This is a genomic window from Corynebacterium sp. HMSC29G08 (assembly GCF_001806875.1).
In the GTDB taxonomy this organism is placed as follows: Bacteria; Actinomycetota; Actinomycetes; order Mycobacteriales; family Mycobacteriaceae; genus Corynebacterium.
This window is the reverse complement of record NZ_KV786209.1, coordinates 520-55,480: the sequence shown is the minus strand read 5'-3', so window position 1 is coordinate 55,480 and position 54,961 is coordinate 520. Positions and strand designations below refer to the sequence as shown.

The window sequence follows — 54,961 nt, the reverse complement described above, 5'->3', positions numbered from 1 at the left end:
ACCAAGGTCTACTTCCCCGCTCTTGGCGGCGGCGAAGAGCGTGCGATCGTCCTCAAGAATGGCCTGCGCCTTCTTGGCTTCCTCCACCTGCGCTGCAACGTCTTTGTCCTTACGCGCTTCCTTCTCCAGGCGCGGCAGGGCCTTCTCAATGGTCTGCAAGTCCGCCAGGATCAGCTCGGTGTTGATCACGGAGATGTCACTTGCGGGGTCGGCGTTGCCGTCAACGTGGATAACGTTCTCGTCGCTAAACGCGCGCACCACCTGGCAGATCGCGTCGGCCTCACGGATGTTGGCCAAAAACGCGTTGCCCATGCCTTCGCCCTCAGACGCACCCTTGACAATGCCGGCGATGTCTACAAACGACACCGTTGCAGGCAAAATGCGCTCAGACTTGAAGATCTCGGCCAAGCGCTTCAGACGCGGGTCCGGCAGCTCAACCAAGCCCACGTTCGGCTCGATCGTGGCGAAGGGGTAGTTCGCCGCCAAGACGTCGTTACGAGTCAGTGCATTAAACAGTGTGGACTTGCCAACGTTGGGCAAACCGACAATTCCAAGAGTAAGGCTCACGCTGCGCTATCCTAGCCCACTCCCACCCGCAACACCCAGAAGCCCCATCGGGCACAATAGGTCTCGTGAGCACGAGCACCGACACCACGAACACCACCGGCGAGACCGCCGAAACCAACACTCACAACCGTGTTGACCGCGGCGTGGTGATGAACCAATGGCTAAAAAACACCGCCATGCTCACCATTCGGCTGATTGTCATCGCGGTGTTCCTGTTTGCCCTGGGCAAGATGATCGGCACGTTCTGGGCCGGCATACTGCCAGTGATTTTGGCGCTGATCATCTGCACCGTGCTGGCGCCGATTGCTACGTGGCTGCGGCGCCATAAGGTGCCCGCTGGCCTGGCAGCCATCCTGACCATGCTGGGTTTCATTGGCCTGGTTGGCGCCATTTTTAGCCTCATCGCCCCAGATATAGTCAACCACTCCCGGGTGCTGTATCTCCAAGCGTTTGAGGGCGTGCAGCGCCTCCAGCTGTGGCTGCAGGGCCCGCCGCTCAACGTTGACCCGGAGAAGATCAACGAAGCCGCCAACGACATCGCCCACTGGGTACAAAACCAGGCGGGTGCGATCGCGGGCGGCGTGTTCTCCGGTATCAGCTCGGCGGCCGGCCTGGCGGTCACGCTCATGGTGATCATCGTGTTGACCTTCTTCTTCCTTAAAGACGGCCACCGTTTCCTTCCCTGGCTCCGCTCCGCCACCGGCGGCCGCAGCGGCCTGCACGCCACGGAACTCCTCACCCGAGCTTGGATCACCCTTTCAGGTTTCATTCGTGCCCAAGCGATCGTTTCTCTTATCGACGCCACGTTTATCGGCCTCGGCATCGCCCTTCTGCAAGTGCCAATGGCGTTCACCTTGTCTGTGATCACGTTTGTCGCGGGCTTCATCCCGATCGTTGGCGCGGTGGTGGCAGGCACCCTTGCTGTGTTGGTGGCGCTGGTCTCACTTGGTTTTACTAAGGCACTGATCGTGCTGGCGATTGTGATCGTGGTGCAGCAGTTGGAGGGCAACATCCTCTCCCCCATGCTGCAGTCGCGCGCTATGAACCTGCACCCGGTGATCGTGTTGATTTCAGTCACCGTGGGCGGCGGCCTCTTCGGCCTGGTCGGCGCCTTCCTTGCTGTGCCGGTGGCGGCGATGATTGCTGTCGCATACCGCTACGTACTGGATATGCTTCGAATCCACTCCGGCGAGCGCACCGCAGATGAATTGGATTTTTACACCTCGGAGGGCGCGGTTATTGCAAAGATCGCTGAGGAAGAATCTGCTCACGAGCGCCAAGAGTGGCATCAGAAAAGGGATTGGTCAGCCGCGCCGATCATAGATGAAGTACCCCAACCCGCCGAGCATGCCTCAAAAACACCTGGAGTTAACACTGGAGTTAACAAGGGTTTGAACCCGAGCCTGAAAAAGCTTCGTGAGCAAAGTGCGAAGCTTCGTCGCCTTGGCGTGAAACGTAACCGCTAGACTGAACAACCGTGTCTTACGCGTCGAAAGAATTCGTTGGCCTGCCCACCGGCTCCGCTATCGGCATCAACTTTGCCGCGCTGCTGACGGCGGTGGCTGTGTCCGTATTCTCAGGCGGCGCGCTGTGGCCGTGCGGAATCTTCTTCGCGCTCTCACTCATTGCCACCACATTGCTGGTGAACCCGCGCGGGATTTTCTTGACCGTTGCCACTGCCCCACTGCTTTTTGCTGCCGCGGCTACCGCGATTGGCGTGCTCGGCGCTGGTGATCAGTTGTCGGCCGGCGGGGCGTCGTCACGCGCGGCGCAACTGCTTGTGGTTTATCCGCTGGTGCAGCTCTTTCCCTGGCTTGCCACATTAACCGTGATTGCCGCCGTACTTGGGTGGAGTCGCGTGCAACTGATCAGGCGTCAAAACCGGGCGCTTGCGCGCACCGAGACACGCCAGCGCATCCAGGCTGCGGCAAGCAACCGCAAGACCACCACCCAGGGCCGGCGTGCACGCGAGCGCGCCACCGGCAGGCAGCGCACGGTGTCAGTGGATGAGTTGCTCAAGCGGGAACGTTCCGCAAACCGCTCTACCGGTGGCGCTACCGGCAGCTCTACCAGCAGGCGGCTTTCAAGCCGCCTGGGAGATGACCTGTACTCGAACTAGCTTCGCACCCGCAGGTCACGCGGCAACGCGAACGTGATGGTCTCCACCGTGGTGGTGACCTCTTCGGCGTTTGTAAAGCCGCGCTCACCCAGGTGGGAAACCACTTCTTGGACCAGGATCTCCGGCACCGATGCGCCCGAGGTCAGACCGACTGTGTCCACGCCTTCCAGCCACGCATCATCGATCTGGTGGGCGTAATCCACCAGATAGGACGCCTTCGCACCTGCCTCCAGCGCAACCTCCACCAGGCGCTTGGAGTTGGAGGAGTTTTGCGAACCCACGACAATTACCAGTTCACAGCGCGGCGCGATGTTCTTCACCGCAGCCTGGCGGTTCTGGGTGGCGTAGCAAATGTCATCGCTCGGCGGGTCCTCCAGGTGTGGGAAGCGCGCTTTGAGCTTTTCTACGATCTCCAGCGTCTCGTCCACACTCAGCGTGGTTTGAGACAGCCACACCAGCGGCTGGTCCTCCGGAAAGTCTGGCAGCGCCTCAACGCCCTCGATCCCGTCCACGAGGTGGGTAACTTCCGGAGCCTCTCCGGCGGTGCCTTCCACTTCCTCGTGGCCTTCGTGTCCCACCAGCAGGATCTGGTAGCCGTCGCGAGCGAAACGCTTCGCCTCGTTGTGCACCTTGGTCACCAGCGGGCAGGATGCGTCGATGGCCAACAGGTTGCGCTGCAGCGCGGATTCACGCACCACGGGCGACACACCGTGTGCTGAGAACACCACGTGGGCACCCTCGGGCACTTCGTCGGTTTCTTCCACGAACACGGCGCCGCGCTCCTCGAGCGTCTTCACCACATACTTGTTGTGCACGATCTCTTTACGCACATAAACAGGATCGCCATACTTTTCAAGTGCCTTCTCAACGGTTTCCACCGCCCGGTCTACGCCAGCGCAGTATCCGCGCGGGGAAGCGAGAAGAATATTTTTTCCCTCATCCGACATGGAACCGACCCTACCCAAGCTACGTCTAATTACATAGAGGACTACCGCGTACGCTTGTGGTGCCTAAGGAGCGGATTGGCCCCTGCGGGGCGGAATTGGAGGTTTTCTCGTGGCAGAGCCACATGGGGCGCAAGCGCCAAAAAGTACTGCGGAGACGCCGTGGAGCGTCTCCAAACTCAACACCAGCGTCAAGGGCTGGATTGAGCGCCTGGGCTACCTTTGGGTCGAAGGCCAGCTCACCCAGGTAAAGACCAAGCCCAACTGGAGCTATTCCTACCTCACATTGCGCGATACGCAGGCTGAGGCATCGGTGGAGCTCATCGCTGACACCAGGTTGTTGAGCAGCATGAGCACCCCGCTTAACGACGGCGACCATGTCATCATCCACGGCAAACCAAACTTCTTCACGCAGCGGGGCTCCTTCTCCATGAAGGTCACGGAGATTAGGCACGTGGGCGTGGGTGAGTTGTTGGCGCGCATCGAGCAGCTGCGCCACCGCCTGGCGGCTGAGGGCCTCTTTGATCCGCAGCACAAGCGCCGCCTGCCCTACCTGCCGAACAAGGTGGGGTTGATCACCGGCCGCGGGTCCGCCGCGGAGCGCGACGTACTTTCTGTGGCGCAGGATCGTTGGCCGGCGGTGCGTTTCGAAGTGATCAACACCGCTGTTCAGGGCCCGCGCACCGTACCTGAGGTTATCGCCGCACTGGAGCGTCTCGACGCCGACCCGGAGGTGGACGTGATCATCATCGCCCGCGGTGGCGGCTCTGTCGAGGACTTGTTGCCGTTTTCTGAGGAGGCGTTGCAGCGCGCCGTCGCAGCTGCGCGTACCCCGGTGGTCTCCGCTATCGGCCACGAGCCTGACAACCCAGTGTTGGACAATGTTGCTGACCTGCGTGCCGCCACACCTACGGACGCAGCAAAGCGCGTCGTTCCCAGCATGGAAGAAGAGCTTGCCTTGGTTGCAGAAGCTCGTGCCCGTAGCGCTGCCGCACTGCGCGCCTGGGTGGAGCGTGAGCGCCAAGGGCTGGCCAACGTGCGCTCCCGTCCCGCGCTGGCAAACCCGATGGTCGCAATCAGCCAGCGCCAGGAAGAGGTCGCCCGCGATGTGCAGCGGATGCGCCGGGAGATCACCTATTTTGTGCAGCAACAAACGTCGGTGGTTTCCGCGTTGCGGGCCCAGGTCTCGGCGCTTGGGCCTTCGGCCACCCTGGCGCGTGGCTACTCGGTGGTCCAAATGCTGCCGCGCGACGGCTCCGGGCCCGAAGTTGTGACCTCCATCGAGCAGTCCCCTCCAGGCTCCCAGCTGCGCATCCGCGTCGGCGACGGATCCATTACCGCAGCGGCTATGGGTGTCACCCAAGCCGACTAGACAAAACCCAACTAAAACACTAAATCTCAGACAGCAAAGGATAAAGACAATGGCAGAGAACACTTTCGGCGCAGGCCAGGCTGGCGACAATGCGTTTCCGGACCCGCAGACCTTAAGCTACGAGCAAGCACGTGCCGAGCTTGTGGAAACGGTAAAAATCCTGGAGCTGGGTCAGATGAGCCTGGATGAGTCCCTGAAGTACTGGGAGCGCGGCGAAGCACTGGCGAAGCGTTGCGAGGTCCTTCTACACAACGCCTCCGAGCGTGTCGAGGCTGCCATCGGCAGCCGCGAGGAAGAATAGAAATAACTACTGCAGCGGCTGCGCCTGCAATGCGGCGCGCAAAAGCTCGGTGAACTCGGCGTCCGTGCCGGCGCCGGTGAGAATGAAGCGCGCGTCGCCGGCGTCGAGGGCCCAGATGGGGCGGGTATCGGCATCGTCGCTAAGCAAGATGCGCACCTCGTGCCCATCAACCTGCTCGGTGCGCTCCTCCGGGCGTAGCTTGCCGTCCACTGATGCAACGGCCGTGTCAAGGTCGGCACCGGTTTGTGTGAGCTGCAGGAAACCGCCGTCCTTGGTCACCCAGCCCACCACGGGCGCCGGTTGGCCGTCGATCATGGTGCGGCGCGCGGAATTAGTCACCCAGCCTTCCGGAGCGTGCGGGAAACGAACCGGGAAGTTCGTGGCGCGAGCCTCCATGCCAAGGAACGTTTCAGCATCAACTTCCTGCACCGGGCCATTTTTCGGCGTGCCCGGATTGTAGGTGCACAGTCCTGTCGCGCCTACCCCCACGAGCATGAGGACGACGATGACAACGACGTTGATGAGCATGTCCCGACCGTCTTGAAAGACGCGGGGTTTTCCTTTGTTGGCCACGCGCAACAGTATGGCACGTTCCCGCTTTGGCCTCGAATCCCCTTTTTAGGGTGTGAAAGCTCAGGTTCCATGAAGCATTTAGTGCCAGAATAGAAGAGTCCACTAATTTGTCTTTGCTTTATCGCCTTGAGGAGGCTGGCCTCGATGACTGAATCACCCAACGAATACTTCCCGGACCGCAACCTTGCAATGGAACTGGTTCGCGTGACGGAGGCGGCCGCTTTGGCTTCCGGCCGCTGGGTGGGACGCGGCAAGAAGAACGAAGGCGACGGCGCCGCGGTAGACGCGATGCGCAAGATGATCAACTCCGTGAACATGGACGGCGTCATTGTTATTGGCGAGGGCGAGAAGGACGAAGCCCCAATGCTGTACAACGGCGAGCAGGTTGGCAACGGCTTGGGCGCATCGGTTGACTTGGCCGTGGACCCGGTTGACGGCACTCGCCTGATGGCAGAGGGCCGCCCGAACGCCATCTCTGTGATCGCCGCTGCCGACCGTGGCTCCATGTTCAACCCGCAGGACGCGTTCTACATGAGCAAGATCGCCGTCGGCCCGGAAGCTGCCGGCAAGATCGACATCACTGCCCCGATCAGCCACAACATTGAGGTGGTTGCGAAGGCTAAGGGCATCCGCCCACATGAGGTGACGGTGGTTGTATTGGATCGCCCGCGCCACGATCAGCTTGTGCGTGATATCCGCGCAGCTGGCGCCAAGGTTCGCTACATCATGGACGGCGACGTGGCTGGCGCCATCGCTGCCGCACAAGACACCAACTCCATCGATATGGCAATGGGCATCGGTGGCACCCCTGAGGGCGTCATCACCGCATGCGCGCTGAAGTGCCTGGGCGGTGAGATCCAGGGCATGCTGGCACCGCAGTCCGACGAAGAGCGCGAGCGCGTCCTAGCTGCTGGCCACGACCTGGATCGCGTGCTAGGCATCAACGACCTGGTCACTTCCGACAACTGCTACTTCGCAGCCACCGGCGTGACCAACGGCGACATGCTCCGCGGCGTGTCCTACCGCAAAAACGGTGCGACTACGCGTTCGCTGGTCATGCGCTCGAAGTCCGGCACCGTGCGCTACGTTGAGTCCCTGCACCAGCTGGCCAAGCTGCAGGAGTACTCCGTGGTGGATTACTCCGAGCCGAAGCAGTAGGCCGTAGCAGTAGGCCCACTCACAGCAGCGCGACAAACGCTGCGAACGTCGCTGCACTGGCCAGCAGATTGTTGGCCGCGTGCACAATGAAGCTGGCAGTGATGTTGCCGTGGAACCGCGCCACCAGCGCTAGTCCGATGCCCAGGAAAAAAGTGTAGAGGATTGCTGGCGGCGCAATGTGCGCGGCGCTGAAGAGGGCAGAGGTGAGCAGCACGCTTGCTGCCGCCGGCATCAGGCTGTCAAAATAGCCCATGAGTACGCGACGGAACACCACCTCTTCAATCACCGGCCCTACCAGCAGGTAGGCAATTAAGAGCAGCAGGACGGGGGCGGCCTGTTTCGCATCCGAAGCCAGCACGTTTGTGGCCGATTCTTTATCGGGTGCAAGCCCTATAAGCGTGCCGATGATTGCGCTGGAAGTCGCCGCAGCAACCACCACCGCCGGCGTCTGCCACAGAAGGTGCCAACCCCGGTGCCCCAAACGCGTAAACCCGAGCCCAGGCCCGCTGCCCCGCATGTAGCGGAAAAGCAGGTACATGGGCGCAGCCATGGCCACCAGAAGCATGACCGGTATCAGCGCTGCTGCCGTCGATCGTGGCAAGCCCAAACGCACCAGAAGCAGCCCTTGACCGATAAAAAGTGCGTACATGGACGTCAGGGCCGCCGCCGCCACCAGTGCATCCCTCAATGCGGGGGCCTTTTGCGCACGGCTTTCAGTCATTACAGCACCTCATTTTTGTTATCTGGGGCATAATCGATCAGTGGACAGGCACGAGTGCACGATAACGCAAGTGCACGTGCACGACGTGCATGGGAATGAAGTAAAGGACAATCATGGCTGATCAGGAATACCGCATCGAACATGACACGATGGGCGAGGTCAAGGTGCCCGTCGACGCTCTCTGGCGTGCACAGACCCAGCGTGCTGTGGAGAACTTCCCTATCTCCGGCCGCGGCTTGGAGGCTCAGCAGATTCGCGCTCTTGGCCTGTTGAAGGCTGCGTGTGCTCAGGTGAACAAGGATCTGGGCAAGCTGGACGCTGAGAAGGCTGATGCAATTATCGCTGCTGCGAAGGAAATTGCGGACGGCAAGCACAACGACCAGTTCCCGATCGATGTGTTCCAGACCGGTTCCGGTACCTCCTCGAACATGAATACCAACGAGGTCATCGCGTCCATTGCGAAGGCCAATGGCGTTGAGGTACACCCGAATGACCACGTGAACATGGGCCAGTCTTCGAACGACACCTTCCCAACGGCAACCCACGTGGCTGCTACCGAGACGGCGGTCAATGACCTCATCCCGGGCCTGAAGGTGCTGCACGAGTCCCTGGATAAGAAGGCCAAGGAGTGGCACGAGGTTGTGAAGTCGGGCCGCACCCACTTGATGGATGCCACCCCGGTCACCTTGGGTCAGGAGTTCTCTGGCTATGCACGCCAGATCGAGCTGGGCATCGAGCGTGTTGAGGCGACCCTGCACCGCCTGGGTGAGCTGGCTATCGGCGGCACCGCTGTGGGCACCGGCATCAACACCCCGGCTGAATTCGGCGGCAAGGTTACTGAGGAGCTTGTGAAGCTCACCGGGGTCGAGCAGCTCTCTGAGGCGAAGAACCACTTCGAGGCGCAGGCTAACCGTGACGCGCTGGTGGAGTTCTCCGGCGCGATGCGTTCCGTGGCGGTCTCCTTCTACAAGATCGCCAACGACATCCGCCTGATGGGCTCCGGCCCGCTGGCTGGTTTCGCTGAGATCCACCTGCCGGATCTGCAGCCAGGCTCCTCCATCATGCCGGGCAAGGTCAACCCGGTGCTGTGCGAGACCGCAACGCAGGTCTCCGCACAGGTCATTGGTAACGACGCTGCTGTTGCCTTCGGCGGCACCCAGGGTCAGTTTGAGCTCAACGTGTTCATCCCGATGATGGCTCGCAACGTGCTGGAGTCCTCCCGCCTGCTGGCAAACACGGCACGCCAGTTTGCTACCAGGCTTGTGGACGGCATCGAGCCGAACGTCGAGCACATGCGCGAACTCGCCGAGTCTTCCCCGTCTATCGTGACCCCGCTGAACTCCGCGATTGGTTACGAAAACGCTGCGAAGATTGCTAAGCACGCGGTCAAGGAGGGCATCACCATCCGCCAGGCCACCATCGACCTTGGCTTTGTAGACGGCGAGAAGCTCACTGAGGAGGAGCTGGACAAGCGCCTCAACGTGCTGTCTATGGCTAACACTGACCGCAACTAGTGATAGCTAGCTAGTGGCAGATTCATTTTCTGAACTCCGCGACGCCGGCGGCTCCAATAAACCTTGGATTGCCGCCGGCGTCTCGGCGCTTGCTGTCGCCCTGATCATGATTGCGCTTGCTGGCGCTTGGTGGTCGGCGAACCCTCGCCCCGAACCAACCTCGGCTGTCCCGGAGACGGTGACGGTTACCGCGCAGCCGCAACTCGCGCAGGACTCGGAAGCTCCAGCCGGCACCTTCACGGGCACCCTGAATAGCCTTGAGGAAAACGCGAAAGTGCGGGCGTGGCCCGCTGTGGCCACGTTTGGTGGTGGCACCGCATCGGTGACCTATCCCCTGACGGGATGTACGTCGTTGATAGCGCAAGACGGACAGTCCGTCCCGCTGACCAAGGGCTGCAACAACGGCCAGGGCCGCTGGGATGTCAATCAGGTCACGCCAGGCGTAATCAAACTGACGTATTCGGAGAATAAGATCGCCCTGGTAGAGGGCGAACTTTCAGCAGGCTTGCCATAGTTTGCACTGGGTGTAATATTGCACCCTGTGCAAAAAGAGGGAATCAGGGAGCAGAAACGTCGCGAGACGGCGCAGAGCATACATGCCGAAGCCGCCAAGCTTGTCAGCACGCACGGCTACGACAACGTCACCGTTGAAGATATCTGCGCCGCCGCAGGCATTTCTCGGCGCACATTTTTCAACTATGTCGACTCCAAAGATGAAGCCATCCTCGGCTCATTCCCTTTCACGTTCAGCCAGGCTGGCCTGGACGCAATCCGGGACACCCCAAGCGAGAACCTCCTGGAACTTGTCATTCGGTCCATGGAGGTTAAACCAGGACGGTTCGACGGGCCAACGCAAGAGTGCCGTCGTGAATTGCTGGAGAACAATCCCGGCCTGATGCACGCGGAGACGACACGCAAGCGCGGATTCCTTACCGCGGTTGCTCGCGCAGTCTACGACCACCTTGAGCAGTTCCCGCAAGACCGCAAAAGCTCAGGGCCCCTGGAAGAAGAGACCCAGTTTATCGTCGCCTTGTTCCAGGGCGTCATTATCCGCTCACGGTGCCAACCACCCGCTAACGCAGGACCGCCGATAGATCCAAAAGACCAGCTACTCACCTACGCCAAGAACCTAACCAATTACGCCAAGGAGATCACATGGTAGAAAACCGCACGGAGTCTCTCACGCCGCAGCCCGCAGCACCGAACGTGAAGCTAGTGTTTTCTGCCCTCCTGCTCACCATGCTGATGAGCTCGCTGGGGCAGATGATCTTCGCTACTGCCATGCCGACCATCGTCGGCGAGCTGGGTGGCGTTGAACACATGAGCTGGGTGATCTCGGCATTCTTGGTCACCATGACAATCGCAATGCCACTGAACGGCAAGCTTGGAGACATCCTTGGCCGCAAGTGGCTCTACATCGGCGGCATCATGTTGTTTGTCATCGGTTCCGCGATCGGTGGATTCGCACAAACTATGGAGCTGCTCATCATCGGCCGCGCCATCCAGGGTTTTGGTGCGGGCGGCATGATGGTCAACTCCCAGTCCATCATCGCTGAGGTGGTTCCTGCCCGGGAGCGCGGCAAATACATGGGCGTCATGGGCGCGGTCTTCGGTGTCTCTTCCGTGCTTGGGCCGGTGTTAGGTGGTTGGTTTACGGACGGTCCGGGTTGGCGCTGGGCGCTGTGGATGAACATCCCGCTTGGACTGCTTGCCATGACCGCTTCAGCCACGGTACTGAAGCTGCGCCGCGGCTCCGCAAAGGGCATGCATTTTGACTACATGGGTACCACGCTGATGGTCATTGCTACCGCCAGCTTGATTCTCACCACCACGTGGGGCGGCACGCAGTATGAGTGGAGCTCCCCCATCGTTATAACCCTTGGCGCCGTAGCTGCCGTGAGCGCTGTGTTGTTTGTGGTTACAGAGCTTCGCGTGAAGGACCCTTTGATCCCGATGGGTTTGTTCCGCAACCGCAACATGGTGCTGACAACGCTGGCTGGCACCGTCTTGGGCTTTGCCATGACGAGTACGCTGGCCTACCTGCCAACGTATCTGCAGATGGTGCATGAGCTCACCCCAACTGAAGCAGGCCTGATGATGCTGCCGATGGTGCTTGGCATGCTGGGCACCGGCATGGCGGTGGGATTCATCATTGCTAAGACTGGCCGCTACAAGATGTACCCGATTGCGGGCATGGCAGTAACTTCCCTTGGTCTTTACTTGTTCTCCCAGCTCACTCCGCAGACATCGTTGCCCCGCCTCGGCGTGTACATGTTTGTCTTCGGCTTCGGCTTAGGGCTGGTCATGCAGGTACTGGTCTTGATCGTGCAGAACTCGTTCCCACTGCGCATGGTTGGCACAGCTACCTCTACCAACAATTTCTTCCGCCAGATCGGCTCGGCTATTGGTGCTTCGCTCGCCGGGTCCCTGTTTATCCACGGCATGCGCGACCACCTTCAAGCGCGTCTCCCAGGGGCCTTTGCACAGCTCGGCCCGGAGGGCGCCCAGTGGGCAGAGAAGTTTCAACACGGCGCGAACAGCCTCACCCCGGGCCTTGTTGCGCAGCTTCCACAACCTCTGCGTGAGGTTGTACTGAGCAGCTACAACGACGGCCTTACCCCCGTCTTTATGCTCATGGTCCCGCTGACCGTCGTTGCACTCATCCTGCTCTTCCCGGTTAAGGAAGAGCCGCTTAAGGAAGACTTGAGCTAGTTGGAATCATCCTTACTCATGGGCAGCAGTAGCTCGTAGATATCGCAGTCGCGCCACTGGCCTTTGTGCTCGCCGTAGCTCATCTTGCCCATGTTGTGGAAGGTGCCGGCCTTTTCAAAACCTCGCGAGAGATGCAGGCCGGCAGAGCCTTCATTTTCTGGGAAGATCCAGGCATGGGTGGACCACTTATGCAGGTCAATACAGGTGGCAATCAGCTTGTCCAGCAGTGCGCCGGACACACCCTTGCCGCGCGCATCGGGGTGGGTATAGATGGAGTCTTCCACCACCCCATGGAACACACTGCGTGACGACGCCGGCGCTGCAGCCACCCACCCCAGCACCCGAGCATCGTCTTGCTTATCGACGGCAACGAACACCGTCTCAATGATCTTCTTCCGAGAAAACTCGTCCCAAGTCAGGCCCCGAGTTTCATAAGAGGCGTTGCCGGAACGCAAGCCCATCTCATAAATTTCACGGACCTGCGGATAATCTTCTTCACGAATTGGACGAATATTAAACACTTGGTTTTGCACCAGCCCCATTCTGAAGAAGGTTTAACGCCGATGCAAACCAAAAGGCTTAAGCGGAGTCTTTACTGCTCAACCTTTGCCGTGAAGGCAGCATCCTCGCCGCCGTCACGGGTCCACTCGAGGGTGCCGTTCTCAAACTCCTGGTTCCAGCCAGACTGGTCGGTGTTCGGGGTCTCCGGAGCCAGCGGGAAGCCGATTTCGCGTGCACCGCGAACGTCATTGAGCCAGGACTGAGCAATCTTGCCCCAGATCGGGGAGCCACCGGTGGACTCCTTCCAGGTGATGTAGTGCTCACCGTCGAAAGTTACGATCCAGCCGCCATCTACCTCTTCTGCAGCGGTCGGCTCGCCCCAGGACTCCTCAGCGAACTCGTTGATAGCGTCCAGAACGCCCTGTGGAACCATAGCGGTCTTGCCGCCTGCAAGCGCCAGCTCCTCGGTGCCCTCAACCTTAGAAGCCTCGCTCTCTGCCGCCACGGTCTCGGTAGCGGTTTCGGTGGAGGAAGCGGTCTCGGTTTCAGCGGCAACCGTCTCGGTAGCTACGTCGGTGGCTACGCTAGTGGAGGTAGCCTCTGCAGCAGTGTCTGCATCGTTGGAGCAAGCGACCAGGCCGCCAGCCAGTGCGACAGCAGCAACGGAAGCAACAATCTTGCGATTCATCTTGATATCACCTTTCTTATTTCGCTTAGAACAACCACCCATTATGCATATGGAGGCCCGGCTACCACTTTTCACCACACCCTAATAGGGGCATTACCGCCGCTTCCGCTTGCGCATTCGACGATGCTGTACCGTTTTCTTCCCACCCTTTGCAGAACGGTCCTTCACCTGCGACTTTCCGGGTTTTTTCGGCGTCGCTGTTTGCCGCGAGGAACGCACCGTCCTTCCTTTAGCAACTCCTACGAAGTCCTGGACTTCATCGCTGTCGCGTTCCTTTTCCCACACAAGCGCAATCTGAGTCGGTGCGACCTCCGGCGCACGAAGCTCCACCGCCGCAACTTGCTTCTTGCTTAACGCACGCAACAGCGGCAGCGGCCCATACGCCACGCCAACGTTTGCCGCGACCACTTGCAGTGCGCCCTGCAGCTGCTCAATCGCATCCCCCACAGTCTCTCCCGCCGCCTCCCCTGCAGGCTTCAAGCATTCGAAAAAATCAAAGTTCACAATCTCATCGCGCAGATCTTCTATGTCCACCGCTTCCCCAGTGGCGGCAAACATCTCGGCGTACACAGAGTCCTTCGGCACCGCCACTCCAAGCGCTTCCTCATAGAGACGGACCACGTGATAGGAATCGTCCACCCGTGCATCCGGCAAGCGAAGCAGCGCGAGGTCTGCAGGTTCCGCAAGCGGGTTGGTTGACGGCAACGTGGATAAGCAGGTGCCCGAAAGCTCCTCATACCGCTTAAACCACTTACCTGGTTCAGTGCCAGTAACAAAGGAGATGGTGAGCATGCGCTCAATGCTAGCGTGGACTGCCATGAGCACGAATGCACCATCCGGCACCGCAATGAAGCCTTCCACCGCGGCAAAGAAACTTGGGCTATACCTACCTGCCACCCCGCCGGAATTCCAGAACGGCGCTGTTACCCACGCCCAACTGCGCGAGCTTCAGGAAAACCCGCCTCAATGGTTGGTAGATCTGCGCCGCAACGGCCCTCACCCCCGCCCGGAGGTGGCCCGCAAGCTTGGTATCTCCATCACCGCGTTGAAAAACAACGACATGGACAAGCCGCTGACCACCGAAGAAATCAAGGCGCTGCTTGCGGATCAGCCGGAGTGGCTGCGCGCAGCACGCACGCAGCACGCCAGCAACACTGCAAGCGAAGACTCAAGGCCCTAGAGCATCTTCCAGTCTTCAATACCAGGGTAGAGCGGGTACTTCTCGCCCAGCGCGGCGGAGCGCTTCGCCAGCGCCGCGAGATCGGCATCCTTGCCCTTGATCAGGGCCTCGGCGATGATGTCCGCAACCTCGCGGAAGTCCTCCTCGCCGAAACCGCGCGTTGCCAGCGCGGAGGTACCAATACGCAGACCAGAGGTCACGGCCGGCGGACGCGGATCAAACGGCACCGCATTGCGGTTAACCGTAATGCCTGCCTCGTGCAGCAGATCTTCCGCCTGCTGGCCGTCCATCTCAGAGTTGCGCAGGTCCACCAGCACCAAGTGCACATCGGTACCACCGGAAACTACGCCAACGCCAGCCTCAACCGCATCCGGCTGGGTCAGGCGCTCAGCCAGAATCTTCGCACCGTTCAAGGTGCGCTGCTGGCGATCCTTGAACTCAGGCGTGCCCGCAATCTTGAACGCAGTCGCCTTCGCGGCCACCACGTGCATCAGCGGACCACCCTGCTGGCCCGGGAACACAGCAGAGTTGAGCTTCTTGTGCAGCTCAAGATCATTGGTCAGGATAAAACCGGAACGCGGACCACCAAGGGTCTTGTGCACTGTGGAGGAAACCACGTGCGCGTGCGGTACTGGCGACGGGTGCAGGCCAGCAGCAACCAGGCCAGCAAAGTGAGCCATATCAACCCACAGGTACGCGCCTACCTCATCCGCGATGGAACGGAATTCCGCAAAGTCCTCATGACGCGGGTAGGCGGACCAGCCGGCGATGATTACCTTCGGCTTGACCTCACGAGCCTGCTCACGCAGCTTCGCCATATCAATCAGGTGGGTGTCTTCCTCCACCTCGTAGGCCGCAACGTTGTACAGACGGCCGGAGAAGTTGATCTTCATGCCGTGGGTCAGGTGTCCACCGTGAGCCAGCGACAGACCCAGGATTGTGTCACCCGGCTCCGCCAGCGCCATCAGTACAGCAGCGTTTGCCTGCGCACCGGAGTGTGGTTGCACGTTGGCGTACTTCGCGCCAAACACTTCCTTTGCACGGTCACGTGCCAGATCCTCCACCACGTCAGCATGCTCGCAGCCGCCGTAGTAGCGACGCCCCGGGTAGCCCTCGGCGTACTTATTAGTAAACACGGACCCCTGCGCCTGCAGCACGCTGCGAGGTACAAAGTTCTCGGAAGCAATCATTTCCAGCGTGGTGCGCTGGCGGGCAAGCTCGCCTTCAATGGCGGCATACACCTCAGGGTCATACGTTGCTAGATCTTGGTAACGCAGGTCTTGGGGGTCAACAGACGCAGACAAACCTGGTCCTTTCGTCAGAGTTTGGGCACGGTCGAGTGAAAGTATAGGCGGCTCGGCGTACACAATTTTGCTTAAATTCGCACAGATGCCAACAATAGTGCTCATGTCCCGCGTAGCCAATGGTGCCGATTCGAGTCCCTACCTCGATTTCTCTCGCGACGATTGGAAGCAACGCCGCGCCACCATGAAGCAAGTTCTCACAGCTGAGGAGGTGGAAACGCTCAGCGGCATCGGTGAAAACCTGGACCTACAAGAAGTCGAAGACATCTACCTTCCGATTTCCCGCCTGATCCACCTCCACGTGCGGGCGCGCCAAAAGCTGATCAACTCCACGGAGGCCTTCATCGGGGGTGATCCCGGGCATGTTCCCTTCGTCATCGGTATAGCAGGCTCTGTGGCAGTAGGTAAATCAACCACCGCCCGCGTACTACAGGTGCTGTTGCAGCGCTGGGATTCTCACCCCCGAGTAGACCTGATTACTACCGACGGCTTCCTCTACCCCACCGCCGAACTCAAAAAACGCAACTTGTTGCAGCGCAAAGGTTTCCCCGAGTCCTACGACCGGCGCCAACTCATGCGCTTCGTAACAGAGGTGAAATCCGGCCAGCCGTTAGTCAAAGCTCCGATCTACTCACACAAAGCCTACGACATCCTGCCTGGCGAGTACGTCGAGGTACGCAAGCCAGACATCGTGATCCTAGAGGGCCTCAACGTGCTGCAAACCGGCCCCACCCTGATGGTGTCTGACCTGTTTGATTTCTCCATCTACGTAGATGCAAAAACCCAAGACATTGAACGCTGGTACATCGAACGCTTCTTGAAGCTGCGCAACACCGCCTTCCGCGAACCTGGCGCACACTTCGCGTCCTACGCCAACTTGGACGACTCACAGGCTGCCTACAAAGCCCGCGAACTGTGGCAGACCATCAACCTTCCCAACCTGGTGGAAAACATTTTGCCAACCCGTGTGCGCGCATCGCTCGTGTTGCGCAAAGGCTATGACCACACCGTACAGCGGGTGAGGATGCGCAAGATTTAAAGAAAACTACTTGCCAAACCTGCGGGAGCGCTGCGAGTAATCACGCAACGCACGGAGGAAGTCAATCTTCCTAAACGCAGGCCAGTAAGTATCGGTGAACCAGATTTCTGAATACGCCGCCTGCCACAGCAAAAACCCTGAAAGGCGCTGTTCGCCAGAGGTGCGAATCACCAAATCAGGATCGGGCTGACCCGAGGTGTACAGGTTGTCTGCGATTGATTCCACCGTGACCAGGCTGGAGAGTGATTCGGGAGGCGTGTTGGTGTTCACCGCATCGTCGATAAGCGTACGCACCGCATCCACAATCTCCTGACGACCGCCGTAACCCACCGCAATATTGACGGTCAGGCCATGCTTCTGGGTGGTCGTATCGGCAGAGCGCTGCATGCGCTCCGCAACCTCAGGCGGCAACAGCTCCAGATGGCCAACTAAGCGCACACGGCATGAGTACTTCTCCGCCGCCAGATCATCAATCACCTCAGAAATAATGGTGAACAGCAGCTCAACCTCTTCGCTGGTGCGCTGCAAGTTTTCCGTCGACAACAAATAGATCGTGAGCACATCAATCTGCATCTCTGCAGACCACCGAACCAATTCACCAATCTTGGCAGCACCCACCCTGTGGCCGTGCGAAATATCGTCGTAGCCAGCCTCGCGAGCCCAACGACGGTTTCCGTCTGCCATCACCGCAATGTGCTTCGGGCGGGGCTTACCGCGCAGTTCTCGGCGCAAACGTGCCTCATACAACGGGTAAAGCAGAGTTTCCAGCACAGTCACAAAACTCACTTTACCCGCGCCCACAACTGCGTATTTAGATGAACCGCTTACGGCGGCGATCTAGCACGCCGGCTTCCTCCATCGCCGCATCCAATGCCTTCTCATCAAATGGGTCCAGACCGTGCATCTCGGCAAACGCGCGGCGGCGGTTAAAACGCGAGAACCTGCGATGAAACGCAAAACCCAACGCGAGCACCGCAACGAGCAGCACCACAATCAGCAGCAGTCCGGTCGGCTGGGCTTTACCAAAGTCAGGTCCGCGCGGCGTTTCTGGCGGCGCTTGGGCGACTATGTATGAAAGCTCAGCAAAAGAAGGCTCAGCAAAAGAAAAATCAGTCATAGTTAATCGGCTCCCTCAGTAATCCCCTCAAACAGGTCGTGCTCTGGCAGCGTGACCTCAACGCGAGTCCGGGCCAGCTCAAACTCTTCCGTCGGCCACACGCGCTGCTGGTCCGCAACAGGGCTTGCCAAAAACGCACCGGCAGGATCGATCTGCGTCGCGTGCGCAGTCAGCGCCTCAGTCCGCTGCCGGAAGTAATCAGCGCACTCAACGCGGGTGGTTACCCGTTCCATAATGTCGGCCTCGTTTTCTTTCCAGCGCTTAATCATCAGCCCATACGGGCTAACCTCTCCCCGCGCCACCAGTAGGTCATGCAGAAGCTCCATGCGCTTGAGAATGAAACCGTGGCTGTAGTACATCTTCAGCGGTGTCCACGGCTGGCCTGCTTCTGGGGCGAAGGTGGGATCTCCCGCACGTTCCCAAGCAACCATGGAGATCGCGTGCACCATCAGGTGGTCAGGGTGGGGGTAGCCGCCGTTTTCGTCGTAAGTAATCAGCACATGGGGCTTGAAGCTGCGTATCGACGCCACGAGCTTCTCCGCAACCTCCTCTACCGGCTGCACCGCAAAACACCCCTCAGGCAAAGGCGGCAGTGGGTCCCCTTGAGGCAGCCCGGAGTCCTCATATCCCATCCACTCGTGCTCAACGCCAAGCGCCGCCACAGCCCGAGCCATCTCCTGTTCACGAACCGCAACAATGTTTTCCAACACGCCGGGCCGGTCCATCGCGGGATTCAAAATATCGCCGCGGCGGCCGTCAGTACACGTCACCACCTTGACGCGGTGTCCCTGTGCAGCGTATTTCGCCATCGTCGCTGCACCCTTGGACGATTCGTCATCTGGGTGGGCATGGATGGCCATAAGGCGCAAACCTGTCACTGTTTTGATCCAACTTTCCTGCAAGGGGCTCATGCATTACCAACCGACCATATTAGTACGATCGAGTACATCCCCCTGTGGGGTCATCGAAGTGAAGTGAGGTTGAACGCCGTGCCGCAAGCGCCAAACACATCTGCCAATTCCCAGAAACAGCGCCCCCGCTATGGCGCTGACAGTGGAAACCAACGGCAGCAGGGCACCAGTGTCAGCGGCAAGGTCATTGTCATTGTGGCTGTAGTCCTGCTGGCATTCACTTTGTTCCGCACTGGCCAGGCAATCTACCGTAGCCAATCCCGCGAAATTACCGCAGAGATTGTTGGTGAGGAACGCGTCAGTGATGACACCGCACGCCTATGGGTGGATGTCACCCGCAAGAAGACCGACGAGGATGCGTACTGCATCATCCAGGCCGTGGATTATAACCACGCGGAAGTTGGTCGTAGGGAATTCGTGATCCCCGCTGGCGGCGAGGATATCCTGCGCTTCGACGTCGAGCTTCCAACACGCGGCCCGCTAGCCAACGGCAGGGTCTACGGCTGTTCTTTTGACCTGCCGCCGTATCTGGACCCGCAGTCATCGCACCTGAGTGCCAGATAGTGGTGCTTGCCGTGTTAAGCTGGCGATCTGCAACTATGAGGTAAACCCGAGGTAAAAGGGAAGGTAGTGGACTTATGGCTGAGACTCAACAGCAGTACATCACTCCTGAAATGAAGGCAAAGCTGGAAACTGAGCTCCAGCAGCTGATTGATAACCGCCCAGTCATCGCGGCCGAGATTAACGAGCGCCGCGAAGAGGGCGACTTGAAGGAGAACGCGGGCTACGACGCTGCTCGTGAACAGCAGGATCAGGAAGAGGCCCGCATTAAGCAGATCTCTGAGCTGCTGGCTAACTCCACCACTGAGCGCACCGGCATTGTGGATGGTGTCGCCCACGTCGGTTCCGTTGTCCACGTCTACTACAACGGTGATGAGGACGATAAGGAAACCTTCCTCATTGGTACCCGCGCTGCCTCTACTGGCAACAAGGATCTTGAGACCTATTCGGAGAACTCTCCGCTGGGCGCCGCCGTTGCCGGCGCCTCCGAGGGAGAGACCCGCACCTACACTGCACCAAATGGTAGCGAGATTTCGGTAACGATCATCTCCGCGGAGCCTTATGATTCGGTTAAGGCTTCTACCCCGCGTAAGAAGTAAGTAAGTAGTACAAAGCATCTCACCCGACTGCTTTCAACCCTTAAGGATGTAACCCGTGACTTCCGCACCTTCCCGTATCGCCGCAGCTGGCATCGCCGCTATCGCCGCTCTTGCAATCACCGCTTGCTCCCCGCCGAATGAGAACCCTTCTGACCAGAAGGTGGACACGGCTATGAGCCAGAGCGCTGACTCGTTGGCTTCCTCCGGCAGCACCGGCGCAGCCAAGACGGCTAACGCAACCAACGTTGCTGATGCTTCTGCAGCGCAGGCAACCGCTACCGCAGCCTCCACCACCACCGTGACCGCTGGTGCTGACGCTACGCCGCTGCTGAACAACTGCGGTGTGACCGGCCTGCAGCGCCCGTCTGCACTGAACCTAGACTGCGAGGGCAACAAGGAGCGCCTCGAAGACATCGTCTGGGACGAGTGGACCGCTAACGGCGCTTCCGGCACCGCCACCCAGGTGACTGTGGACCCGGATCGCGTTGTTGAGGGCGTCAGCGTGGTGCTGGGTGCTCCGCAGAATATCGATGGTGAGGTGGTCTTCGGCGCCATCAGCGTTGATGGCCAGCCGGTGAACCCGGAGTCGAACTACTAAACGCGACTACTAAACGCAAAGCGAAAGCCCCGCACCACTTCAGATTGAGCTGAAGCAAGTGCGGGGCTTTTGTCGTATCCCTGTTTAGCTAGCGGTCATTAAAGATGGCCAGCAGACGCAGGATTTCGGTGTAGAGCCACACCAGCGTCACGGCCAGGCCCAGGGCTGCGCCCCATGCTGCCTGCTCCGGTGCACCGACGCGGACCAGTTTGTCCACCTGGTCAAAGTCCTGCAGGAAGGCCAGGGAGGCAAGTACAACGCATACGAGGCCGAAGATAATCGATAGGGTTCCGCCGCCGCGCAGCGGGGACATGCCGGTGAACAGGAACAGCAGCAGGTTACCCAGCGCAAGCACGAAGACGCCTACAAGCGCTGCGGTAAGCAGGCGGTTGAAGCGCGGGGTGACGCGGATGGCGCCGGTGCGGTAAACAAACAGCATGCCGATGAACACGCCGATGGTGCCAATCACTGCTTGACCAATGAGCGCGCCGGCGTCTGCACCGCCAACGCTGAAGGCACCGGTGATCATCAGGGAGAAGCCTCCGAGGAACAGACCTTCAAGGAGTGCGTAACTCAGCGTCAGCGCCTTCGATCCGTATTTGCGGCTGAAGGAGTGCACCATCACCACAATGAAGGCACCAACACCACCGACGGCGGTTGCGACCGTGCCCGCGGCATCCATGCCGCTAGCAAACAGACCGAAGGAAATCAGTGCGCCAAGTACGATCACCGCAAGCGTGATACCAGTCTTGGTGGTCACATCATCCACGGTCATCGGACGCTCAACCTGAGGCAGCGGCTGGTAACCCTGGTAGTTCTGATAGCCCTGCGCCCCCTGGGCGCTCGGCAGATTCTTCAGCACGGGGTTCGAGCTTTTCACGTAACCCTGTCCTTTCTTTTACGTTTCACATCTAGTGTCACTGTCAATAACGTCACGCTCGGTGTTTTAGTTCCCGTAGATTGTTATTCGTGTCGTGGTTTCGTGAGTTTGCAGAGCGGATGTTTCATGCACCGCGCCTTGGTGGAAACGCAATCAGTGAGCACATTGCAGCACGCACTCAAGAATTCAGCTCAGATTCCAGCCCAGATTCCAATACTGCACCTGAGCCGTTCACCTTCGCTTTTGATGAGCTAGAAGTTCGGGCTTACCCAGTGGAAGCTCCTGTCCCCCACTACCTGTACGTCACCTTTGGGCTATCACGGGTACGTTCCTCCGTTCCCGTTGCGGGCACGCAAACCGAACTAACTATGCGCGTGCCGCACTCGGGCCCTGTTCCCTTTGCCTGGCCCGCGGAGCAGCTCGCAACAATGGTGGCTTCCGTGTGGCGTAGCGGCAACGACATCGCACCGGGTCACCACTTCACCGCGAAGAACCTGCCGGGTGGTTTTCTCTTCATCACTGATCCCGTCTTGGGCCACATCGATCCGCCGACTGGCATCGTGCGTTTTACTCAGGCGCTTTGGGTAACGCCCGATGAGCTGGAGGCGGCACTGTGTTGGGATGTCTTTGCGTTTGCCCAAGTAATCACGGAGCACCTGCCTCTTGGGGTTGGTGATGGGGAAAGGGGCAGTGTGTTGGGCGTGCCGTCGATACGCAAGCGTGTAGACGCCGCAGCCTTGCGCGAGGGTTCCTCCCTAGGAGCGGTGGAAGCAAAGATCCTGGATGTAGATGCCACCGGCCGCATTGATCTTGATGTCAACGCTGCCAAGGCTTTAATCCGTGCGGCGCGCTACCGGCTGAGGTTCGGTCGGAGGTTTGCGCTGGTACGTAACAATGTCTGGGTGATGCTTGCCCCAGATGTCGGCTTCGAAGCGGATGAGACCCATATGCAGCTCGATGGGTCTGTGGATTTGGCGAACGAAATCATCGCAACGGTAGACCCACTGCCGGGCACCTATCACCTCACCGCGGCTCCAGTAACGCTGCACATTGTGGGCAACTCCTAGCAAGTAAGCAGCCCAATGTAACCTAGCGTGTATGCGTCTTCGAGGCTTGCTCCAGAGTTTTGCTGCTCTAGTGTCTCTGGAGGCCGCGGGTGTAGGCGCAGGTAGAGACCAGCACCCGGAATTTCCAGGAGCGCGCAGCCCGTGAAATCGGTGCGACGTTCGTAGACATCAAGACGGCTTCCGCAAGCCACAACACCTGCGCGAGGGACAGTAAACGTTGGGTTTCCGGCTTAGTAGATACCACCACCCACTACAACATACCGTACCACCCTTCGCGTGTCGGCTCTGGGCTTGTTGCGCAGGAGCTTGCCAAGGTTGTGTAAAAGAGGTTGTGTAAATGAGAATGAGCACGTCCTACCTGCAGCGTTATGACCACATGTGTGACCACGCGGCAGCACAGGTGATCGCCAGGTATTCCACGAGCTTTTCGCTTTCCACACGCCTGTTGGCGGCGCCGATGCGCCGGGATATCCGCAATCTGTACGCCATGGTGCGTATTGCTGATGAGATTGTGGACGGCTCTGCACTCGCTGCGGATGTCGATCCGGCGGCCACTCTCGACGCATATGAGGCGCAGATCCTTGCGGCGCCGCACATCCGCTTCCATACGGACCCGATTGTTCATGCCTATGCCAACACGGCACGGCGCTGCAAGTTCACTCCGCAGTACATCGAATCGTTCTTCGCCTCCATGCGCAGCGACCTCACTCACACTGTTTACACCGCAAGCGATGTAGATACCTACGTCTACGGCTCCGCTGAAGTGATCGGTTTGCTGTGCTTGGAGGCTTTTCTTATCGACGCCAACGTCACCCCCTCCTCCCGCTCCACCCTCGAATCCGGGGCACGCGCGCTTGGCTCTGCCTTTCAGAAGGTGAACTTCCTGCGAGATTTCGGCGAAGACCGTGACCGGTTGGGGCGCGTGTACTACGAACTCACCGCCGAGAAGAAGGACGCAATCGTGGCAGAAATCCGCGAGGAGCTTGCCCAGGCTAACCAAGCAATCTCGCTGTTGCCGCGATCTGCACGCACTGCTGTTGCTGCCGCTTCCGGCCTGTTTGAAGAGCTCACCGACATCGCTGACGCAACCCCAGTCGGGGAGCTAGCGACCACCCGCATCAGCGTTCCCACCACCCACAAGCTGCGCATTACCGCCAAAGCGCTCGCACGAGGAGGTTCACGTTAACCATGGCCGCGAAGTCACAAACCGTCATCGTCATCGGCGCTGGTATCGCAGGCCTTGCCACCTCGGCATTGCTTGGCCGCGAGGGCTACAGCGTCACTGTCGTTGAGAAGCTTGACACCGTCGGCGGCCGCGTGGGAGAAGAAACAGTAGACGGCTTCCGTTTTGATACCGGCCCCAGTTGGTACCTCATGCCGGATGCCTTCGATCACTTTTTCTCGCTGTTCGGCAAACGCACCGAAGACCTCTTGGATCTTGTGCCGCTCTCACCTGCGTATCGCCTCTTCCCCGAAGACGAATCCCCCATTGACGTGGAGTCTGGCCCGAAGATCTTTGAGCTCTTTGAATCAATCGAACCTGGGGCAGGCGCGGCCCTGCGCTCCTACCTGGAGTCTGCCGGCATCGCTTACGACCTTGCCGTTGAGCGGTTTTTGTATACGAATTTTGATTCGCTGCGTGGGGTCGTCGATAAGCAGTTGCTTATTCGGGCTGGGGATTTGGCAAAGTTTTTGACCGTGCCGCTGGAGCAGTTTGTGGCACACCGTTTCCAGGACACGCGCCTGCGGCAGATGCTGACCTATCCTGCGGTGTTTTTGTCCTCGCATCCGGCGCGCACGCCGTCGCTGTATCACTTGATGAGCCATACCGATTTGGTGCAGGGGGTGCGGTATCCGCAGGGTGGGTTCGCCGCAGTTGTCAATGCGCTGTACCAGCTCGCAGTGGAAAACGGTGTGAAATTCCGGATGGGCGAAGAGGTCTCCGCGATCACCACGGAAGGCAAGCGCGCAACTGGCATCCAGCTGATTGGTGGGCAGCGTCTGTGTGCTGATATCACCGTTTCCTGTGCCGATCTCCACCACACCGAAACCCGCCTTCTGCCCAAGGCGAAGCAGACCTACCGCGAGTCCTACTTCGCCCCGCGCGACCCGGGTCTTGGAACGGTGCTTGTCATGCTTGGTGTCAAGGGTGAACTTCCCCAGTTAGAGCACCACAACCTGCTCTTTAGCAAGGACTGGTCGGTAGATTTCGACGCGGTCTTTGACGCCCCCGCTCCTTGCCGTCCTCTCGGCGCCTCGCGCTCGATTTACGTGTCTAAGCCTTCCGCAACCGACTCTGCCACTGCGCCCGTGGGCCACGAGAACCTCTTCGTATTGGTGCCGGTGGCTGCCAAGGAGTCGCTTGGACACGGCGATATGTACCGCAAAACTTCATCGCCCGCTGTGGAGCTCATCGCCCAAGCGGCCATCGACCAGATTGCCCAGTGGTGCTCGATTCCTGACCTCCAGTCGCGCATTGTGCTCAAGCGCACCCTCGGCCCCTTAGACTTTGCGGAGCGCTACCATGCATGGTCCGGCGGCTCCATCGGGCCTGCGCATACCTTGCGCCAGTCCGCGTTCCTGCGGGGTTCGAACAAGTCAAAGAAGCTGGACAATCTCTTCTACGCCGGCGCCACAACCGTGCCTGGCGTGGGCGTGCCGATGTGTCTGATCTCGGCGGAGAATGTGCGCTCGCGCCTGCGTTAGCGCGGTTTGTGGTGCCCCCAGTCGGACTCGAACCGACACTTGGCGGATTTTAAGTCCGCTGCCTCTGCCAATTGGGCTATAGGGGCTTTTGCTTCTCGACGATAATACGACCCCTTACCCAACCCCACACACAAGGGGTACGTTTTTCGACTTTTCGTGTGCGAGGCCCGGCTAGCCCTTGAAGGAAAACACGCCGGAAGCGTCGGGGGCGTCAAACATGTCGCTGAGGAAGTGTGAGACCCACTGGAGCAGTTCAGTGTCGCGAAGCGAAGGGCTGTTAATTGCCTTCGACTCGCGCGGCATCGGCACCTGCACGGTCTTCGCCGCAGCGCGGTACGTCGCGCCCGGGTACAGGCGCTTCAGGCGCACCTGTTTGGAGTCCGGCAGCTCAACCGGGTGGAACTTTACACGGTTGCCCTGGCTCAAAATGTCCGAGACCCCCACACTGCGTGCCTGGTCACGTAGGCGAGCAACCTCCATGAGGAACTCTACCTCCGTTGGCAAAGGTCCGAAGCGGTCCACCATCTCGTCGGCAACCTGGCGGAGCTGATCTTCACCGCGGGCCTCTGCAAGTTTGCGATAGGCCTCAAGGCGCAGGCGCTCGGAGTTGATGTAGGTCTCCGGGATGTGGGCATCTACAGGCAGATCCACTCGGATTTCCTTCGGAGCCTCGTCGGTGGCATCCACCACCTCGCCCTTCATCAGGGCCTTGAACGTCTCCACGGCCTCGCCCACGAGGCGGACGTACATGTCAAAGCCAACACCCGCGATGTGGCCAGACTGCTCGGAGCCCAACACGTTGCCGGCGCCGCGCATCTCCAAGTCCTTCTGCGCAACGGCAATGCCCGCGCCAAGGTCGTTGTTCTGCGCGATCGTGGCAAGGCGGTCGTAGGAGGTTTCCGTCAGCGTGATGTCCTTCGGGTACAGGAAGTAGGCGTACGCCCTCTCACGCGAACGGCCGACGCGGCCACGCAGCTGGTGCAGCTGAGACAGACCCATGTTCTGTGCGTTTTCCACAATGAGCGTGTTTGCGTTTGCAATGTCCAGGCCAGTTTCCACGATGGTGGTACACACCAGCACGTCGTACTCACGGTTCCAAAAACCTTGCACGGTTTGTTCCAGCAGCTGCTCAGACATCTGGCCGTGAGCCACCACCACTCGCGCCTCCGGAACCAAGTCGCGGATGCGTCGGGCGGCTTTTTCAATGTCGGCGACTTTGTTGTGGATGAAAAAGACTTGGCCGTCCCGCAGCAACTCGCGCCGGATCGCCGCCGCAACCTGCTTGTCCTCCTGCGGGCCAACGTGCGTTAGCACCGGGTGGCGGTCTTCCGGCGGCGTGGTGATGGATGTCATCTCGCGGATACCGGTCAGCGACATCTCCAGGGTGCGCGGGATCGGCGTTGCCGTCATGGTCAGCACATCCACGTGAGATTTCAGCGCCTTGATGTGCTCCTTGTGCTCCACACCGAAACGCTGCTCCTCATCCACCACGATCAGGCCTAGGTTTTTCCACTGCATACCAGTGGACAACAGGCGGTGGGTGCCAATGACTACGTCCACCGAACCGTCTGCAAGACCGGCTTGGATCTTCTTCGCGTCTCCTGCGGAGGTGAAGCGGGGCAATTCGCGCACGGTGACGCCGAAACCGTCCATACGCTGGCTGAACGTAGAGTAATGCTGCTGGGCAAGCAGGGTTGTAGGCACGAGCACCGCTACCTGTTTGCCGTCCTGGACCGCCTTGAATGCGGCGCGCACGGCAACCTCCGTCTTACCAAAACCCACGTCGCCCACAATCACGCGGTCCATGGGCACCGGCTGCTCCATGTCGTGCTTCACGGCCTCAATCGCGGCGAGTTGGTCTTCCGTCTCCACAAACGGGAACGCGTCCTCCATCTCGTTTTGCCACGGCGTATCCGGCGCAAACGCATGTCCCGGCGCGGCCTGGCGCTTGGCGTAGAGCTCAATGAGCTCACCTGCGATCTCGCGCACCGCGGCGCGTGCCTTGCGCTTGGTGGACTTCCAGTCGGAGCCACCCATCTTGCTGAGTGACGGCTTCTCCCCACCCGTGTACTTACTCAGCAGGTCCAGCGATTCCATGGGCACCCACAGTTGGTCCGCAGGCTGGCCACGTTTGGCGGCCTGGTACTCCAGCACGATGTACTCGCGGCGCGAATCCGCTACGGTGCGCTCCGCCATCTTGAGGAAGCGGCCGATGCCGTGGGTTTCGTGCACCACGTAGTCACCTGGTTTAAGCGCCAGCGGGTCCACACGGTTTCGACGCTTCGGTGCACGGCGCTTCGCCCCCGCAATGTCGCCGACACGGTTACCTGTGACATCAGTTTCAGTCACCACGACTAGGTTCGGCCCGCCAAATACCAGGCCGCCGTGGGATAGCGCTTGGTAAAGCGTGACAGCGCCTTCGACCGGCTCCAAGCCGGGGGTGGCAATGCGTGCAGAGATACCGTATTCACGCAGGCGCTCCGCCATACGCTCCACGGTACCTTTCGCCGGCGCGACGAATGCCACCTTGCCGTGGTTTTCCACCACATGCAGCTTCAGCGTTGCGTACAGCTGCTCGATTGCCTTCGGGTCACCCTTCGGTGCAGGTGCCGCGTCGAACTCCAGAGGCAGTGTGGCCGAGTCATCCGCGCTGAACATGCCCGGCGGTGCAAACGTCCACCACGCGTTGCCAGCCTTGCGTGCGGAGATCTCCAGTGACTCAAAGGAGCGGTACGACGATGCCGTTAAGTCAACGCCTTCCACAGCAACCGGGCCTTCCGCACCCATGGCGGCGGCCTCCCAGCCGGCCTCGAGGAACTCGCGGTCGGTCGCCTCAAGGTCTGCAATACGGGTACGTACCTTCTCCGGGCTGGTCACCAACACAATGCCGCCTGCAAACAGCTCCGGCAGCACCTGCCACGGCTGCGAGGTCAACGCCGGCATCAGCGCTTCCTCACCCGCAGCATGCACGCCTTCGGCAACTCGGCCAAGCAGCGACGACAAAGTCGGGTTCGACGGAAAGCGGCGCGCGAGGGTGTCGGCTGCTGCTTTCACGTCAGCGTCAATAAGCAACTGGCGCGCAGGGAACAAACTGACTTCGGACAGCTCTTCAATGGTGCGCTGATCTGCAACCGCGAAGCTGCGGATGTCAGTAACCTCGTCGCCCCAGAATTCAATACGCACCGGGTTTAACGCCGTGGTGGGAAACACATCCAAAATGCCGCCGCGTACCGCGAACTCACCGCGGGTGGCAACCATATCCACATGCGAATAGCCGAAGTACTCAACCCTGCGCACAAGATCATCGAACTCGCACTCCGCGTCCACCGCGACCTCGATCGGCGCAACTGCGGGCAGCACCGGCTGGCACACAGCGCGCGCGGCCGCAACCACCACACGCGGCTTCTCCCACAACACCTTGGCACGCCTGCCCACAACATCAGCAGCAGGCGAAAGACGCTCATGCGGCAGAGTCTCCAGCGCCGGGTAGTAGGCGACCTTCTGCTCACCAACCAGGGCCTTCAGCTCTGCAGCCAGGTCCTCGGCTTCGTGCCCTGTGGCGGTAACCACCAAAACCGGCACGTGCCTAGCCAAAGCACCGGCAACCCACGACCGTGCCTGATCAATTGCCGTAATGTGCAGGGACTCATCCCCCACGCGCGCGGCAACCCCTGTAAGTTTCGGGTCAGTCAACGCTGCCGTAAGAAGCCCACCGAGTGCGGCTGGTGTGCTCGATGTCATGTTCTACGCTTCCTTATCTCCATACACACGCGGCTGTGCTTCCATCCCCCGTAACCCGTTCCAACAAAGGTTAGAAATGTGCGCCGCAACCGTATGCTTGTCCGGTTTACGCTCATCCAACCACCACAACGCGGAGTTGGAAACAGTGCCAACAAGGGCCTGACCGTACAGGCCCGCCATCGCCGAGTCGAGCCCGCGGTGCTTAAACGCCTCCCCCAGTAGGTAACTCACCTGTGCGGTCACACGGTTGAGAATGGTGGAATATGTTCGACCCTCCCCAGGCAGCTGGCCGTGGGCCAAGATGACAAAACCATCCGTCTCGTCCTCCACATACGTCAGCAGCGCCAACACACCGCGCTCAATGCGCTCGCGCCACCTGCCGGACTGGATGGAAGAAGTGATTGCCTCCTCCAGGCGGGTCATCTCCAAGCGCACAACCTCCTGGTAGAGGCCTACTTTGCTGCCAAAGTGCTCATAGACCACAGGCTTGGACACACCAGCTCGCGCGGCGATCTCTTCCATGGAGATGCCGTCGAAGCCGCGCTCGGCGAATGCCTGGCGACCAACACCCATTAGTTGCTCCCTGCGCTGAGGAGCAGTCATTCGAGTTCGAGCCATATTTCCTAGCTTAGAGGGTTACCCCCACCACCCCGTCTTTGGCGGCGGCCGCGCGTAGTCTACAATCAGCGATGCTATTCCCCATGGTGTAATTGGCAACACTACGGTTTTTGGTACCGTCATTCTAGGTTCGAGTCCTGGTGGGGAAGCTTTTCATTTCTGTACCTTTTCATTTCTGCGCTAGGACTACTATCCGCAGTATGAACAACCAGCCTCGCACAGAAGAGCACGCGGAAGAGCACAACGCCCGTCGTTTCATTTGGTCCAACGGCCTGCAAAACATTGGTGACCAGATTGTTGCTCCGAAAACGGTCCTTCCCTGGTTGTTTTCCGCGGCAGGTGTTCCGCACGTGTTCACGTCGCTGCTCGTACCGGTGCGCGAGTCCCTGTCGATGTTGCCGCAGGCATTTTTGAGCCCGTGGGTGACCTCACAACGCTCACGCAAACGAGTATGGCTACTCGGCTCCTGGGGGCAGTTTGCGGCAGCCATGGGCATTGCGATCAGTGCCTTGCTTTTCGACGCCACGTTGCTCGGCCTTTTCACCATCATCCTGCTTGCCGTCCACGCGGTGTTCCGCTCTTTGTGCTCGATTGCTGGCAAAGACGTCCAGGGAAGAACGATTTCCAAGGGCAAGCGTGGTGAGATCACGGGGCGTGCAACCGCCCTTGCCGGCGCGTTTACGCTGGCGGTTGGCGTGGGGCTCATGTTCGTTGACGTGTCGTTGCACGTGTTGCTGTTTGCAGGTGCGGTGACGTGGGCGTTGGCGTCTTTGGTGTTTCAAGGCATCGATGAGCCAGAGCCGGAGGACTCCAAGAAAGACACGGCGAGTTTTCGCGATATTTTAGGGCTGGTCAGGGGCAACAAAGACCTCCAGCGCTTCCTGGTGGTGCGTTCCCTGATGCTGGTCACTGCGCTCTCTACGCCATTTATTGTCGTATTGGCTAGCCAGACGGGTGCAGACCTTAAGGGCCTTGGCGCGTTTGTCATCGCCTCAGGCGGCGCAAGCCTGCTTGGTGGTCGCATCTCGGGTCTGTGGTCGGACCGCTTCTCCAAGCAGACTATGGCGTGGGGCGCAGGCGTCGCGTCTGTTGTGCTGGTGTTGCTGGTCTTGGGTGCTTCAACGCTTCCAGACGGCGTAAATGCGTGGGTAATGCCGCTCGGGTTTTTCCTGGTCAACCTGGCGCACACTGCGGTTCGTGTCAGCCGCAAGACGTACCTGGTGGATATGGCGGAGGGTGATACCCGCACGTTGATCACTGGTGCTTCCAACACGGTGATGGGAATCGTCCTGTTGGCCGTCGGCGCAGTATCTTCCGTGATCTCGCTCATGGGCCCACAGTCGGCGTTGATCTTCCTGGCAGTAGTTGGCTTTGCCGGTGTTGTTGGTGCATCCCGGTTGAAGGATGTCTCTAAGCGTTAAACTGTGCGGCATGGATTCTAAGAAGCAACGTGCCGTAGTTGTACTCGCAGCTGGGGCCGGAACTCGTATGAAGTCGGACCGGCAGAAAACGCTGCACGAAATCGGCGGACGCAGCCTGTTGTCCCACTCCCTGCACGCTGCCGCTGGTGTGCACCCAAACTACCTCGTTGCCGTAGTTGGCCACCAGCGTGACCAGGTCTCTCCTGCCGTGGACACGATTGCACAACAGATGGGCATTGAGGTGCGCCAGGCTGTTCAGGAGGAACAGCACGGCACCGGGCACGCAGTACAGATTGGTTTGAGTGCCATTCCTGATTTCGACGGCACCGTTGTGGTTACCAACGGTGACGTGCCGTTGTTGACTGCGGAGACGATTGAGCGCCTCGTTGAAAAGCATGAGCAGGAACACGCCGCTGTGACGGTGCTCAGCCTGGAGTTTGACAACCCCACGGGCTACGGGCGCATCATCCGCGACGAAGCCGGTGATGTCCAGCGCATCGTCGAGGAAAAGGATGCCACCGATGAGCAGCGCCGCGTACACGAGGTCAACTCTGGAGTCTTCGCTTTTGACGGTGCCGTGCTGCGCGATGCCTTGACACACCTGACCACGGACAATGCGCAGGGTGAGCTCTACATCACGGATGTGCTGAGCATTGCGCGTAATGATGGACGGAAGGTCGCCGCATTCATCGCCCCCGACGCCCGCGAGCTTGCCGGTGTCAACGACCGCGTCCAGCTTGCCGCTGCAGGTAAGGAACTCAACCGTCGTCTAGTGGAGCGCGCCATGCGTGCCGGCGCCACGGTGATCGACCCGGACACCACCTGGATTGGTGTCGAGGTAGAGATCGGCCGCGACGTGATCATTCACCCGAACACCCAGCTGTGGGGCTCCACCGTGATTGGGGACCGCGCAGAGCTCGGACCCGACACCACGCTGACCGACATGGAAGTCGGCGCAGGCGCCAAGGTCGTGCGCACCCAGGGCGAGCTCGGCGTGATTGGTGAAGAAGCTACCGTCGGCCCGTTTACCTACATCCGCCCGGGTACCGAGCTTGGCGCACGCGGCAAGCTCGGCGGCTTCGTGGAGTCCAAGAACGCCAAGATTGGCGAAGGCTCCAAGGTCCCGCACCTGACCTACATCGGGGACGCAACAGTGGGCAAACACAGCAATATCGGCGCAAGCTCCGTGTTTGCTAACTACGACGGGGTGAACAAGCACCACACCACCATCGGTGACTACTGCCGCACCGGCTCGGACACCATGTTTGTCGCACCACTGACCATTGGTGATGGGGCGTATACCGGCGCAGGTACAGTGGTGACTGAAGATGTGCCAGCGGGTGCGCTGGCCATCAAGGAAGGCCGCCAGCGCAACATCGAAGGCTGGGTGGAAAAGCGCCGCCCGGGCACCGATGCAGCTGAGGCTGCAAAGCGAGCACGCGAAGCGTCTACGGAAGGGCAATAACTTACATGACTGGATACTCGACGGAAAGTCACAAGGACCTCAAGCTGTTCACCGGCAGGGCCCACCCCGAGCTTGCTGAAGCTGTAGCCAAGGCCTTGGGGATTGAGCTGGTCCCCACCACCGCCCGCGATTTTGCAAATGGTGAAATCTTCATCCGCTTCGAGGAATCTGTCCGCGGCTCCGACTGCTTTGTTATGCAGTCCCACGCACAGCCGCTGAACAAGTGGCTGATGGAGCAGCTGATCATGATTGACGCGCTGAAACGTGGCTCCGCAAAGCGCATTACGGCGATCCTGCCGTTCTACCCGTACGCTCGCCAAGACAAGAAACACCGCGGCCGTGAGCCGATTTCCGCTCGCCTGGTGGCAGACCTGCTGTCCGCAGCTGGCGCTGACCGCATCGTGTCAGTGGATCTGCACACGGACCAGATCCAGGGCTTCTTCGATGGTCCGGTGGACCACATGCATGCTCAGCCGATCTTGGTGGACTACATCAAGTCCAAGTACTCCCTGGACAACCTGGTTGTGGTTTCCCCTGACGCCGGTCGTGTGAAGTCCGCTGAGAAGTGGGCCAACATGCTGGGCGATGCGCCGATGGCTTTCGTGCACAAGACCCGCGACATTGACGCCGCGAACAAGGTTGTTTCCAACCGCGTAGTGGGCGAGGTTGAGGGCAAGGACTGCATCCTCATGGATGACATGATTGATACCGGCGGCACCATTGCCGGCGCTGTGGGCGTGCTCAAGGAGGCAGGCGCCAAGTCTGTCGTGATTGCATGCACCCACGGCGTGTTCTCCGATCCGGCTCGTGAGCGTCTGAGCGATTGCGGTGCCGAAGAGGTCATCACCACTGATACCTTGCCTCAGGACACCGAGGGTTGGAAGAACCTCACCGTGCTGTCAATCGCGCCGCTTCTGGCGAAGACCATTCGTGAAATCTTTGAGAATGGTTCCGTGACCACCTTGTTTGAGGGGCAGGCCTAAGCCCTAGGGCGTTCGGTGCGTGGTCAAGGGTGCTCGCTACAGTGAGCCCATGACCACTCTCGAAGAAACAGGGTTGCAACGGCGGGTGAAATCCCGCCAGTTGCAGATGATTGCCTTCGGCTCAGCAATTGGCACGGGCCTTTTCCTTGGCTCCGCCGACTCCATTCAATATGCGGGTCCGGCGGTGCTTTTGTCTTTTGCACTCGTTGGCGTCATCGTGTTCTTTCTCATGCGCATGCTGGGAGAGATGGCGGTAGAGCATCCGACCTCTGGTTCTTTCGCGGCGTATTCGCGTGAGTACATCGGCCGCTGGGCAGGTTTTATCACTGGCTGGAACTGGTGGTTTACCACCATCGTGGTGGGCATGTTGGAGATGACCGCACTGGGTACGTTCTTGGATTTCTGGTTCCCGGGCTTCCCCCACTGGATTACCGCGCTGGTGTCCCTGATTGTTGTTTTAGGCCTGAACCTGCTCCGTGTAAGCGTGTTCGCTGAGACCGAGTACTGGCTTTCCTTGGCCAAGGTCACGGCCCTTGTCCTGATGATTATCTTAGGGATGCTGCTTGTGTTTGGTCTCGGTCCGGAGCCGGCGATTGGCACGCAGCATCTCACTGCACACGGCGGGTTCATGCCAAATGGGCTTAGCGGCGTGATGTTTGCGCTCGTGGCTGTGACCTTTACCTTTGGCGGCATCATGTCAATCGGCACCGCTGCAGGTGAGGCAGACGACCCGGACCACGCCATCCCGCGGGCTGTACGCTCCGTGATTTGGCGAATCCTGGTGTTCTACATCGGCGGTATTGGCACAATTTTGCTGCTTGCCCCGTGGAATGAACAGGAGTCCAATGAAAGCCCGTTCATCCGTGTGCTGACTGGCGTTGGTTACGACGGCGCGGCGACGTTGCTGAACGTGGTCATTGTGATCGCTGTCGCCTCCGTGCTCAACACCATGACCTATTCCGGCGCACGCACCCTGCGAGACCTGGCGCGCAGCGGCCAGGCACCTGCTGCGCTTGCAAAAACCAGTGAGAAGGGACTCCCCTTCAACGCCTTATTGTTCAACGGCGCGTTGATGGGTGTGGTGGTGATCTTGAACTACTTCTTTGAAGGCAAGATCTTTGCGGTGCTTTTGGCCATCATCGTGGGCACAGAGCTGATCACGTGGGCCGGTATCTGCGTATCTCACCTGAACTTCCGCAAGCGCATGGATGCTGCGGGCAAGGAATCGCATTTCAAGGCGCCGCTGTACCCGGTTGCAAACTGGATCTGCATTGCGTTTTTCATTGCGGTGCTCGCAATGATGGCGTACTTGCCGGAGTACCGTATGGGCCTATTCACGCTTGTGGCGTGGATTTTGACACTAACCATCATTGGCAATGTGAGAAAGAGGTGGGTCAAGTGATCCGCAAAGATCTTGAACAAGTAGCCGCATATGTACCCGGCGCCCGCAATGACAAGGCAGTAAAGCTGTCTTCTAATGAGATTGCAGAGGGCCCGCTGCCCAGCGCTCATGAGGCAATGGTGGCGTCATTGTCACAGATCAACCGTTACCCGGACATGGGCGCTGTGGATATTCGTGCGGCACTTGGCACGCACTTGGGGCTTCCGGTCGAGCAGATCGCGGTTGGTACCGGCTCGTCTGCCCTGTGCCAGCAGCTGGTCTACATTACGGCGCAGCCTGGGGATGAAGTGGTCTTTCCCTGGCGCAGCTTCGAGGCCTACCCCATCTTTGTCAAGGTGGCTGGTGCAACACCGGTAACGGCACCGTTGACTGAGGATTACCGGCTGGACCTTGACACGCTAGCTGCGGCGGTAACTGAGCGCACAAAGCTGATCTTCGTCTGCAACCCGAACAACCCCACCTCAACCACCATCACTACTCAAGAGTTCACCGACTTTATGGCGAAGGTGCCCGAAGACGTTCTCGTGGCGTTGGATGAGGCCTACTTTGAGTACAACCAGGCCGCCGATACCCCGGTGGCTGATGAAGAGATTCTCAAGTATCCGAACCTCGTTGGGTTGCGCACGTTCTCCAAGGCCTACGGCCTGGCGGGCGCGCGTATTGGTTACGCCTTTGGCCCCGCCGAGATTATTGAGGCATTAAACAAGGTGGCTGTGCCGTTTTCCGTGGGCATGGTCGCCCAAACTGGTGCGCTTGCCTCCCTCGCTGCCGAAGATGAGTTGGCTCGCCGCGTGGAAGAGACCGTCGCCAAGCGCGAGCGTGTGGTAGCTGCGCTTGCCCCGTTTGGCACGCCGGAATCGCAGAGCAACTTTGTCTGGATTCCGGCAGCTCAACTTCTCAAAGACCCCCGCGACGTTGCCAAACGCCTCGCCGAGGCTGGTGTGCTTGTGCGCCCGTTTGAGGACGGCATTCGCGTCACCGTAACTAACGCAGAGGAGACGGATGCGTTTCTTCGTGCGTGGGACGCCACTGTGACTTCCACTGTGGATTCACCTGGCCAGAACCCTTCAACTGCTCGATAGTGCTGATGCCCATCAGCGCCATTGAGGTGCGCATCTCTTGTTCAAGGATCTCAACGACTCGGGTGACACCTTCTTCGCCACCGGCCATCAGACCGTAGAGGTAGGCGCGGCCAATGAGGGCGAAGTCAGCGCCGAGTGCAAGGGCTGCGATGATGTCGCTGCCGTAGAGAATGCCTGAGTCTAAGATGATCTCCACGTCTTGGCCAACCGCCTCGCGGATGCCGGGCAGCGCCTGGATAGACAACGGTGCTTTATCCAGCTGGCGGCCACCGTGGTTGGACACCACCAGGCCGTCTGCGCCAGCATTGATCATGCGCAGTGCATCTTCCGGCGTGAGCACACCCTTGACAAAGAGCTTGCCCGGCCAGACGGAGCGGATCCACTCTAGGTCTTCCATGGACAGGTCAGGATCAAACATGTTGTTGATCAAAGACGGCAGGTCTGTTGCCGAATCGCTCAGTGAGGCGAATTTAAGTGAGTCTGTGGTCAGGAAGTTAAACCACCACTCCGGGCGGTAGGACGCATCCAGCACCGTTTTCAGTGTGAGTCTTGGCGGGATGGTCATGCCATTACGCGCATCACGTAGGCGCTGGCCGGTCACGGGGGTGTCCACCGTGACCAGAAGGGTATCGAAGCCGTTGTCCCACGCACGCTTGACCAGGTCCAGGGAGGCTTCCTTGTCTTTCCACAGGTAGAGCTGGAACCAGCGAGTGCCTTCCTGTGATACCTCGGCTACCTCTTCAAGGGAGCGGGTGCCCATGGTGGATAGGGAGAACGGGATCCCGGCACGCCGTGCCGCTGCCGCTCCCCCGTTTTCGCCCTCTGAGTGCATGAAGCGGGTGAACCCAGTCGGAGCAATGCCGAATGGCAGACTCGCTTTCTTGCCGGCAATGGTGGTGGTGAGGTCGATGTTTGGTGTTGGAGCAAGCACGCGTGGGGTCAGTTCGACGGAGTCGAAGGCTTCGCGTGAGCGTCGATAGGTAAATTCGCTCGCGGCAGCACCATCCACATAGTCGAATGCGGGCGTGGGAGTCCTGCGCTTTGCAATCTTTCGCAGGTCAGGAATGTCAGCCGCCTTAGACAGGCGCACATCCCTGCGGTTCAGGCTTGGCAGGGAGAAGTTCAGCAGGCTGAACAGTTCTTTTGGATCCGGCAGCTGGCGCTCAAGGCGAGCCATGGAAACACACGCTCCTTAGAGAAAAACTATTTCAAACATGAAAAATTCTACAAGAGCGATTCTGGGATATTCGTTCCACCTTTCGGAACGTTTTCCCCAAAGCGGTAGCATTTGCGAGACCATCAGGCTATGGCCCACCAAATGCCCCACCAGATTGAAACAGATGTCCTTATCGTTGGCACGGGTCCTACCGGCCTGGTGCTCGCGAACTTGCTGGGTAAGCGTGGAATCGATGTGATGATCATCGACAAGCGTGACCGGCTGATCGACTACCCGCGTGGCGTCGGCCTAGACGACGAATCCTACCGCACGATCCAGGCAATGGACCTGCTTGAAGAGGTCCGCCCGTACACCTTGCCGCACCACGTCATGCGCATTGTCAATGGTCATGGTGAAGTTATTTTGACCAATGACCCGCAGGGGCAACCTTTCGGCCACGCCCGAAAGTACGGCTTCCTACAACCTGACGTTGATGCCCAGATGCACAAGGGCCTTGAGCGCTACCCCAACGTGACCTCCCGCTTCAGCCAGGAACTGGTTGGCATTGAAGACCATGGCGACTTCGTCGAGGCAACCATCGAGCAGGTCAGCGGCACCGAGGGCGAAGAACGCACCGGCGAGACCAGAAAGGTCAAGGCGCGGATCCTTGTCGGCGCTGAGGGCGGACGCTCCTTTACCCGCAAGTGGATGGGTGTGGACTTTGCGGGCGTGAGCCCGTCCACGCGCTGGGTGGTTGTGGACATTCGCAACGATCCTTTGGGCTTCCCCAACGTCTACCTGGGTGCAGACCCCGCACGCCCATACGTGTCCATCGGCCTGCCGCACGGTGTCCGGCGCTTCGAGTTCCTGCTCTTTGATGACGAACCGTCTGAGCGCGTCGAAGAAGACGCCTTCGTCCAGGAACTGCTCAGCGAACACCTGCCAGTACACTTGGAGGAGCTGGACATCATCCGACGTCGCGTGTTCACCCACCACGGCCGCGTCGCCAGCGACTTCAGGAAGGGCAACGTGCTCATTGCTGGCGACGCCGCCCACCTCATGCCGGTGTGGATGGGCCAGGGCTTCAACTCCGGTGTGCGCGACGCGACGAACCTGGCGTGGAAGATCGAAGCCGTGGTGCGCGGCACGTGCTCCCCGGACATCCTGGATACCTACTCGCAGGAGCGTAGCGACCACGCGCACGCCATGGTGGACTTGTCGCTGACTATGGGCAATGTGATTAAGCAAACTGATCGCCGCATTGCATTTGGCCGCGACCTTGCGTCCCGTGCAATGAATCTCTCGCCGGCGGTCAAGAGCTACTTCTCCGACATGCGCTTCAAGCCGATGCCGCGCTACACCCGCGGCGTTGTGGTTGACCAGGAATCTCTCAATCCGGGTGAGGCGGGACGGAAAGTTTCCACTAAACGCCGCCCGAAGCTGATTCCTTGGCGCAACGTGTTGGACAAAAACTCTGTAGTTGGTGTGCAGTTCATCCAGCCGCACGTCACCGTTAATGGCCAGCGCGCCCTGTTGGATGACTTCCTCGGCCGCGGCTTCGCTGTCATCGGCTGGGGCATGGACCCCACCCGCCACCTCTGCCCTGAGACGGTGGAAGAGCTTCGGAACCGTGGCTTCTCCTTTGTCTGCTGCGTGTCCCCGAACCAGGTGGAGTGGGCCGAGGGATCAGCGGCGGATCACGTCACGGTCGCGGCTGATGATGACGGCGCGTTGAAGAAGTGGTTCGACCTCCACTCCGTTGGCACGGTGATTGTCCGTCCGGATCGCTTCGTTGCCGCAGCTTGCCTGAACGGTGATCTGGCCGAAGCGCTGCAGGCTGTACGAAAGGCGATGTTCGCGCTCTAACCTCGTTCTCTAACTGCCCCCTAAACACAAGGAAAACCGCACCGAACTTCGGTGCGGTTTTCCTTGTGTTGTGAGTCTTAGCCCTTGAAGCCGTGGGTTTGCACGAAGCGGTTCTCATGGCTCATGCGGTGAGCGGTTTCACGGGAACGGAAGATTGCAATGCTGGAGATGACGAAGTAGATCGTGATCACGATTGCCAGCGGGGTCAGGCCGGTCTCCGGAGTGACAATGCGGTTTGCAATCAGCGGTGCCAAGCCAGCGCCCAGGATGGAGGCGAACTGGAAGGACACGCCCGAGCCGGTGTAGCGCAGGTCCGGAGCGAACTTCTCCGAGATAAACGCGCCGATGGCACCGTACTGTGCCGGCTGCACAATGCCGACGAGGATGATCATGGCGGGCCAGACGGCGTTCGGGTCACCCGTCTCAATAATGTTGAACACAGCCCAGATACCAATGACGGAGATAACACCACCGGTGAGCATGACCGGGCGACGGCCGAACTTGTCAGACAGCGCCGCAATGGCGGGCATGACAAAGATGGCCAACAGCGAACCGATGGACACCATCATTAGGCCGGCACTACGCGAGATCGGCTGATCGCTCTCTGCTGTGCTTGCCACGATGTAGGGCACGAGGAAGGACGCCTGGACACCCTGGATGAACAGGCCAGCAGCGCCTGCGAAGATGGCCTGCATCAGGTCGCGCGGAGCCTCCTTGAACAGGCGAGCGAGCGGCACACCGGTGTTGACCTCGCCGCGTGCGCGGGCGGCCTCGAACTCCGGGGACTCCTTCACGTTGGTGCGCATGTACAGGCCGATGACCACAATCGCTGCGGAGAAGAGGAAAGGCACGCGCCAGCCCCAGTCGGTAACAAAGTACTGCTCCGGGTTGGCAAAGTTCTCGCCAGAGATGGTGGAGAAGATCGACAGCACCAGCGTGGACAGCACCGCGCCAGCCGGACCGCCGGCGATAGCCAGCGAAGCGCCGAAGCCCTTGTTCTTGTCGGAGGAGTTTTCCATCGACATCAGGGTTGCGCCAGCCCACTCGCCACCGATTGCGATGCCCTGGATGATGCGCAGGAACACCAGGATGATGGGCGCTGCAGGGCCGATCATTTGAGACGACGGCAGAAGACCAATCGCGATAGACACCAGGCCCATGGTGAGCAGAGTGATCACGAGCACGTTCTTGCGTCCGTACTTGTCACCGAAGTGGCCGAACGCCATCGAACCGATCGGGCGAGCAATGTAGCCCGTCAAAAGGATCACGAAGGAAAGCGTCGTGGCAAGCTGGCGGTCCAGCCCGTCGAAGAACAGCTGCGGGAAGACCAGGCCTGCGGCAGCTGCGTAGAGCAGGAAGTCGTAGTACTCCACGGTCGCGCCGAGGAACGAGGAGCCCATCGCCAGGCGGCGCTCGCGCGGGGTGCGCGTGTCGAGCGCCACGTCACCTGAGGTCGAGGCAGGGGGCGGGGAGGCTGTGTGAGCAGTAGTCATGTGCTCATCCCTTCTGTGAAAAAACGGATTTAGGAAGAGGGCCAAACGACGGTTTGGGAATAATCAAATGGGTTTTTCGGCAGCAAGCGGCCGTATTGCAAATCAAATTCTTGGTGTCGGTAGAACTCCCGAGCAGCCCTGCCACGCTTCGATTTCGTGGGGACACGCCCGGAGTCGCCGCGGTACTCCACCGTTTCGGTGCGCCCGTACCAGTGGGCGTCGTACTGCACAGCGTCGCTCCACAGTTCGAGCAGAACTAGGTGGTTCGGCTCCTCTAGGTTTTCGTACCAGGCGTAGCTCAAGCATCCCGGCTCGCGGCGGGTTTCTGCGATTTCCTGCGCGGTCAGCTGGCGCATCTCCGGGTTTTCTTCGTAGGTGCCCAGGATGACAATGCGAATACCACCGCGTGCGGGCCACATGATGCGTGGTTCGTAGCCGCGGGACGGGACCCACTTGTCGCCATCAAGCTTGAAAAGCTCCTGCTTGTACAGCTCAAGGGCACCAGTGTTGAAGGCCTGCTGCAGTGCGGGAAACTCTCGGATGTGTTCAAGCAGGGCGCTGATGTCGCTTTCAGACTCGAACAGCATCGACAACCCCAACGCATCATCTTCGCCCTCAGCTAGGGAGCGAAACGCCTCGGCTTCCTGCGGCTGGAACTGCGTGCGTAGTGCTTCCAGTTCTGCCAGTAGCGCAACCGGGTTCTCGCAACGGAATTCACAAATCAGTCGAATCATGCCAGCTCCTCAAAGTCAACGATCCAGTCCGGCTCCATAAACTGCGGTTCCGGCGTACGGCGGCGCACCACAATCTCAATGAGGTATCCGCCCAGGGCCTCAAACGTGTCAAAGTAACCGAACTCGGCCGCTTCGCCGCGCAGGGTGGAACCCATGACCAGTGGGTGGCCGGCGTCGGTCATGCGTGCAACGGTTGCGTCCCAATCCGCGTCGTCCGGACACAGACGGCCGAAGAAGTGGTGGATGCCGGGGCCGCGCTCGTCGAAAAACTCGCGGTTGTAGTGACTGTCACCATGGTTGGATTGGATAATTTCAAATCCGAAGTTGCCAACCATGCCCTGTGCGGTGAAGTAGCCGTGGTCCATCTTGGTGCCGCGGTACTGCGGTGCGTCGAGACGCCCAAAGCCCGTCTCCCACGTCTTCATCGGGAACTCCGTAATACCGAAAATGTCGCGGTACGCAGGCAGGGTGTCCATCACGTCGTGGACCAGCACGCCGAAGTGGAAGATGCCTTGCAGCGCAATGAGCTTTTCGCTTGTCGACGCCCCACGCTGCCCCTCCCCCGCTACCTCCACACAGAAGCCGCCGAGGGCTTTACGCGTGTCAAAGAAGGTACGCGTCTGACCATTCTGGGTTGCCGTATAGGCAGGGGTGATGTCGAGCTTGTCGAAGTGTTCAGCGGCTTTTTCGGGCTTGTCGGCCGCGACCTGGATGAACGCGATGCCCTCGCGGTAGGTGCGCAGGTGCTCGTTGAAGATGCTCTCGCCGGAGATCGGCTGAATGAGCTCGAAGGTCACGCCATATGCCTCGCCACCTGGGCCGGACTCGCCAGCGTTGAAGCTGGCGGTGCCTACCGCGGAGCGCCATACGCCTGGGGTTTTGTGAAGCGTGCGGCCGTGCGCGACGCTGTGCTCCGGCTCCCACGTCTGCTCATCCCACTCGGTGATGCCGTAGATGCGTTCGTAGTCAATCTTTCGCTGATCCAGGTCGTACACAACGACACCGACGCGGTTCAAGTTGGTGATCTGCACGGTTTCCTCCTAGTAGAAAAGGCTTAAGTTCTTGACCAGGATGGTGGCCATATCGAATCGGATCTCGCGATCCTTGATCAGGAACCCGAAGGTTGATTCCGGTGCGCGCACGATGATGTCCCGGCGCTCACCTGCGACGGTGTCGTGGTAGCGCTCGCCGCGGGAGCGGTAGACCATGAAATTGCTCCGGACAGCAAACGTGTCGGTATCAATTTCATCAACGCGGATGTTGCTCAGGATGCGGCGGGAGCGTGACGGGGGTTCCTCCGCCCACGCCTTTTGGGTTTGCAGGCGCACAACGCGCTGCTTCAGAAAAGCTTTAGACTCCTCGAAGTAGACAGAGGTGCCCTTCGGGTAGTACTCCTCTTTGCGCTCGCGCGCGACACGGTTTTCGCGCACCGGCGCCCAATAGTCGATGTCTTCATGCAGGCAGTCGAGCCATTCATCCCACCACATGTTGTCCACCAGCTCGGCTTCCTCGTAGAGGAAGCGGCAGATGGCGCGCTCGTCTTCCATCGACGCCATCTTCGCGTGGTTCGTGATCGTTGCAACCCGATTTTCGCTCATTGTTCTCTTCTCCTCTAGTCCTGGTTGCCCTCGTACCAGCCGTCAGAGGCTGCTGCGGTCTCTGCAGCTTCCGGATCCATTACGCGGGTGAAGTCGCGCTCGAGCACTTCGAAGTTCTGACGCTCTTCCTTCAATGCATCCCAGCTCTTGTCAAGCATGAGGTCGCGGTAAAAGCCGTACATGTTCAACGCCGCGTTGTCGGAGTACACGTGGGCGGTGGATGCGCCTGGGTAGCCGTCCTCATCAAAGGTGACCGGGATGCGGCGCATGTTGTAGGTGAAGCCAGTTTCGCGGGACTTCGCACCACGGAGGATGTGCTGCATCTCCTCCCAGTTCTCTGCGTCGTCCTGTTCAAACATGCCGCCGGGTGAGAAGGTGCGCATCACATCAACGCGGATAGAGTTTTTCACTCCCTCCGGCGCGTCCTTGGGTACGAACGCCCAAGACCAGATCTCCATCTCCTCCGGGCCACGCGGGTGGGTCACACGGAAGGTGTTGTTTCCCAGCAGCATGAAGTTCGGGAACACGTTCATGTGGCCGCGTACCTCACGGAACTCACCCAACCGGTCTACGATGTCTTCGCGTACGGTGTTTTCCCAGTTAATCAGCGCCGGGGCGGTGTTCGGGATCTCTGCGTCACGCTTGCCAAAGAAGGCGCCGCCGTGACCGTACGGTGCCAAGAACTGGCGGCCTTCCGGAATCTTCTTGCGGCCCGTGGTGCGGTCAAAGGTGTCCGAGCCGGAAGCAAGGGCTTCGACGGCGGAGACGTGGCTGATCTCGGAGTGCTGCATGTCAGAGGTCGGCTGCTCAACGTTGAATTTCCAGTTCGCCGGCAGCACCCACTTGTGTACGGCGATTGCCTCCATACCGTTGGTGTAGCGGTCAACGTAGCCGTCAAAGTAGTACTTCGCGTTGCCCAGATACTCCTCAAACGGCGGGATGGTCTCATCCCAGGAGCCGAAAATGAAGCCCTTGTAGTTTTCAATGCGCGGCACCTTGATTGCGCTCAGGCGAGATTTGTCAATGCCGTCCGGATAGGCGTTGGACTCGTGCGGGATGGAGATCAAATCACCGTTGAGGTCATAGGCCCATCCGTGGAAGGAACACATGAAGCTTTTTGCTTTGCCGCGGTCTGCGCGGCAGATGCGCATGCCTCGGTGCCTGCACTGATTCAGGAATGCGGAGATGCCACCTTCCTTGTTGCGGACCACAATGACCGGGTCTTCGCCGATGTAGGTCTGCAAAAAGTCGCCCTTTTTCGGCAGCATCGAATCGTGTGCAAGAAATACCCAGGTTTTTTGCCACACGGTTTTCAGTTCCTGCTCGTACACATCGCGGTCTGCGAAGATCGCGCCGGAGACATGCCCCTTGACGGGGTCAATCATGCTCACAATATCGCTCATCATTGCTTCCTCTCCGTGGGTTGCATCACACTTTTAGCGGTTAGTTGAACGGAACACTATTTTGGTTCGACTTACGAACGAACCACTGTTCCGCCTAACAGAACACATCGGCCCTAATCACCGGAAAAGGAGGAAGATCGCGCCATGGCTGCCAAGGACTTCTCCCCTTCTACTCCCCGTGATTTTTGGGTGCGCTTTGTTATGGCCGGAATCGGGATCACTATCAGCATGGTCGGCACCTGCTTTATCACGCTCAGTGGTACCGGCCCGCCGCCGGTGTCGTCGCCAGTGTGGGTGGCCACGCTCATGGGCGGGCTGAGTTTCGGCGGCTGGACGTTCGTGATCAACATGCTGTTCATCGCCGCACAGCTGGCGCTGTTGCGCTCCCAGTTCCCAAGGGTTGGGTGGCTGCAGATCCCGGCAGTACTGCTGGCTGGCGCGTCGCTTGACATAGGCATGTACGTTTTCGGCTGGGCTGCCAACGAGCGCTACATACTCAACCTCATGCTGCTGTTTTGCGGGATTTTGGTGCTGGGATTCGGCATTTCGCTTGTGGCTACCTCTGACGTGATTTACCTACCGGGCGAAGGCGTCGTCGCCGCTATTGCGAAGGTGTCTAACCGGCCGTTCCACAGCGTCAAGCTCTTTTTCGACGCCAGCTGCGCCATCACGGCGTGTGCGATGTCTTTTTTGGCATTTGGCAGGCTTGATGGCGTGCGCGAGGGAACGATCATTAGCGCCATGCTGTTGGGGCCGACGGTGAGGATGTTTGTGCCCGTCGCAAAGCAACTGCTCCATTTGGCTGGACGGGTGTGACCTGTTAGGATGTGACGGTCTCGGCGAGGGCTGTCATGGCCGTTATCGACGCGATAGTAAAGCAGACGTTCCTGCGATCACTCGACGAGCACACCCGTCCATAGTGGTCGCAGATTTTTTATGTCCTCGCGGCCCGAATATCAAGGTTTAAAGGAGCATACCGATGGCTATTACCCCTACGGTTGTGAAGGCTGAGAAGCGCGAAGAGTTTGGCAAGGGCTCTGCACGCCGCCTGCGTCGCGACGGCAAGATCCCGGGCGTCCTCTACGAAAAGGGCATCGACAACGTCCACTTCGCGGTTGACCGCATCGAGATGACCGCAGTTGTGCGTAACGAGGGCGTCAACGCCATTGTTGAGCTGGAGGTCGACGGCGAGAAGCTGCTGTCCATGGTGAAGCACGTGGACCAGAACGTGCTGACCCTGGAGATCGACCACATCGACCTGTTCGGCATTAAGCGCGGCGAGAAGGTTACCGTCGATGTTCCGGTTGTCCTCGAGGGCGAGGCTGCCCCGGGCGCAGTTGTGCTCCAGGAGGCAGACGTTATCGAGATCGAGATCGACGCACTGTCCATCCCGGACGAGCTCACTGTGTCCATCGAGGGCAAGGAGATCGGCGACACCCTGCACGCATCCGACGTGAAGCTGCCGGAGGGTGCAGAGCTCATCTCCGACCCGGAGACCCTGGTTGTCAACGTCACCTTCGAGCAGGTTGATGAGGAGCTCGAGGCTGAGGCTGAGGCTGCTGAGGAAGGCGGCGCTGAGGCTGGCGCTGAGACCGCCGAGGACAACGCTGACGAGTAAGCCTTCTAAGATGGTCGCGTGACCATCTTGATTGTTGGCCTGGGAAACCCTGGTCCGCAGTATGAATCCACACGCCACAACGCTGGTGCGATGGTGATTGATGAGCTGCTGACCAGGGTTTTACCTATGCCTGCGCAGCTTTCTGCCCATAAGAAAACCAACACGGAAATCGCGGAGTTGGCCGCCGGCCGCCTGGTTGCGAATGACCAGGTGGTGTTGGCCCGCACCCGTTCGTTCATGAACCTTTCGGGCGGGCCCGTCAAGGCGTTGATGGATTACTTCCGCGTGCAGCCGAGGGATCTTTACGTGGTGTATGACGAGCTTGATCTTGATCTGGGTGAGGTCAAGCTGCGCGTTGGCGGTGGCGACCACGGCCATAATGGATTGAAGTCCGTAACTAAGGCCGTAGGCAACACGTATCACAAGCTGGCGGTTGGCATTGGCCGTCCCCCAGGACGTATGGCGCCTGCAGATTATGTGCTTAAACCCTTTGCCGCCAAGGAGCAGATCGAAATCACAATTGCTGCCGCAAACGCCGCCGATGAGGTGCTTCGCCAGCTAGGGTAGCCCCATGAGATTGGCTACACTTCGCACTGAAAATGGCACCTCGGCAGCCCGCATTGTCTCCGATTCGGAGGCGGTGCTTTTGCCGTTTGGGGACGTTGGCGCGCTGCTTGCCCAGGAAAACTGGCAGGAGCTTTCGCTTATCGACGCTGCGCCGACGCCCTTTACCCCCACCGACCTAGCCCCCGTCATCCCACGTCCGGGCAAGATTATTTGTGTTGGCCTGAACTACGCCAAGCACATTGAGGAGATGGGGCATGAGCGGCCGGACGTGCCCACCTTGTTTATCAAGTTCCCGGAGGCGCTGATCGGCCCATACGACGATGTTGAGGTGCCGGAGTTTAACGCGGAGTCCTTGGACTTTGAGGGCGAGTTGGCCGTGATCGTTGGCAAGTATGCACGCCACGTGCAAGACGGCGAGGCCTACATTGCTGGCTACTCCGTGATCAACGATTACACGCAGCGCACCTACCAGAAGCGCACCCAGCAGTGGCACCAGGGCAAGTCCCTAGAGAAGACCGCCGGTTTCGGTCCGTGGTTAGACACTGAGTGGTGCCCGGGGCCTGCGCTCACCACCACGCTCGATGGTGAGCAGATGCAGCATTCCCCCACCGATGACCTGGTGTTTTCCCCGGCAAAGCTAATCGAGTTCATTTCGCATATCTACCCGCTTGCCCCGGGTGACGTGATTGCCACCGGCACCCCGGATGGCGTGGGGCATGCGCGCAACCCGAAGCGCTACATTCAAAATGGCGAGACGGTGCGCGTGGAAATCGAGGGCCTGGGCGCTATCGAAAACACCACGCGCGTGTACTAATTCGGCGTAAGCATCCGCTCGATCTTGCGTGCAGGTGCAGCCAGGAGCTCGCCGCGGTCCGCGCCGACGAGACAGTAATCATTAGTGCTGGTCATCGGGCGCAGGTAGGGGTACGTCGGCGGTAGGTTCGGGTTGGCGCGAGTGAATTCGGTTTCTACCCCGCTGGCCCAACGTCCGGAGAAGGCACGCGAGACCACCGCGGGCGCATCGCTCTGCAGCAGTTCGCGGTTGCGTTCGCTGGTTCCGGCTTCATCTGCAAGCAGAAAGGCGGTGCCACAGGCGACTGGCACGTCGAATGTGTCTTGCAACCTGGCAACGTCTTCGGCTGATCGGATGCCGCCAGCGGCGATCACGGGGCAGTCCGCAAGCAAAAGGAGCTCTTCCAGCGGCCGCTGATCCGGGTCATCGTGTTGGTTCCATGTGCCACGGTGTCCGCCGGCGAGTGGACCTTGGACAATCATGCCGTCCACTCCCTTGAGCTTTGCCTGCGTGATCTCCTCCGGGCTTGTCACGGTTGCCCATGCCTCCGAGCCAACGGCGTGCAGCTGGGCGATCTCCTCCTCGCTGAAGCAGCCGAACGTAGACGAGACCACGGCAGGTGCCGCCTCAAGTACCAGGGTGAACTTCTGAGCGTAGTCGGAAGTGACCTCGGGGATGGGTTGGTTGAGGTGGGTGGCGGTTGCGTGGACGTCTACAAGCAAAGGCTCCGGCTGCGGGACAAAGAGGTTCGCACCGTAGGGCGGTGTACATGCGGCGAGCCACTCGCGGGCTTGCGTAAGCGTGCACGTGCCGAGGGGAATGAAGCCGAAGCTCACGGCGTTGACAAGTGCGGGTGTGGATGGTCCACCTGCCATGGGTGCTGCGATCACTCGGGGAAAGTCCATGCGTACATTATGGGGTGTGTTTGGATTTTTCAGACGTAAACGCACCCCGAAAACCCCGAAAGCCGAGTGGCTGGTGGTTGGCCTTGGCAACCCTGGCGAGAAATACGCAGCGACAAGGCACAACGTGGGCTTCATGGTAGCCGATGCGCTGCCGGACATTGACGGCGCCGCGGTAATCAAACCCCAGACATTCATGAACCTCTCCGGCGAGGCGGTTGCTCCCCTTGCAAAGAAGCTGGGTGTACCGGCGGGGCGGATCATTGTGATTCATGATGAGTTGGACCTGCCAGTGGGCACCGTGCGCGTGAAGCGCGGCGGCAACGAGAATGGCCACAACGGCCTGAAGTCGCTCACCGAGCACCTGGGCACGCGCGATTACCTGAGGGTTCGCGTCGGCATTGCCCGTCCACCGAAAGGAGTGTCAGTACCAGACTGGGTGCTTTCGCCTATCGAGGCGGACGTGAGCGACCAAATCGCCCTCGCTGCCAAAGCCGTCCAGATGATTATCAGCGAAGGCCTAGAAAAAGCCCAGAATGTGATCCACGCAACTAAGTAAGTTGCAGGGGCATGAGCTACCACGCCATGACCAACAGCAAATTCCCACCCGCAGACGGCATCTACGAAGCCGAAGAAACCACTAGTGAAATCGCCCTCCTGCTCTGCCACGGCTGGAGGACGAGATGGAGTCCGACCCAGCGCCGAAAACGCGCGTCTTGTGCGCGAGGCGGCGCCGCTGGCTGACTAGCTCTGACTAGCTCTGCCTAGATCAGCTGCTGCTCAAGGTCTCCCAGCACCGTTTCCAATGACTGGACCTTCACGTCACGCGGCGCAAGTGCGCCGTCCTTGACGTCGTCGAAGATGGACAATGCGACCTGGTTGCGGATATCAAACATGGAGAAGTTGGCCACGATCACGCGCCAATGCTCTACCGCACGGATAGCACTGTCCGCACCGTAGCCCACAAACGCCACAGGCTTGTTTCTCCATTCAGCGCCGAGTGAGTCAACGGCGTTTTTCATCGTGCCAGGCACCGAGTGGTTGTATTCCGGGGTGACAAAGATGTAGCCGTCGCAGGCGTCCACGGCCTCCGACCAGCGGGTTACCGCCGGATCCTCGTATTGTTTGTTTGCTGCCCCCGGCGGCATGGTGGCTACCAGGTACGGCACGTCAAACTCGCGTAGGTCCAGCAGTGTGTACTCGAAACCTTCACGGTCTTGTGCCTTTTCCATCACCCAATTGGCTACTACTTCACCGAAACGGCCTTCGCGGACGGAACCGAGAAAAACACCAATAGTTTTCTTGCTCATGATTCTCCTTAGGTTTTCGTCTATTTCTTAGAGGTCTGCAGTGGTGATGATGCGGGCGAACAGGCCAGCGGTTTCAACCGCAGCAGCGTGCGCCTCAGGCGTTGCTGCGGAGCAGGCGTCCTCCAGCAGGTAGGTCTTAAACCCAAGGTCGGAGGCCTGACGCACCGTAGAATCCACCGAAGCGTTGGTGGCTACGCCGGAGACGATCACATCTGTGATGCCGCGCTCACGCAGCAGGTTTTCCAGCTCAGAACCCGTAAACGGGCCGGGTCGGATGTGGGTGAGGGTGGCGTCGGAGGAGTTGACGTTGACGTCGTCAAGTAGTGAAGCCCCCTCGGAGCCTGCCTGCAGCGCGCCGGCCTGCTCAGCCATGGCAAGCAGCGGAATGTTCGGGTCCGAATCAGAGTAGTCCGGGGCTAGCGCGATGCACACGTGCACGACCAGGCCGCCGGCTTCGCGGACTGCGGCGAACGCCTCGTTGCTTCGTGCGATGACGTCGCGTTCCACCACCTGGGGGTAGAACAGGGAGCCGAAGGCTGTGCCCTCGCCAACAATGTCATTGACAAGGTGAATGGACAGGATTGCGGTATTGGGAGTCAGGATTGTCATGCTGCCCAAAATACCAACTACTGTATTTGATTTATGAGCACTGTCGCCGAAGCCAAACGCCGCCGCACGTTCGCCGTCATCGCCCACCCCGATGCTGGTAAGTCCACGTTGACGGAGGCGTTGGCGCTGCACGCACACGTAATTTCGGAGGCTGGTGCGGTGCATGGCAAGGGCAACCGCAAGTCCACGGTCTCCGACTGGATGGATATGGAAAAAGAGCGCGGTATTTCCGTCGCGTCTTCTGCGTTGCAGTTTGAGTATGCGCCGGATGGTCACGAGGGCGAGCCCTATGTGATCAACCTGGTGGATACCCCTGGCCACGCGGACTTTTCCGAGGATACCTACCGTGTGCTTTCCGCGGTTGACGCGGCTGTCATGCTTATCGACGCCGCAAAGGGCCTCGAGCCCCAAACCTTAAAACTCTTCCGCGTGTGCAAGGCCCGCGGCCTGCCCATTGTCACGGTGATTAACAAGTGGGACCGTGTGGGACGTGAGCCGCTGGAGCTGGTGGATGAGATTGTCACTGAGATTGATCTGCAGCCGACCCCGCTGTATTGGCCAGTTGGTGAGGCCGGCGACTTCCGTGGTCTTGCACATGTTTCCACTGATGGCGAGGTCGACGGGTATGTGCACTTCATCCGCACCGCCGGCGGCTCCACCATCGCACCGGAGGAGCACTATTCCCCCGACGAGGCTGCGGCGAAGGAGGGGGATACCTGGGAGACTGCACTGGAGGAGGCGGAGCTTTTGCTTGCCGACGGCGCCGTGCACGACCAACAACTCTTCGAACAGTGCATCACGTCCCCGATCATTTTCGCCTCTGCGATGCTGAACTTCGGCGTGCACCAGATCCTGGACACGCTGTGTGCGATCGCGCCAGCGCCCGCGGGCAAAAAAGACCGTGAGCTTAATGATGAATTCTCCGGCGTGGTGTTCAAGGTGCAGGCTGGTATGGACCGCAATCACCGCGACACGTTGGCGTTTATGCGCGTGGTTACCGGTGAGTTTGATCGCGGCATGCAGGTCACCCATGCGCAGTCCGGCAGGACGTTTTCCACGAAGTACGCGTTGACGGTGTTTGGTCGTTCCCGCGACACGGTGGAAACCGCCTTCCCTGGCGATATCATTGGCCTGGTCAACGCGGGTTCCCTTGCGCCTGGCGACACGATCTTTGCTGGCAAGAAGGTGCAGTTCCCGCCAATGCCGCAATTCGCGCCGGAGTACTTCCGCACGCTACGGGCGAAGTCCCTTGGCAAGTACAAGCAGTTCCGCAAGGGCTTGGATCAGCTGGATGCCGAGGGCGTTGTGCAGATCCTGCGCAACGACACGCGTGGGGACGCAGCTCCCGTCATGGCGGCGGTCGGCCCGATGCAGTTCGAGGTCATGCAGGCTCGCATGGAGTTGGAGTACAACGTGGAGACCATCACGGAGCCAATCCCCTACTCCGTTGCACGCCGCACCGACGCGGACTCCGCACCCGAGCTAGGTCGTCAGCGCGGCGTAGAGATCTTCACTCGCTCTGACGGCGAGCTTATCGCCCTGTTTGGTGACAAGTGGAAGCTCGCCTTCGTGGAAAAGGAGCACCCGGAGCTGACCATCGAGCCGCTTATTGCGGATTAGCCTTCTTTTCGGCGCTAGCCTCAAGAATTTCCGCAGCTGCGCGATCGGTCCAACGCCTGGTTTTCAATCGCCAGGCAGCTCCCCTGTTGGAGCGCGGCGGTGCCTGAATGTTGCGTCTTGCGTCCATACCCGCTTGCAGCTCTTTGGAACGCAGCACTTCGGCGTCTATTTTCACGCCTTCGAGCAGCACAATGTTCATCAGCCAGATCAGCGCAAGCACGGCAAGTACCGTTCCGAATGCCCCGTAGGTACTTCGGATTCCAACGTATTTCAGGTACAGACCAAACGACATCCATAACCCTGCAATCACTAACAGCGCGGTTGCTGAACCCAGGGTGAGCACACGGAAACGTCCCGGTTTTACGTTTGGCGCGAAGTAGTACAGCACGGACACCAGCGCGATGGACACAATTGCAATGACCGGCCCGCGCAGATATGCCCACACTGGTAAGAAAATAGAGGTCAGATAATCCAGTTCCTCTTGCAGCTGCAGTGGTCTGGCAATCGGGCCTAGCACCGCATTCACAATGGAATCGGTCAGCAGCGCACCAAGAATGATCAGCACCGCACCAACGACCATGACCAGCGTGACCAGCCACATGGTTAGCCAGGTCACCACTATCGGGCGGCTTTCAGTGCGTCCGTAAATAAGGTTCGCGTTGCGTGAAAAGGAACGCACGTACGCCGAGGCGGACAGCAGCGAGATAATCACGGACACCGCAAGCGCGATGGTGCTTTCCGCCGGTGTGCCGACAATAACGGAGATTAACCGGAATGCATCCTCTTGTAGTTGCACCGGCACGTATTGAGCAATGAGGTCCGCGATGATGGAATCGGCCATCTCGTCGCTACTAGGCATGAGCAGGCTGAACAGGGAGTATGCGGCGAGCAGCATTGGAGCCACCGACAGCAGGGTGTAATAGGTCAAAGTGGCGGCGCGGTCCACCATTGCGTCGTTGGAAAAGTCTGTAACTACGCGACGGAAGAGCGATTTCCATCCGGCGCGTGTGAGTCGGTTGTCCCGGCGTAGTGGTGTTTCGTAGTCGTACGGGGTGACAACAAGGTCGCCGGTGCCGTACGACACGACCATATCCACGCGGTGCGATTCAGACATACTGGTCACCTTATACACTCACTCACAGCGTCCGAGGCGAGCGAGGCTGTTGGAGCACTTCCATCTTTTGACCGATGCTTCGGTTTCCAGGCCGCGCGTTTTCTGGTAAAACCGTAGATGATCTTCACAACAACTTGTTGCTAAAAGGAGTTTTCAATGAAGTCGCTCTATAGAGCCGCAGTCTTCTACCTCGCATTCGGTCTGATCTCCGGAGTGTTCTACCGCGAGTTCACCCGCGCCAACGACTTCCCAGAAGGCCAGTTCACCCAGCTCGGCGTCACGCACACCCACCTTCTGGCACTGGGATTCATGATGTTCCTCATCTTTCTTGCCCTAGAAAAGGTCTTCACCTTTTCTCGAGACAAGAAGCTTTTCAACGCTTTCTTCTGGCTCTACAACGCTGGCTTGCTCACCACCGTCGCCATGCTGATTTTCCATGGTTCACTGACGGTGCTGGGCAAGGAATCGAGCGCGGCAATTTCTGGCATCGCAGGTCTAGGCCACATCATGCTCACCATCGCACTGATCATCTTCATCGTGCTGCTGGGCCGCGCCATCGATAACCCCGTCCGCTCCCCTGAGGCAGCACCAGCAAACTAACGCGCTACCCTCGCGGCATGAGCACTCTTACGCCGATCCAGCAGCGCCTCACCGACCGTTTCTTCCGCTACGTCCGCACCGAAAGTCAATCCGACGCGTCAGCGACCACGGTCCCGTCCACCGAAAGCCAGTGGACGTTCGCGCGTTTGCTTGTCAACGAGCTCACCGCCGCCGGAGCTACCAACGTCCACTTGTCGGATACGTGCGTGGTCACCGCGAAGATCCCGGGTGCCGGTGAGGGCCCAGCGATCGGTTTCTGTTCCCACCTGGACACAGTGGATGTAAATCTCTCTCCTGCGGTAAACCCGCAGCTCACCTACTTCGACGGCAGCGACATCTGTCTCAACGCCGAGCGCGATCTCTGGCTGCGGGCCGCCGAACACCCAGAACTTGCAGCGTACGAGGGCCAGCCGATCGTGCATACGGACGGCACGAGCGTACTCGGCGCGGACGATAAGGCTGGCGTTACTGCCATCATGGAGGCAGTCACCGAACTTGGCGGCCAGGCGCCACAAGGCGACATTTACATCGCGTTCGTGCCAGACGAGGAGATCGGCCTGCGCGGTGTGCGTACCATTGACTTTGAGCGCTTCCCTGTCGACTACGCCTACACCGTCGATGGCGGTGAACTCGGCGAGGTAGTCGAGACCACCTTTAACGCCGCCACCGCCACCATCACCATCGCAGGTGTCAGTGCCCACCCAATGAATGCGAAGGGCAACCTGGTCAACCCGATCACGTTGGCAATGGAGTTTGCCAACCAGCTCGACCCACAGGAAACGCCCGAGCACACCGAGGGCCGCGAAGGCTTCATCTGGCTCAACCACATCGACGGCAACCAGTCCACCTGCACGATGCAGTTGAGCATCCGCGACCATGACCGCGCAGGATACGAGGAGAAGAAGCAACGTTTGCGCGCGCTCGCCAGCAATCTTGCCGACGCCCATCCGCGTACCACCATCACCTGCAACATTGAGGATGTGTACGCGAATATCTCCGACGCGAAAACGACCGAAAACTCCATCGGCTCCGAGAGGCTCCACGCAACGATGCGTCGTCTTGGCATCGAGGTCAAGGAGATTGACATGCGCGGCGGCACCGACGGGTCTTGGCTGTCCAACCAGGGTGTTTACACCCCGAATTACTTTACCGGCGCCCATAACTTCCACTCGATCTACGAGTTTTTGCCGGTGCCTTCCCTCGAGCACTGCTACGCATTGACGCTGGCACTCATGCGCGGCCAGTAACTTCGCACGCTGAACGCAAGTTTGCACACAGTGCGCAACAGGTCTCGGTTCCTCTACCGGCTCGGCAGCTGGTCATCCAAGACGATCTGGCCGTTCTTCGGGCACTAGACTCATTGCACATGGGTTTCTTTGACCGATTTTTCAACAGGATTCCAACGGTTCCGGTGGCACACCTTTCTGTCCACACCGCCAACCTTTCGCCGGACACTGATGAAAAATTGGTCATTATTACCACTACCCCGCCGGGTCTCAACGCGTTGCGGAAGTTTCGGGGCCCGGTGCAGTTGCTTGCCGACGCCTCCACGTCCCGCCCCGTCACCTTCACCCCCACCGATACCGCCTCGGATCCAACACTTGATCCAAAAACCGGGTGGATTATTCCAGTCACCGCCCAAACCGCCGCCGAATTAGCCGCTCTTCCTCCTGGCCCGGGCCAGTACGAGTTGGCAAGCATCCATCTTGGGTTAGTGGTTGAAGAGTAACTGCT

Annotated in this window: 56 protein-coding genes and 1 tRNA gene (1 of these 57 cut by a window edge); 32 read left to right on the top strand and 25 right to left on the bottom strand. The window is 59.5% G+C overall.

All coding sequences use genetic code 11. The features are described 5' to 3' along the window. Positions 1-567: the 5' portion of a redox-regulated ATPase YchF gene (gene ychF / locus HMPREF3101_RS00610; protein ID WP_070461968.1), read on the bottom strand. The gene continues 537 nt to the left of window position 1, outside the view; only the first 567 of its 1,104 coding nucleotides appear in the window; the start codon lies at positions 565-567; the stop codon falls past the left edge of the window. 65 nt (positions 568-632) lie between these two features. Between ychF and HMPREF3101_RS00605 the strand changes: the two genes are divergently transcribed. Further along, positions 633-2,033 (top strand): AI-2E family transporter, encoded by a 1,401-nt coding sequence (locus tag HMPREF3101_RS00605; RefSeq protein ID WP_070461966.1) that lies wholly within the window; start codon positions 633-635, stop codon positions 2,031-2,033. A gap of 11 nt (positions 2,034-2,044) precedes the next feature. Further along, positions 2,045-2,686: a DUF6542 domain-containing protein gene (locus HMPREF3101_RS00600; protein ID WP_070461964.1), complete on the top strand. Its 642-nt coding sequence runs from the start codon at positions 2,045-2,047 to the stop codon at positions 2,684-2,686. Here the strand turns inward: HMPREF3101_RS00600 and HMPREF3101_RS00595 are convergent. Continuing rightward, on the bottom strand, positions 2,683-3,633 hold the full coding sequence (locus HMPREF3101_RS00595; protein ID WP_070461962.1) for a 4-hydroxy-3-methylbut-2-enyl diphosphate reductase: 951 nt from the start codon (positions 3,631-3,633) through the stop codon (positions 2,683-2,685). The two genes, HMPREF3101_RS00600 and HMPREF3101_RS00595, sit on opposite strands and share 4 nt — an antisense overlap. A 109-nt stretch (positions 3,634-3,742) precedes the next feature. Here HMPREF3101_RS00595 and xseA point away from each other — a divergent pair, with 109 nt between their 5' ends. Further along, positions 3,743-5,002 (top strand): exodeoxyribonuclease VII large subunit, encoded by a 1,260-nt coding sequence (xseA, locus tag HMPREF3101_RS00590; RefSeq protein ID WP_070461960.1) that lies wholly within the window; start codon positions 3,743-3,745, stop codon positions 5,000-5,002. A 49-nt stretch (positions 5,003-5,051) separates the two neighbouring features. Beyond that, positions 5,052-5,303 (top strand): exodeoxyribonuclease VII small subunit, encoded by a 252-nt coding sequence (locus tag HMPREF3101_RS00585; protein WP_070461958.1) that lies wholly within the window; start codon positions 5,052-5,054, stop codon positions 5,301-5,303. Between the two features lie 6 nt (positions 5,304-5,309). Here the strand turns inward: HMPREF3101_RS00585 and HMPREF3101_RS00580 are convergent, their stop codons facing one another. Then, positions 5,310-5,876 carry a DUF4245 domain-containing protein gene (locus tag HMPREF3101_RS00580; protein ID WP_083279064.1) on the bottom strand — a complete coding sequence of 189 codons (567 nt, stop codon included), beginning with the start codon at positions 5,874-5,876 and terminating at the stop codon, positions 5,310-5,312. 144 nt (positions 5,877-6,020) lie between these two features. On the opposite strand from HMPREF3101_RS00580, the gene glpX reads away from it, so the two are divergent. Then, the gene (gene glpX, locus HMPREF3101_RS00575; protein ID WP_070461955.1) at positions 6,021-7,034 is read left to right on the top strand and encodes a class II fructose-bisphosphatase; all 1,014 of its coding nucleotides are present in this window, start codon (positions 6,021-6,023) and stop codon (positions 7,032-7,034) included. A 19-nt stretch (positions 7,035-7,053) separates the two neighbouring features. Here the strand turns inward: glpX and HMPREF3101_RS00570 are convergent, their stop codons facing one another. Next, complete coding sequence (locus HMPREF3101_RS00570) at positions 7,054-7,755, bottom strand: CPBP family intramembrane glutamic endopeptidase (protein ID WP_070461953.1); 702 nt, start codon at positions 7,753-7,755, stop codon at positions 7,054-7,056. Between the two features lie 113 nt (positions 7,756-7,868). On the opposite strand from HMPREF3101_RS00570, the gene HMPREF3101_RS00565 reads away from it, so the two are divergent. From HMPREF3101_RS00565 to HMPREF3101_RS00550, 4 genes are read left to right on the top strand one after another with little or no spacing between them, the layout of a single operon-like run. Next, the gene (locus HMPREF3101_RS00565) at positions 7,869-9,269 is read left to right on the top strand and encodes a class II fumarate hydratase (protein WP_070461952.1); all 1,401 of its coding nucleotides are present in this window, start codon (positions 7,869-7,871) and stop codon (positions 9,267-9,269) included. 13 nt (positions 9,270-9,282) lie between these two features. Continuing rightward, positions 9,283-9,783, top strand: coding sequence for a hypothetical protein (locus HMPREF3101_RS00560; protein WP_070461950.1), 501 nt, complete (start codon positions 9,283-9,285; stop codon positions 9,781-9,783). A 27-nt stretch (positions 9,784-9,810) separates the two neighbouring features. Next, positions 9,811-10,431, top strand: a complete 621-nt coding sequence (locus HMPREF3101_RS00555) for a TetR/AcrR family transcriptional regulator (protein WP_246816579.1) — start codon at positions 9,811-9,813, stop codon at positions 10,429-10,431. Beyond that, positions 10,425-11,981, top strand: coding sequence for an MDR family MFS transporter (locus HMPREF3101_RS00550; protein WP_070461945.1), 1,557 nt, complete (start codon positions 10,425-10,427; stop codon positions 11,979-11,981). The genes HMPREF3101_RS00555 and HMPREF3101_RS00550 overlap by 7 nt, the downstream gene beginning before the upstream one ends. On the opposite strand, the gene HMPREF3101_RS00545 is transcribed toward HMPREF3101_RS00550, so the two are convergent. The 3 genes from HMPREF3101_RS00545 to HMPREF3101_RS00535 form a co-directional block, all read right to left on the bottom strand. Beyond that, the gene (locus tag HMPREF3101_RS00545) at positions 11,978-12,514 is read right to left on the bottom strand and encodes a GNAT family N-acetyltransferase (RefSeq protein ID WP_371327053.1); all 537 of its coding nucleotides are present in this window, start codon (positions 12,512-12,514) and stop codon (positions 11,978-11,980) included. The two genes, HMPREF3101_RS00550 and HMPREF3101_RS00545, sit on opposite strands and share 4 nt — an antisense overlap. A gap of 59 nt (positions 12,515-12,573) precedes the next feature. Next, the gene (locus HMPREF3101_RS00540; RefSeq protein WP_070461941.1) at positions 12,574-13,170 is read right to left on the bottom strand and encodes an LGFP repeat-containing protein; all 597 of its coding nucleotides are present in this window, start codon (positions 13,168-13,170) and stop codon (positions 12,574-12,576) included. A 93-nt stretch (positions 13,171-13,263) separates the two neighbouring features. Continuing rightward, a complete protein-coding gene (locus HMPREF3101_RS00535; protein WP_246816578.1) occupies positions 13,264-13,989 on the bottom strand; it encodes a LysR substrate-binding domain-containing protein in 726 nt (241 codons plus the stop codon). Between HMPREF3101_RS00535 and HMPREF3101_RS00530 the strand changes: the two genes are divergently transcribed. After that, positions 13,988-14,350: a DUF5997 family protein gene (locus tag HMPREF3101_RS00530; protein WP_083280010.1), complete on the top strand. Its 363-nt coding sequence runs from the start codon at positions 13,988-13,990 to the stop codon at positions 14,348-14,350. The genes HMPREF3101_RS00535 and HMPREF3101_RS00530 overlap by 2 nt on opposite strands. Here HMPREF3101_RS00530 and glyA read toward each other — a convergent pair. Continuing rightward, positions 14,347-15,654 (bottom strand): serine hydroxymethyltransferase, encoded by a 1,308-nt coding sequence (glyA, locus tag HMPREF3101_RS00525; protein ID WP_070461935.1) that lies wholly within the window; start codon positions 15,652-15,654, stop codon positions 14,347-14,349. The genes HMPREF3101_RS00530 and glyA overlap by 4 nt on opposite strands. Positions 15,655-15,757: 103 nt before the next feature. Between glyA and coaA the strand changes: the two genes are divergently transcribed. Further along, positions 15,758-16,693: a type I pantothenate kinase gene (coaA, locus tag HMPREF3101_RS00520; RefSeq protein WP_052204937.1), complete on the top strand. Its 936-nt coding sequence runs from the start codon at positions 15,758-15,760 to the stop codon at positions 16,691-16,693. Between the two features lie 6 nt (positions 16,694-16,699). On the opposite strand, the gene HMPREF3101_RS00515 is transcribed toward coaA, so the two are convergent. The 3 genes from HMPREF3101_RS00515 to mca are packed head-to-tail and all read right to left on the bottom strand — an operon-like array spanning position 16,700 to position 18,670. Next, positions 16,700-17,470, bottom strand: a complete 771-nt coding sequence (locus HMPREF3101_RS00515) for an isoprenyl transferase (RefSeq protein WP_070462083.1) — start codon at positions 17,468-17,470, stop codon at positions 16,700-16,702. Positions 17,471-17,504: 34 nt separating this feature from the next. Beyond that, entirely contained in the window at positions 17,505-17,810 is a 306-nt protein-coding gene (locus HMPREF3101_RS00510) for a hypothetical protein (RefSeq protein WP_070461934.1), read from the bottom strand. Positions 17,811-17,812: 2 nt separating this feature from the next. Then, on the bottom strand, positions 17,813-18,670 hold the full coding sequence (gene mca / locus HMPREF3101_RS00505; protein ID WP_141737299.1) for a mycothiol conjugate amidase Mca: 858 nt from the start codon (positions 18,668-18,670) through the stop codon (positions 17,813-17,815). A gap of 129 nt (positions 18,671-18,799) precedes the next feature. On the opposite strand from mca, the gene HMPREF3101_RS00500 reads away from it, so the two are divergent. The 3 genes from HMPREF3101_RS00500 to HMPREF3101_RS00490 all read left to right on the top strand — a co-directional run bounded on the left by HMPREF3101_RS00500 (position 18,800) and on the right by HMPREF3101_RS00490 (position 20,479). Next, positions 18,800-19,285 (top strand): DUF4307 domain-containing protein, encoded by a 486-nt coding sequence (locus tag HMPREF3101_RS00500; RefSeq protein ID WP_070462082.1) that lies wholly within the window; start codon positions 18,800-18,802, stop codon positions 19,283-19,285. A gap of 74 nt (positions 19,286-19,359) precedes the next feature. After that, positions 19,360-19,881, top strand: a complete 522-nt coding sequence (gene greA, locus HMPREF3101_RS00495; protein WP_070461932.1) for a transcription elongation factor GreA — start codon at positions 19,360-19,362, stop codon at positions 19,879-19,881. A 55-nt stretch (positions 19,882-19,936) separates the two neighbouring features. Further along, positions 19,937-20,479: a hypothetical protein gene (locus tag HMPREF3101_RS00490; protein WP_070461929.1), complete on the top strand. Its 543-nt coding sequence runs from the start codon at positions 19,937-19,939 to the stop codon at positions 20,477-20,479. 88 nt (positions 20,480-20,567) lie between these two features. Here the strand turns inward: HMPREF3101_RS00490 and HMPREF3101_RS00485 are convergent, their stop codons facing one another. Further along, positions 20,568-21,359, bottom strand: a complete 792-nt coding sequence (locus tag HMPREF3101_RS00485) for a Bax inhibitor-1/YccA family protein (RefSeq protein WP_070461928.1) — start codon at positions 21,357-21,359, stop codon at positions 20,568-20,570. Positions 21,360-21,448: 89 nt separating this feature from the next. Here HMPREF3101_RS00485 and HMPREF3101_RS00480 point away from each other — a divergent pair, with 89 nt between their 5' ends. The 3 genes from HMPREF3101_RS00480 (at position 21,449) to crtI (ending at position 25,132) form a co-directional block, all read left to right on the top strand. After that, positions 21,449-22,426: a suppressor of fused domain protein gene (locus HMPREF3101_RS00480; RefSeq protein ID WP_141737298.1), complete on the top strand. Its 978-nt coding sequence runs from the start codon at positions 21,449-21,451 to the stop codon at positions 22,424-22,426. 337 nt (positions 22,427-22,763) lie between these two features. Continuing rightward, positions 22,764-23,612 carry a phytoene/squalene synthase family protein gene (locus tag HMPREF3101_RS00475; protein ID WP_083280001.1) on the top strand — a complete coding sequence of 283 codons (849 nt, stop codon included), beginning with the start codon at positions 22,764-22,766 and terminating at the stop codon, positions 23,610-23,612. Between the two features lie 2 nt (positions 23,613-23,614). Next, complete coding sequence (gene crtI, locus HMPREF3101_RS00470; RefSeq protein ID WP_070461922.1) at positions 23,615-25,132, top strand: phytoene desaturase family protein; 1,518 nt, start codon at positions 23,615-23,617, stop codon at positions 25,130-25,132. Positions 25,133-25,141: 9 nt separating this feature from the next. On the opposite strand, the gene HMPREF3101_RS00465 is transcribed toward crtI, so the two are convergent. From HMPREF3101_RS00465 to HMPREF3101_RS00455, 3 genes are all read right to left on the bottom strand, one after another. Continuing rightward, positions 25,142-25,218 (bottom strand) — tRNA-Leu (locus HMPREF3101_RS00465). Between the two features lie 85 nt (positions 25,219-25,303). Then, on the bottom strand, positions 25,304-28,873 hold the full coding sequence (gene mfd, locus HMPREF3101_RS00460; RefSeq protein WP_070461920.1) for a transcription-repair coupling factor: 3,570 nt from the start codon (positions 28,871-28,873) through the stop codon (positions 25,304-25,306). A 3-nt stretch (positions 28,874-28,876) separates the two neighbouring features. After that, entirely contained in the window at positions 28,877-29,491 is a 615-nt protein-coding gene (locus HMPREF3101_RS00455) for a TetR/AcrR family transcriptional regulator (protein ID WP_070461919.1), read from the bottom strand. A gap of 200 nt (positions 29,492-29,691) precedes the next feature. On the opposite strand from HMPREF3101_RS00455, the gene HMPREF3101_RS00445 reads away from it, so the two are divergent. Genes HMPREF3101_RS00445 through hisC form a run of 5 tightly spaced genes read left to right on the top strand, consistent with a single transcriptional unit; the run spans position 29,692 to position 35,844 of the window. Further along, entirely contained in the window at positions 29,692-30,912 is a 1,221-nt protein-coding gene (locus HMPREF3101_RS00445; RefSeq protein WP_070461917.1) for an MFS transporter, read from the top strand. A 10-nt stretch (positions 30,913-30,922) separates the two neighbouring features. Further along, positions 30,923-32,377, top strand: coding sequence for a bifunctional UDP-N-acetylglucosamine diphosphorylase/glucosamine-1-phosphate N-acetyltransferase GlmU (gene glmU / locus HMPREF3101_RS00440; protein ID WP_070461915.1), 1,455 nt, complete (start codon positions 30,923-30,925; stop codon positions 32,375-32,377). Between the two features lie 5 nt (positions 32,378-32,382). Next, positions 32,383-33,360, top strand: a complete 978-nt coding sequence (locus HMPREF3101_RS00435; protein ID WP_070461913.1) for a ribose-phosphate diphosphokinase — start codon at positions 32,383-32,385, stop codon at positions 33,358-33,360. 49 nt (positions 33,361-33,409) lie between these two features. Then, complete coding sequence (locus HMPREF3101_RS00430) at positions 33,410-34,762, top strand: amino acid permease (protein ID WP_070461910.1); 1,353 nt, start codon at positions 33,410-33,412, stop codon at positions 34,760-34,762. Continuing rightward, complete coding sequence (hisC, locus tag HMPREF3101_RS00425; protein ID WP_070461908.1) at positions 34,759-35,844, top strand: histidinol-phosphate transaminase; 1,086 nt, start codon at positions 34,759-34,761, stop codon at positions 35,842-35,844. The genes HMPREF3101_RS00430 and hisC overlap by 4 nt, the downstream gene beginning before the upstream one ends. On the opposite strand, the gene HMPREF3101_RS00420 is transcribed toward hisC, so the two are convergent. Next, the gene (locus tag HMPREF3101_RS00420; protein WP_083280000.1) at positions 35,747-37,021 is read right to left on the bottom strand and encodes an alpha-hydroxy acid oxidase; all 1,275 of its coding nucleotides are present in this window, start codon (positions 37,019-37,021) and stop codon (positions 35,747-35,749) included. The genes hisC and HMPREF3101_RS00420 overlap by 98 nt on opposite strands. A gap of 129 nt (positions 37,022-37,150) precedes the next feature. Here HMPREF3101_RS00420 and HMPREF3101_RS00415 point away from each other — a divergent pair, with 129 nt between their 5' ends. Beyond that, positions 37,151-38,866, top strand: coding sequence for a bifunctional 3-(3-hydroxy-phenyl)propionate/3-hydroxycinnamic acid hydroxylase MhpA (locus HMPREF3101_RS00415; protein WP_246816577.1), 1,716 nt, complete (start codon positions 37,151-37,153; stop codon positions 38,864-38,866). A 77-nt stretch (positions 38,867-38,943) separates the two neighbouring features. Here HMPREF3101_RS00415 and HMPREF3101_RS00410 read toward each other — a convergent pair whose 3' ends face one another. Genes HMPREF3101_RS00410 through HMPREF3101_RS00390 form a run of 5 tightly spaced genes read right to left on the bottom strand, consistent with a single transcriptional unit; the run spans position 38,944 to position 44,094 of the window. Then, positions 38,944-40,359, bottom strand: coding sequence for an MFS transporter (locus HMPREF3101_RS00410; protein WP_083279999.1), 1,416 nt, complete (start codon positions 40,357-40,359; stop codon positions 38,944-38,946). 29 nt (positions 40,360-40,388) lie between these two features. Next, entirely contained in the window at positions 40,389-41,093 is a 705-nt protein-coding gene (locus tag HMPREF3101_RS00405; protein WP_070461907.1) for a putative quinol monooxygenase, read from the bottom strand. Then, positions 41,090-42,124 carry a VOC family protein gene (locus tag HMPREF3101_RS00400; RefSeq protein ID WP_070461904.1) on the bottom strand — a complete coding sequence of 345 codons (1,035 nt, stop codon included), beginning with the start codon at positions 42,122-42,124 and terminating at the stop codon, positions 41,090-41,092. The genes HMPREF3101_RS00405 and HMPREF3101_RS00400 overlap by 4 nt, the downstream gene beginning before the upstream one ends. 9 nt (positions 42,125-42,133) lie before the next feature. Next, complete coding sequence (locus HMPREF3101_RS00395) at positions 42,134-42,691, bottom strand: aromatic-ring-hydroxylating dioxygenase subunit beta (RefSeq protein WP_070461902.1); 558 nt, start codon at positions 42,689-42,691, stop codon at positions 42,134-42,136. A 14-nt stretch (positions 42,692-42,705) separates the two neighbouring features. Next, positions 42,706-44,094, bottom strand: coding sequence for an aromatic ring-hydroxylating oxygenase subunit alpha (locus tag HMPREF3101_RS00390; RefSeq protein ID WP_168160136.1), 1,389 nt, complete (start codon positions 44,092-44,094; stop codon positions 42,706-42,708). 144 nt (positions 44,095-44,238) lie between these two features. Here HMPREF3101_RS00390 and HMPREF3101_RS00385 point away from each other — a divergent pair, with 144 nt between their 5' ends. The 4 genes from HMPREF3101_RS00385 (at position 44,239) to HMPREF3101_RS00370 (ending at position 47,093) form a co-directional block, all read left to right on the top strand. After that, positions 44,239-44,910 (top strand): YczE/YyaS/YitT family protein, encoded by a 672-nt coding sequence (locus HMPREF3101_RS00385; protein WP_070461899.1) that lies wholly within the window; start codon positions 44,239-44,241, stop codon positions 44,908-44,910. A 163-nt stretch (positions 44,911-45,073) separates the two neighbouring features. Beyond that, positions 45,074-45,712: a 50S ribosomal protein L25/general stress protein Ctc gene (locus HMPREF3101_RS00380; RefSeq protein WP_070461897.1), complete on the top strand. Its 639-nt coding sequence runs from the start codon at positions 45,074-45,076 to the stop codon at positions 45,710-45,712. Between the two features lie 18 nt (positions 45,713-45,730). Further along, complete coding sequence (gene pth / locus HMPREF3101_RS00375; protein ID WP_070461896.1) at positions 45,731-46,279, top strand: aminoacyl-tRNA hydrolase; 549 nt, start codon at positions 45,731-45,733, stop codon at positions 46,277-46,279. A 4-nt stretch (positions 46,280-46,283) separates the two neighbouring features. Further along, the gene (locus tag HMPREF3101_RS00370; protein WP_070461893.1) at positions 46,284-47,093 is read left to right on the top strand and encodes a fumarylacetoacetate hydrolase family protein; all 810 of its coding nucleotides are present in this window, start codon (positions 46,284-46,286) and stop codon (positions 47,091-47,093) included. On the opposite strand, the gene HMPREF3101_RS00365 is transcribed toward HMPREF3101_RS00370, so the two are convergent. Beyond that, complete coding sequence (locus HMPREF3101_RS00365) at positions 47,090-47,977, bottom strand: nitronate monooxygenase (RefSeq protein ID WP_070461891.1); 888 nt, start codon at positions 47,975-47,977, stop codon at positions 47,090-47,092. The two genes, HMPREF3101_RS00370 and HMPREF3101_RS00365, sit on opposite strands and share 4 nt — an antisense overlap. Between HMPREF3101_RS00365 and pth (HMPREF3101_RS00360) the strand changes: the two genes are divergently transcribed. Then, entirely contained in the window at positions 47,976-48,533 is a 558-nt protein-coding gene (gene pth / locus HMPREF3101_RS00360) for an aminoacyl-tRNA hydrolase (RefSeq protein ID WP_070461890.1), read from the top strand. The genes HMPREF3101_RS00365 and pth (HMPREF3101_RS00360) overlap by 2 nt on opposite strands. Positions 48,534-48,738: 205 nt before the next feature. Here the strand turns inward: pth (HMPREF3101_RS00360) and HMPREF3101_RS00355 are convergent, their stop codons facing one another. Both HMPREF3101_RS00355 and HMPREF3101_RS00350 read right to left on the bottom strand, forming a co-directional pair. Continuing rightward, positions 48,739-49,284, bottom strand: a complete 546-nt coding sequence (locus HMPREF3101_RS00355) for an NADPH-dependent FMN reductase (protein ID WP_070461888.1) — start codon at positions 49,282-49,284, stop codon at positions 48,739-48,741. 27 nt (positions 49,285-49,311) lie between these two features. Beyond that, on the bottom strand, positions 49,312-49,893 hold the full coding sequence (locus HMPREF3101_RS00350) for a cysteine hydrolase family protein (protein WP_070461886.1): 582 nt from the start codon (positions 49,891-49,893) through the stop codon (positions 49,312-49,314). Between the two features lie 33 nt (positions 49,894-49,926). Here HMPREF3101_RS00350 and HMPREF3101_RS00345 point away from each other — a divergent pair, with 33 nt between their 5' ends. Next, positions 49,927-51,513, top strand: coding sequence for a peptide chain release factor 3 (locus HMPREF3101_RS00345; RefSeq protein WP_070461885.1), 1,587 nt, complete (start codon positions 49,927-49,929; stop codon positions 51,511-51,513). On the opposite strand, the gene HMPREF3101_RS00340 is transcribed toward HMPREF3101_RS00345, so the two are convergent. Then, positions 51,500-52,627: a YihY/virulence factor BrkB family protein gene (locus HMPREF3101_RS00340; protein WP_070461884.1), complete on the bottom strand. Its 1,128-nt coding sequence runs from the start codon at positions 52,625-52,627 to the stop codon at positions 51,500-51,502. The genes HMPREF3101_RS00345 and HMPREF3101_RS00340 overlap by 14 nt on opposite strands. 156 nt (positions 52,628-52,783) lie before the next feature. On the opposite strand from HMPREF3101_RS00340, the gene HMPREF3101_RS00335 reads away from it, so the two are divergent. The 3 genes from HMPREF3101_RS00335 (at position 52,784) to HMPREF3101_RS00325 (ending at position 54,956) form a co-directional block, all read left to right on the top strand. Further along, positions 52,784-53,227, top strand: coding sequence for a DUF2871 domain-containing protein (locus tag HMPREF3101_RS00335; RefSeq protein WP_070461882.1), 444 nt, complete (start codon positions 52,784-52,786; stop codon positions 53,225-53,227). Positions 53,228-53,244: 17 nt separating this feature from the next. Further along, positions 53,245-54,474: a peptidase T gene (gene pepT, locus HMPREF3101_RS00330; protein WP_070461880.1), complete on the top strand. Its 1,230-nt coding sequence runs from the start codon at positions 53,245-53,247 to the stop codon at positions 54,472-54,474. A 119-nt stretch (positions 54,475-54,593) separates the two neighbouring features. Beyond that, entirely contained in the window at positions 54,594-54,956 is a 363-nt protein-coding gene (locus HMPREF3101_RS00325; protein ID WP_070461878.1) for a hypothetical protein, read from the top strand. Positions 54,957-54,961: the final 5 nt, after the last annotated feature.

Bases quoted from the DNA above. Each gene is read 5' to 3' on its own strand.
- HMPREF3101_RS00335 (WP_070461882.1), top strand. From the start codon at position 52,784: ATGAAGTCGCTCTATAGAGCCGCAGTCTTCTACCTCGCATTCGGTCTG.
- HMPREF3101_RS00585 (WP_070461958.1), top strand. From the start codon at position 5,052: ATGGCAGAGAACACTTTCGGCGCAGGCCAGGCTGGCGACAATGCGTTT.
- glmU (WP_070461915.1), top strand. From the start codon at position 30,923: ATGGATTCTAAGAAGCAACGTGCCGTAGTTGTACTCGCAGCTGGGGCC.
- HMPREF3101_RS00435 (WP_070461913.1), top strand. From the start codon at position 32,383: ATGACTGGATACTCGACGGAAAGTCACAAGGACCTCAAGCTGTTCACC.
- HMPREF3101_RS00430 (WP_070461910.1), top strand. From the start codon at position 33,410: ATGACCACTCTCGAAGAAACAGGGTTGCAACGGCGGGTGAAATCCCGC.
- HMPREF3101_RS00370 (WP_070461893.1), top strand. From the start codon at position 46,284: ATGAGATTGGCTACACTTCGCACTGAAAATGGCACCTCGGCAGCCCGC.
- mca (WP_141737299.1), bottom strand. From the start codon at position 18,670: ATGGCCATCCATGCCCACCCAGATGACGAATCGTCCAAGGGTGCAGCG.
- HMPREF3101_RS00390 (WP_168160136.1), bottom strand. From the start codon at position 44,094: ATGAGCGATATTGTGAGCATGATTGACCCCGTCAAGGGGCATGTCTCC.
- greA (WP_070461932.1), top strand. From the start codon at position 19,360: ATGGCTGAGACTCAACAGCAGTACATCACTCCTGAAATGAAGGCAAAG.
- HMPREF3101_RS00530 (WP_083280010.1), top strand. From the start codon at position 13,988: ATGAGCACGAATGCACCATCCGGCACCGCAATGAAGCCTTCCACCGCG.
- HMPREF3101_RS00475 (WP_083280001.1), top strand. From the start codon at position 22,764: ATGAGAATGAGCACGTCCTACCTGCAGCGTTATGACCACATGTGTGAC.
- mfd (WP_070461920.1), bottom strand. From the start codon at position 28,873: ATGACATCGAGCACACCAGCCGCACTCGGTGGGCTTCTTACGGCAGCG.
- HMPREF3101_RS00405 (WP_070461907.1), bottom strand. From the start codon at position 41,093: ATGATTCGACTGATTTGTGAATTCCGTTGCGAGAACCCGGTTGCGCTA.
- glpX (WP_070461955.1), top strand. From the start codon at position 6,021: ATGACTGAATCACCCAACGAATACTTCCCGGACCGCAACCTTGCAATG.
- pth (WP_070461890.1), top strand. From the start codon at position 47,976: ATGCGTACATTATGGGGTGTGTTTGGATTTTTCAGACGTAAACGCACC.
- HMPREF3101_RS00380 (WP_070461897.1), top strand. From the start codon at position 45,074: ATGGCTATTACCCCTACGGTTGTGAAGGCTGAGAAGCGCGAAGAGTTT.
- HMPREF3101_RS00340 (WP_070461884.1), bottom strand. From the start codon at position 52,627: ATGTCTGAATCGCACCGCGTGGATATGGTCGTGTCGTACGGCACCGGC.
- HMPREF3101_RS00355 (WP_070461888.1), bottom strand. From the start codon at position 49,284: ATGAGCAAGAAAACTATTGGTGTTTTTCTCGGTTCCGTCCGCGAAGGC.
- HMPREF3101_RS00540 (WP_070461941.1), bottom strand. From the start codon at position 13,170: ATGAATCGCAAGATTGTTGCTTCCGTTGCTGCTGTCGCACTGGCTGGC.
- HMPREF3101_RS00535 (WP_246816578.1), bottom strand. From the start codon at position 13,989: ATGGCAGTCCACGCTAGCATTGAGCGCATGCTCACCATCTCCTTTGTT.
- pepT (WP_070461880.1), top strand. From the start codon at position 53,245: ATGAGCACTCTTACGCCGATCCAGCAGCGCCTCACCGACCGTTTCTTC.
- HMPREF3101_RS00570 (WP_070461953.1), bottom strand. From the start codon at position 7,755: ATGACTGAAAGCCGTGCGCAAAAGGCCCCCGCATTGAGGGATGCACTG.
- HMPREF3101_RS00510 (WP_070461934.1), bottom strand. From the start codon at position 17,810: ATGACTGATTTTTCTTTTGCTGAGCCTTCTTTTGCTGAGCTTTCATAC.
- HMPREF3101_RS00550 (WP_070461945.1), top strand. From the start codon at position 10,425: ATGGTAGAAAACCGCACGGAGTCTCTCACGCCGCAGCCCGCAGCACCG.
- HMPREF3101_RS00325 (WP_070461878.1), top strand. From the start codon at position 54,594: ATGGGTTTCTTTGACCGATTTTTCAACAGGATTCCAACGGTTCCGGTG.
- HMPREF3101_RS00365 (WP_070461891.1), bottom strand. From the start codon at position 47,977: ATGGACTTTCCCCGAGTGATCGCAGCACCCATGGCAGGTGGACCATCC.
- HMPREF3101_RS00350 (WP_070461886.1), bottom strand. From the start codon at position 49,893: ATGACAATCCTGACTCCCAATACCGCAATCCTGTCCATTCACCTTGTC.
- HMPREF3101_RS00420 (WP_083280000.1), bottom strand. From the start codon at position 37,021: ATGGCTCGCCTTGAGCGCCAGCTGCCGGATCCAAAAGAACTGTTCAGC.
- HMPREF3101_RS00455 (WP_070461919.1), bottom strand. From the start codon at position 29,491: ATGGCTCGAACTCGAATGACTGCTCCTCAGCGCAGGGAGCAACTAATG.
- crtI (WP_070461922.1), top strand. From the start codon at position 23,615: ATGGCCGCGAAGTCACAAACCGTCATCGTCATCGGCGCTGGTATCGCA.
- HMPREF3101_RS00565 (WP_070461952.1), top strand. From the start codon at position 7,869: ATGGCTGATCAGGAATACCGCATCGAACATGACACGATGGGCGAGGTC.
- HMPREF3101_RS00345 (WP_070461885.1), top strand. From the start codon at position 49,927: ATGAGCACTGTCGCCGAAGCCAAACGCCGCCGCACGTTCGCCGTCATC.
- coaA (WP_052204937.1), top strand. From the start codon at position 15,758: ATGTCCCGCGTAGCCAATGGTGCCGATTCGAGTCCCTACCTCGATTTC.
- HMPREF3101_RS00410 (WP_083279999.1), bottom strand. From the start codon at position 40,359: ATGACTACTGCTCACACAGCCTCCCCGCCCCCTGCCTCGACCTCAGGT.
- HMPREF3101_RS00595 (WP_070461962.1), bottom strand. From the start codon at position 3,633: ATGTCGGATGAGGGAAAAAATATTCTTCTCGCTTCCCCGCGCGGATAC.
- HMPREF3101_RS00415 (WP_246816577.1), top strand. From the start codon at position 37,151: ATGGCCCACCAAATGCCCCACCAGATTGAAACAGATGTCCTTATCGTT.
- HMPREF3101_RS00385 (WP_070461899.1), top strand. From the start codon at position 44,239: ATGGCTGCCAAGGACTTCTCCCCTTCTACTCCCCGTGATTTTTGGGTG.
- HMPREF3101_RS00445 (WP_070461917.1), top strand. From the start codon at position 29,692: ATGAACAACCAGCCTCGCACAGAAGAGCACGCGGAAGAGCACAACGCC.
- HMPREF3101_RS00395 (WP_070461902.1), bottom strand. From the start codon at position 42,691: ATGAGCGAAAATCGGGTTGCAACGATCACGAACCACGCGAAGATGGCG.